46 protein-coding genes and 2 pseudogenes (1 of these 48 running past the window's edge) are annotated in these 57,671 nt (G+C 70.5%); 16 read left to right on the forward strand and 32 right to left on the reverse strand.

Annotated elements, in window-relative coordinates:
• Positions 1–93: 93 nt before the first annotated feature.
• Positions 94–471: pseudogene (locus C8E87_RS45490) on the forward strand (helix-turn-helix domain-containing protein); the annotation flags it as partial.
• Positions 472–523: 52 nt separating this feature from the next.
• Here the strand turns inward: C8E87_RS45490 and C8E87_RS13435 are convergent.
• Entirely contained in the window at positions 524–1,990 is a 1,467-nt protein-coding gene (locus C8E87_RS13435) for a glycine hydroxymethyltransferase (protein WP_133873408.1), read from the reverse strand.
• 166 nt (positions 1,991–2,156) lie between these two features.
• On the opposite strand from C8E87_RS13435, the gene C8E87_RS13440 reads away from it, so the two are divergent.
• A complete protein-coding gene (locus C8E87_RS13440) occupies positions 2,157–3,707 on the forward strand; it encodes a cation:proton antiporter (protein WP_133873409.1) in 1,551 nt (516 codons plus the stop codon).
• A gap of 176 nt (positions 3,708–3,883) precedes the next feature.
• Positions 3,884–4,801 (forward strand): intradiol ring-cleavage dioxygenase, encoded by a 918-nt coding sequence (locus tag C8E87_RS13445; RefSeq protein ID WP_133873410.1) that lies wholly within the window; start codon positions 3,884–3,886, stop codon positions 4,799–4,801.
• Between the two features lie 150 nt (positions 4,802–4,951).
• Here C8E87_RS13445 and C8E87_RS13450 read toward each other — a convergent pair whose 3' ends face one another.
• Complete coding sequence (locus C8E87_RS13450; protein WP_133873411.1) at positions 4,952–6,187, reverse strand: SLC13 family permease; 1,236 nt, start codon at positions 6,185–6,187, stop codon at positions 4,952–4,954.
• 9 nt (positions 6,188–6,196) lie between these two features.
• Positions 6,197–6,532: an STAS domain-containing protein gene (locus tag C8E87_RS13455; RefSeq protein WP_133873412.1), complete on the reverse strand. Its 336-nt coding sequence runs from the start codon at positions 6,530–6,532 to the stop codon at positions 6,197–6,199.
• Between the two features lie 418 nt (positions 6,533–6,950).
• Between C8E87_RS13455 and C8E87_RS13460 the strand changes: the two genes are divergently transcribed.
• Positions 6,951–7,766 carry an RNA polymerase sigma factor SigF gene (locus C8E87_RS13460; RefSeq protein WP_133873413.1) on the forward strand — a complete coding sequence of 272 codons (816 nt, stop codon included), beginning with the start codon at positions 6,951–6,953 and terminating at the stop codon, positions 7,764–7,766.
• A gap of 49 nt (positions 7,767–7,815) precedes the next feature.
• Here the strand turns inward: C8E87_RS13460 and C8E87_RS13465 are convergent, their stop codons facing one another.
• Positions 7,816–9,417: a glycoside hydrolase domain-containing protein gene (locus tag C8E87_RS13465; RefSeq protein ID WP_133873414.1), complete on the reverse strand. Its 1,602-nt coding sequence runs from the start codon at positions 9,415–9,417 to the stop codon at positions 7,816–7,818.
• A gap of 153 nt (positions 9,418–9,570) precedes the next feature.
• On the opposite strand from C8E87_RS13465, the gene C8E87_RS13470 reads away from it, so the two are divergent.
• Positions 9,571–10,230 (forward strand): DedA family protein, encoded by a 660-nt coding sequence (locus tag C8E87_RS13470; protein ID WP_133873415.1) that lies wholly within the window; start codon positions 9,571–9,573, stop codon positions 10,228–10,230.
• A 32-nt stretch (positions 10,231–10,262) separates the two neighbouring features.
• Positions 10,263–10,898: an HAD-IA family hydrolase gene (locus C8E87_RS13475; RefSeq protein ID WP_239080384.1), complete on the forward strand. Its 636-nt coding sequence runs from the start codon at positions 10,263–10,265 to the stop codon at positions 10,896–10,898.
• Here the strand turns inward: C8E87_RS13475 and C8E87_RS13480 are convergent.
• From C8E87_RS13480 to C8E87_RS13490, 3 genes are read right to left on the reverse strand one after another with little or no spacing between them, the layout of a single operon-like run.
• Positions 10,895–11,845, reverse strand: a complete 951-nt coding sequence (locus C8E87_RS13480) for a Dyp-type peroxidase (protein WP_133873417.1) — start codon at positions 11,843–11,845, stop codon at positions 10,895–10,897. The genes C8E87_RS13475 and C8E87_RS13480 overlap by 4 nt on opposite strands.
• A 45-nt stretch (positions 11,846–11,890) precedes the next feature.
• Entirely contained in the window at positions 11,891–13,012 is a 1,122-nt protein-coding gene (locus C8E87_RS13485; RefSeq protein ID WP_203720766.1) for an NHL repeat-containing protein, read from the reverse strand.
• Positions 13,013–13,019: 7 nt separating this feature from the next.
• Entirely contained in the window at positions 13,020–15,275 is a 2,256-nt protein-coding gene (locus tag C8E87_RS13490) for a phage holin family protein (RefSeq protein ID WP_243755147.1), read from the reverse strand.
• A gap of 126 nt (positions 15,276–15,401) precedes the next feature.
• Here C8E87_RS13490 and C8E87_RS13495 point away from each other — a divergent pair, with 126 nt between their 5' ends.
• Positions 15,402–16,613 carry a glycoside hydrolase family 18 protein gene (locus C8E87_RS13495; RefSeq protein WP_239080380.1) on the forward strand — a complete coding sequence of 404 codons (1,212 nt, stop codon included), beginning with the start codon at positions 15,402–15,404 and terminating at the stop codon, positions 16,611–16,613.
• Here C8E87_RS13495 and C8E87_RS45495 read toward each other — a convergent pair.
• Positions 16,610–17,575: a LamG-like jellyroll fold domain-containing protein gene (locus C8E87_RS45495; RefSeq protein WP_239080379.1), complete on the reverse strand. Its 966-nt coding sequence runs from the start codon at positions 17,573–17,575 to the stop codon at positions 16,610–16,612. The two genes, C8E87_RS13495 and C8E87_RS45495, sit on opposite strands and share 4 nt — an antisense overlap.
• Before the next feature lie 122 nt (positions 17,576–17,697).
• Complete coding sequence (locus C8E87_RS13505; RefSeq protein ID WP_133873419.1) at positions 17,698–18,993, reverse strand: NAD(P)/FAD-dependent oxidoreductase; 1,296 nt, start codon at positions 18,991–18,993, stop codon at positions 17,698–17,700.
• Positions 18,994–19,462: 469 nt separating this feature from the next.
• Between C8E87_RS13505 and C8E87_RS13510 the strand changes: the two are divergent.
• The 3 genes and pseudogenes from C8E87_RS13510 to C8E87_RS13520 all read left to right on the forward strand — a co-directional run.
• Positions 19,463–19,963: pseudogene (locus C8E87_RS13510) on the forward strand (SigE family RNA polymerase sigma factor); the annotation flags it as partial.
• A gap of 224 nt (positions 19,964–20,187) precedes the next feature.
• Positions 20,188–21,399 carry a TolB family protein gene (locus C8E87_RS13515; RefSeq protein ID WP_133873420.1) on the forward strand — a complete coding sequence of 404 codons (1,212 nt, stop codon included), beginning with the start codon at positions 20,188–20,190 and terminating at the stop codon, positions 21,397–21,399.
• Between the two features lie 31 nt (positions 21,400–21,430).
• The gene (locus C8E87_RS13520) at positions 21,431–22,474 is read left to right on the forward strand and encodes a lysylphosphatidylglycerol synthase transmembrane domain-containing protein (protein ID WP_239080378.1); all 1,044 of its coding nucleotides are present in this window, start codon (positions 21,431–21,433) and stop codon (positions 22,472–22,474) included.
• Between the two features lie 34 nt (positions 22,475–22,508).
• Here the strand turns inward: C8E87_RS13520 and C8E87_RS13525 are convergent, their stop codons facing one another.
• The 5 genes from C8E87_RS13525 to C8E87_RS13545 all read right to left on the reverse strand — a co-directional run bounded on the left by C8E87_RS13525 (position 22,509) and on the right by C8E87_RS13545 (position 28,122).
• Positions 22,509–23,192, reverse strand: a complete 684-nt coding sequence (locus C8E87_RS13525) for a tetratricopeptide repeat protein (protein WP_133873421.1) — start codon at positions 23,190–23,192, stop codon at positions 22,509–22,511.
• Positions 23,193–23,276: 84 nt separating this feature from the next.
• Positions 23,277–24,221 (reverse strand): cyclase family protein, encoded by a 945-nt coding sequence (locus C8E87_RS13530; RefSeq protein ID WP_133873422.1) that lies wholly within the window; start codon positions 24,219–24,221, stop codon positions 23,277–23,279.
• Between the two features lie 11 nt (positions 24,222–24,232).
• Positions 24,233–24,820 carry a TMEM165/GDT1 family protein gene (locus C8E87_RS13535; RefSeq protein ID WP_133873423.1) on the reverse strand — a complete coding sequence of 196 codons (588 nt, stop codon included), beginning with the start codon at positions 24,818–24,820 and terminating at the stop codon, positions 24,233–24,235.
• Between the two features lie 231 nt (positions 24,821–25,051).
• Positions 25,052–26,644 (reverse strand): alpha/beta hydrolase, encoded by a 1,593-nt coding sequence (locus C8E87_RS13540; protein ID WP_133873424.1) that lies wholly within the window; start codon positions 26,642–26,644, stop codon positions 25,052–25,054.
• Between the two features lie 260 nt (positions 26,645–26,904).
• Entirely contained in the window at positions 26,905–28,122 is a 1,218-nt protein-coding gene (locus C8E87_RS13545; RefSeq protein ID WP_133873425.1) for an MFS transporter, read from the reverse strand.
• Between the two features lie 88 nt (positions 28,123–28,210).
• Here C8E87_RS13545 and C8E87_RS13550 point away from each other — a divergent pair, with 88 nt between their 5' ends.
• Complete coding sequence (locus tag C8E87_RS13550; RefSeq protein WP_133873426.1) at positions 28,211–28,792, forward strand: TetR/AcrR family transcriptional regulator; 582 nt, start codon at positions 28,211–28,213, stop codon at positions 28,790–28,792.
• A gap of 111 nt (positions 28,793–28,903) precedes the next feature.
• Here C8E87_RS13550 and C8E87_RS13555 read toward each other — a convergent pair whose 3' ends face one another.
• On the reverse strand, positions 28,904–29,353 hold the full coding sequence (locus C8E87_RS13555) for a MarR family winged helix-turn-helix transcriptional regulator (RefSeq protein WP_133873427.1): 450 nt from the start codon (positions 29,351–29,353) through the stop codon (positions 28,904–28,906).
• Between the two features lie 95 nt (positions 29,354–29,448).
• Here C8E87_RS13555 and C8E87_RS13560 point away from each other — a divergent pair, with 95 nt between their 5' ends.
• A complete protein-coding gene (locus C8E87_RS13560; RefSeq protein WP_133873428.1) occupies positions 29,449–29,985 on the forward strand; it encodes a hypothetical protein in 537 nt (178 codons plus the stop codon).
• 3 nt (positions 29,986–29,988) lie between these two features.
• Here C8E87_RS13560 and C8E87_RS13565 read toward each other — a convergent pair whose 3' ends face one another.
• From C8E87_RS13565 to C8E87_RS13595, 7 genes are all read right to left on the reverse strand, one after another.
• A complete protein-coding gene (locus C8E87_RS13565; protein ID WP_133873429.1) occupies positions 29,989–30,303 on the reverse strand; it encodes a hypothetical protein in 315 nt (104 codons plus the stop codon).
• A gap of 390 nt (positions 30,304–30,693) precedes the next feature.
• On the reverse strand, positions 30,694–32,199 hold the full coding sequence (locus C8E87_RS13570; protein WP_133873430.1) for an APC family permease: 1,506 nt from the start codon (positions 32,197–32,199) through the stop codon (positions 30,694–30,696).
• A 53-nt stretch (positions 32,200–32,252) separates the two neighbouring features.
• On the reverse strand, positions 32,253–33,242 hold the full coding sequence (locus C8E87_RS13575; RefSeq protein WP_133873431.1) for a zinc-dependent alcohol dehydrogenase family protein: 990 nt from the start codon (positions 33,240–33,242) through the stop codon (positions 32,253–32,255).
• Entirely contained in the window at positions 33,239–34,054 is an 816-nt protein-coding gene (locus C8E87_RS13580; RefSeq protein WP_133873432.1) for a carbohydrate ABC transporter permease, read from the reverse strand. The genes C8E87_RS13575 and C8E87_RS13580 overlap by 4 nt, the downstream gene beginning before the upstream one ends.
• Positions 34,051–34,980, reverse strand: coding sequence for a carbohydrate ABC transporter permease (locus C8E87_RS13585; protein ID WP_133873433.1), 930 nt, complete (start codon positions 34,978–34,980; stop codon positions 34,051–34,053). Before C8E87_RS13585 ends, C8E87_RS13580 begins: the two co-directional genes overlap by 4 nt.
• Positions 34,981–36,330 (reverse strand): ABC transporter substrate-binding protein, encoded by a 1,350-nt coding sequence (locus tag C8E87_RS13590; RefSeq protein ID WP_133873434.1) that lies wholly within the window; start codon positions 36,328–36,330, stop codon positions 34,981–34,983. It abuts the gene before it with no gap.
• A 48-nt stretch (positions 36,331–36,378) separates the two neighbouring features.
• Complete coding sequence (locus C8E87_RS13595; RefSeq protein WP_133873435.1) at positions 36,379–37,140, reverse strand: DeoR/GlpR family DNA-binding transcription regulator; 762 nt, start codon at positions 37,138–37,140, stop codon at positions 36,379–36,381.
• 265 nt (positions 37,141–37,405) lie between these two features.
• On the opposite strand from C8E87_RS13595, the gene C8E87_RS13600 reads away from it, so the two are divergent.
• Complete coding sequence (locus C8E87_RS13600; RefSeq protein ID WP_239080377.1) at positions 37,406–39,643, forward strand: putative bifunctional diguanylate cyclase/phosphodiesterase; 2,238 nt, start codon at positions 37,406–37,408, stop codon at positions 39,641–39,643.
• A gap of 483 nt (positions 39,644–40,126) precedes the next feature.
• Entirely contained in the window at positions 40,127–41,305 is a 1,179-nt protein-coding gene (locus C8E87_RS13605; protein ID WP_133873436.1) for an aminoglycoside phosphotransferase/kinase family protein, read from the forward strand.
• Here the strand turns inward: C8E87_RS13605 and C8E87_RS13610 are convergent.
• Complete coding sequence (locus tag C8E87_RS13610) at positions 41,278–43,584, reverse strand: putative bifunctional diguanylate cyclase/phosphodiesterase (RefSeq protein WP_133873437.1); 2,307 nt, start codon at positions 43,582–43,584, stop codon at positions 41,278–41,280. The two genes, C8E87_RS13605 and C8E87_RS13610, sit on opposite strands and share 28 nt — an antisense overlap.
• Before the next feature lie 191 nt (positions 43,585–43,775).
• Here C8E87_RS13610 and C8E87_RS13615 point away from each other — a divergent pair, with 191 nt between their 5' ends.
• The gene (locus C8E87_RS13615) at positions 43,776–44,228 is read left to right on the forward strand and encodes a GNAT family N-acetyltransferase (RefSeq protein WP_341771734.1); all 453 of its coding nucleotides are present in this window, start codon (positions 43,776–43,778) and stop codon (positions 44,226–44,228) included.
• Complete coding sequence (gene pseI, locus C8E87_RS13620; RefSeq protein WP_133873439.1) at positions 44,228–45,256, forward strand: pseudaminic acid synthase; 1,029 nt, start codon at positions 44,228–44,230, stop codon at positions 45,254–45,256. The genes C8E87_RS13615 and pseI overlap by 1 nt, the downstream gene beginning before the upstream one ends.
• Before the next feature lie 46 nt (positions 45,257–45,302).
• On the opposite strand, the gene C8E87_RS13625 is transcribed toward pseI, so the two are convergent.
• The 9 genes from C8E87_RS13625 to C8E87_RS13665 form a co-directional block, all read right to left on the reverse strand.
• Positions 45,303–47,168, reverse strand: a complete 1,866-nt coding sequence (locus C8E87_RS13625; RefSeq protein ID WP_133873440.1) for a class I SAM-dependent methyltransferase — start codon at positions 47,166–47,168, stop codon at positions 45,303–45,305.
• Positions 47,168–48,007, reverse strand: coding sequence for a hypothetical protein (locus tag C8E87_RS13630; protein WP_133876807.1), 840 nt, complete (start codon positions 48,005–48,007; stop codon positions 47,168–47,170). Before C8E87_RS13630 ends, C8E87_RS13625 begins: the two co-directional genes overlap by 1 nt.
• 372 nt (positions 48,008–48,379) lie before the next feature.
• Entirely contained in the window at positions 48,380–50,551 is a 2,172-nt protein-coding gene (locus C8E87_RS13635; protein WP_133873441.1) for an MMPL family transporter, read from the reverse strand.
• 71 nt (positions 50,552–50,622) lie between these two features.
• Positions 50,623–51,267 (reverse strand): LuxR C-terminal-related transcriptional regulator, encoded by a 645-nt coding sequence (locus tag C8E87_RS13640; protein WP_133873442.1) that lies wholly within the window; start codon positions 51,265–51,267, stop codon positions 50,623–50,625.
• Positions 51,268–51,294: 27 nt separating this feature from the next.
• Entirely contained in the window at positions 51,295–52,614 is a 1,320-nt protein-coding gene (locus C8E87_RS13645; protein WP_133873443.1) for a sensor histidine kinase, read from the reverse strand.
• Positions 52,615–52,679: 65 nt separating this feature from the next.
• A complete protein-coding gene (locus C8E87_RS13650) occupies positions 52,680–55,022 on the reverse strand; it encodes a hypothetical protein (protein WP_133873444.1) in 2,343 nt (780 codons plus the stop codon).
• A gap of 5 nt (positions 55,023–55,027) precedes the next feature.
• Positions 55,028–56,215 carry an acyl-CoA reductase gene (locus C8E87_RS13655; protein WP_133873445.1) on the reverse strand — a complete coding sequence of 396 codons (1,188 nt, stop codon included), beginning with the start codon at positions 56,213–56,215 and terminating at the stop codon, positions 55,028–55,030.
• Entirely contained in the window at positions 56,212–57,249 is a 1,038-nt protein-coding gene (locus C8E87_RS13660) for a LuxE/PaaK family acyltransferase (RefSeq protein ID WP_133873446.1), read from the reverse strand. The genes C8E87_RS13655 and C8E87_RS13660 overlap by 4 nt, the downstream gene beginning before the upstream one ends.
• Positions 57,246–57,671, reverse strand: the end of a protein-coding gene (locus tag C8E87_RS13665; protein WP_133873447.1) for an AMP-binding protein. 804 nt of this gene lie beyond the right edge of the window; the window shows 426 of its 1,230 coding nt (coding positions 805–1,230); its start codon lies off the right edge, out of view; the stop codon is at positions 57,246–57,248. Before C8E87_RS13665 ends, C8E87_RS13660 begins: the two co-directional genes overlap by 4 nt.

Raw genomic sequence — 57,671 nt, forward strand, 5'->3', positions numbered from 1 at the left:
CCCGGCAAGATGGACATAGCTACAGAAAAACCTCGTCGTGGGTTCGGATCAAGTTTCCACACCAGCCCGAACCCCGACGAGGTCACCACCAGTATGCGCCCCGCGCACATCTACGCCCGCATGCCCGCCGAGCAACACGCCGAACTGATCACCGCTCTGCACGGCCCCTGGCGCACCGCTACCCGCATGGCCATCGTCGTGCTCTCCGCCGCAGGCTGGTCGGCATCCGAGACCGCCGACCTGCTGCACAACGACCCCGTCACCGTCCGCCGCTGGATCGCCCGCCACCAGCACGAAGGACTCGCCGGACTACCCGACCGGCCCCGCAGCGGCCGACCCCGCAAAGGCAGCCCCCGTCTCGGCGAACGCCTCCACCGGCTTCTCATGATCCCCAGAGCCTGGACCACCGCCGCCCTCTGGCGCTCACTCGGCCGGCCCCAGATCAGCCTATCCACCCTGCGCCGCCGCATCTGGGGGTACTGGTCCGGGCCGGTTTGGTGTGGCGGTTCGTGGTGGACAACTGTCAGCCGAGGTCGACCGTCGGGTAGAGCGGGAAGCCGGCCAGCAGTTCGTGGGCCTGCTTGTGGACGCGGTCGGCCACGGCCGGGTCCAGATGGAACTTGGCCTTGGAGGTGGCGTCGGGGGTGGTGCCGGCCAGCACGGTGTGGATCAGCTCGGCGATCTGGTCCATTTCGGCCACGCCGAGGCCGCGGGACGTCAGGGCCGGGGTGCCGATGCGGATGCCGGAGGTGTACCAGGCGCCGTTCGGGTCCTGGGGGATGGCGTTGCGGTTGGTGACCACGCCGCTGTCCAGCAGGGCCTGCTCGGCCTGGCGGCCGGTGAGGCCGAACGGGTGCACGTCGATCAGCACGAGGTGGTTGTCGGTGCCGCCGGAGACCAGCTGGACGCCGCGCTTGGTCAGGCCCTCGGCGAGCGCCTGGCTGTTGGTGACGATCTGCTGGGCGTACGTCTGGAAGGACGGCTGCCGGGCCTCGGCGAACGCGATCGCCTTGGCCGCCATCACATGGGCGAGCGGGCCGCCGAGCACCATCGGGCAGCCGCGGTCGACCTGGCCGGAGAGTTCGGGCTGGGCGAACACGGCGCCGCCGCGGGGGCCGCGCAACGACTTGTGGGTCGTCGTGGTGACGATGTGCGCGTGCGGGAACGGGCTGTGATCGCCGGTGAAGACCTTGCCCGCGACCAGGCCGGCGAAGTGCGCCATGTCGACCATGAACGTCGCGCCCACCTCGTCGGCGATCTCGCGCAACGTCGCGAAGTTCACCTTCCGGGGGTAGGCCGAGTAGCCGCCCACGATCACCAGCGGCTTGAACTCGCGGGCGGTCTCGCGCAGCGCCGCGTAGTCGATCTGACCGGTGGACCGGTCGACGCCGTAGCTGCGCTGGTCGAACATCTTGCCGGAGATGTTGGGCCGGAAACCGTGGGTGAGGTGGCCGCCCGCGTCGAGCGACATGCCGAGCATGCGCTGGTTGCCGAAGGCCTGCCGCAGCTCGGCCCACTCGGCGTCGGTGAGCTCGTTGATCTGGCGCTTCTCGAACTTCTTGAGGTGCGGCACCTCGACCCGGTCGGCCAGGATCGCCCAGTACGCGACCAGGTTGGCGTCGATGCCGGAGTGCGGCTGCACATACGCGTACGGGGCGTCGAACAGGGCCTTGGCGTGCTCGACGGCGACCGACTCGACGGTGTCCACGTTCTGGCAGCCGGCGTAGAAGCGGCGCCCGATCGTGCCTTCGGCGTACTTGTCGGACAGCCAGTTGCCCATGGCCAGCAGCACGGCCGGCGAGGCGTAGTTCTCACTCGCGATGAGCTTGAGCGACTCGCGCTGGTCGTTCAGCTCCTTGGCGATCGCGTCGGCGATGCGGGGCTCGACGGACCGGACCACCTCGAGGGCGGAGCGGAAGGCGTGGGATTCGGCGTTCAGCGTTCCATCTGGGGTTGCATTCTGTTTTCCGCCGCGGTCAGACACAGTCATGGGACCTCTCTATCACTGTGCAGAGGCCCAGGCGCACGGCAGGTCGGCCCCGCCGGAAAGAACAGGGACGGGACCGCTCCCCGATGGTTGACCACCTTGACGCGCCAGTCACGGCCCGCCGCTGAGCATACCCGGCGCGCCGGCCCCGAGCACTAGCCTGATCATCGTGAACGGCGTGCAGATCCTGCTCATCATCGGTCTGGGCATCTTCGTGTCGTCGATGGCCCGGCGTCGTGGCGTCGAACCCGGGATGATCATCGTGGTACTGGCCGCGGCCGCGTCGTTCATTCCCGGGGTGCCGCGGCTGGAGCTGGACAGCGAGGTCATTCTCGCGATCGTCATCCCGCCGCTGCTCTACTCGGCCACCCGCGGCGCCTCGTTCGCGAACTTCGGGGCCAACCTGCGGGCGATCTGGGCGCTCGGCGTGGTGCTGGTCGCGGTCACCTGCGGCGCGCTCGGGTTCCTGTCGTCGTGGCTGATGCCCGCGCTCGGGCTCTCGGTCGCGTTCGTGCTGGGCGCTGTGCTGGCCCCGCCGGACACGATCACGACGGTGTCGCACGGTGACGAGATCGGCTTGCCGAAACGGGCGACCTCGATCCTCACCGGCGAGAGCCTGGTCAACGACGCCACCGCCCTCACCCTGTTCAGCATCGCCGTGGCCGCGGTCAACGGTGAGCACACCAGCTGGTCGGGCGGCCTTCTCGAGTTTCTCCGTACGGCGTCGATCGGGCTCGCCATCGGCGCGGCGCTCGCGTTCGTCGCGCTGTGGATCCGCAAACGGCTGCACAATCCGACCCTCGAGACGTCGCTCGTGCTGCTCGTGCCGTTCACCGCGTTCCTGGCCGCCGAGCAGGCGCACGCGTCGGGCATCCTCGCCGTGGTCATGGCCGCCTTCTCGATCAGCGTGAACCTGACCCTCGACCCGAAACACCAGTACCCAGGCGCGTACCTGACCCGGTTGCAGGAGGAGCAGGTCTGGCGGGTGCTGGACTTCCTTCTCGAGACGTTCGTGTTCGCGTACATCGGCCTGCAGTTGAAGTTCGTGCTGCGGGAACTGGCCGATTCGGCGGACCCGGGGCTGGTCCGCACGCTGGTGGCGGCGGGTGTCCTGCTGGTGGCGGCGATGGTGCTGCGGATGGCCGGGGTGTTCGTCATCTTCGGGCGGTGGCGGCTCAAGGAGATCGGGACCAAGCGCCGCGCCGAGTCGGACGAACGGTTCCGGGCCCGCTATCAGCGCCGGCGGGAGCGGCACGAACGCGGCGGCGGGCAGCCGTTGCCCGCGCCGACCACCAAGGAGATGGTGCTGGTCGGCTGGACGGGCATGCGCGGCATCCTGACGCTGGCCGCCGCGGCCTCGATCCCCGAGCACACCGCGTCGGGCGAGGAGTTCCCGGGCCGCGACGCCATTCAGGCCATCGCGCTGCTGGTCACGCTGGGCACGTTGCTGCTGCAGGGCACGACGATCGCGTGGCTGGCCCGCAAGCTCAAGTTCGACCTGCGTACCGAGCGGGCCGAGACCGGGAAACTGCGGCAGTACGGCCGGCAGCTGGCAGCCGAGGCGGCGGCGCGGCCCGCATCCGACGTCGACGCGTCGTTCGAGGCCCAGCGCCTGGCGCTCGGCAAGGCGGTGCGCGACCGGCAGCTGCCCGAGGAGATCGCCCGCGAGCTCATCGAGGACGTCGACCTGCGCCAGGCCGCCCGCCACACGGGCTCCTAGACCGTCGCGACGGCGGCTGGACAAAGCGGGCCACCGCCGGTGAACGGTTGTCGTCGCGCCGGGCCGACCGCCGACCGCCGGTTGCCGGGGCGGTGGACAGCCGGCTCAAAGCAAATGCACAAGAACCGGTCCTACGGTGAGTTCCGAACGGGTCACACCACGATAGGAGCGAACCGATGGCGCACGGCACCGGGCCGGTTTACCAGGGACGACGGCTCCCACGGCCGGACGAGGAGGTCGTCGATCAGGGGCTGGGCTTCGACCTGGGCACGCTGGTCAACCGGCGGCATGTGCTGCGCGGGCTCGGCGTCGGCGCCGCGGTGCTGGGGCTGGCCGCGTGCAGCGACGACTCGCCGTCCGGGACGGCTTCGGGCACGGCGACCGGTGAGATCCCCGACGAGACTGCCGGGCCGTACCCAGGGGACGGGTCGAACGGGCCGGACGTGCTGGAGCAGAGCGGGGTGGTCCGCAGCGACATCCGGTCGAGCTTCGGCACGGCCGGCGGCACTGCTCAGGGCGTACCGATGACCCTGGAGCTGACGATCCTGGACATGGCCGACAATGATGCGCCGTTCAAGGATGTCGCGGTCTATGTGTGGCATTGCGATCGGGAGGGGCGCTACTCCCTCTACTCCGAGGGCGTCACCGACCAGAACTACCTGCGCGGCGTCCAGATCGCCGACGCCTCGGGCAAGGTGCGGTTCACCAGCATCTTCCCGGCCTGTTACACCGGGCGGTGGCCGCACGTCCACTTCGAGGTCTATCCGGGCCGGGCCGACATCACCGATTCCACCAAGGCCATCGCCACCTCGCAGGTCGCGCTGCCCAAGGACGTCAGCGACAAGGTGTACGCCACCACGGGCTACTCGTCGTCGGTGAGCAACCTGAGCCGGCTCACGCTGGCCTCCGACAACGTCTTCGGCGACGACGAGGCCGCCCTGCAGATGGGCGCGGTCTCGGGCGACGTCTCGAGCGGGTTCACGGTGACGTTGACCGTGAAAGTGGACACGACCACCCAACCGAGCGGTGGCGGGGCGCCTGGCGGAGCCGGCGGCGGTACCGGGGGCACTCCGCCGACCGGTCAGGTTCCGTAACCAGTTTTACTTGCCTGTAACAACCGTATCGACAAGACTGACTGCGTCGGACGCACCCCGCCGCCGAATCCCCCACCGGATCACCTCGGCCGTTCCCCGGACCGATACCGGCGCGGCGGCGAGGGTGCGTTCCTGATCCCAGCCCGCGCCTCAATCCGCGATGCCCGCGAGGCGCAGGCTCACCCACAGCGCCAGCACGCCGGCGACCAGCGCGGGCGGCACGGTCAGCACGCCGAGCCGGAGGAAGTCGCGTGGGTGGGGCGCCGCATCGTGGGTGTGCAGGATCTGCCGCCAGAGCAGGGTCGCCAGCGAACCCACGTACGTCAGGTTCGGGCCGACATTCACGCCGATCAGCATCGCCAGCAACAACCCCGGCCTGGCCTCGACCACCGGCAGCAGGGCGAGCGTGGCCGGCAGGTTGTTGAGCAGGTTCGCCAGCACCGCGCCGAGGAACGCGACGGCCAGCAGCCCGAGCAGGTCGGCGTGGTGGGGCACGATCGCGGCGAGGAAGCTCTCGAGGCCATGCTGCTGCACCGCGAGCACCACCACGCCGAGCGCGAGCACGAAAGCGCAGAACGGCAGGTTCGCCTCGCGGATCAGGGTGCGCGGCGGCACCCGGTGGGGCACGGCCAGGAAGGCGGCGCCGGTCACCGCGCCCCAGGCCGGGTGCACCCCGAGGGGGTGGACGACAGCGAAGCCGGCCAGCGTGAGGCCGAGCACGGTCAGCGCGTACGCCGGGGCCGGCCCGTTGCCGGCGTCGGGCCGGGGCTGCTCGCGCACCCGCAGGTCGGCCCGGAAGTACAGCCGGAACACCAGGTACTCGACGACGATCACGGCCAGCCAGGGCAACGTCATCAGCCCGGTGAAGGCCAGAAAGCCCAGGCCGCTGGCGGCGAAGGCGAGCAGGTTGGTCAAGTTCGAGACGGGCAGCAGCAGCGACGCCGAGTTGGCCAGGTGGGCAGAGGCGAACGCGGACGGCCGGGCGCGGGCGCCGACCCGGGCCGCGGTGGCCAGCACGACCGGGGTCAGCAGCACCACGGTGGCGTCCAGGCTGAGGAACGCGGTGGTCAGGGCGGCCGTGACGAAGACCGCGACGAGCAGGCGCGGCGGGTCGCCCCGGCTGATCCGGGCCGCGGCCCTCCCGGCGTACTGGAAGACGCCGTGTTCATCGGCCAGGTGGGCGAGGAGCAGGATCGCGGCGAGAAAGCCGACGGTCGGCCCGAGCTCGCGGAACTCGGCCCACGCGTCGTCCCACGACACCAGACCGAGGGCGATCGCCAGGGCGGCGGCGGGTACGGCGGCTACGGCCTCCGGCAGGCCACGCGGGCGCACCACGGCGAAGACCAGCACTGCGGCCAGCAGAACCGCCGCGACGATCAAGGACACCGCCGCAGGTTACGAGCCCGACGACCCGTCCGCAGCGTCGAAGAGGCCTTGCACACCTGAGACGGTCAGCACACGAGCGACCCCGCCCTTGGCGTTGACGACGCGATAGCGGGCGCCGCGCGCGACGGCCTCGTTGTAGCCGTCGATCAGCGCGCCCAGCGCCTCGGAGTCGATGAACGTGACATCGGCGAGGTCGACGGTCACGCTCGGATGCTCGCGGAGCGCCTCGACGATGGCGAGGCTGAGGTCGTCACGCGCGTTGATGTCCAGATCACCGCTGGGGCGCAGGACCGTCGCGGTCCGGTCGTCCGCGCGTTCCTGGCCGATCTGGTAGGAGTCCGCCACGGGCGCATTTCTACCAGGCCCGAAGGGATTCGGCCCGGGAAGCCGGCCCGGACGTGCTCGGTGAGATCGGTTCGATACCGACCGGCCCGCGGCTTCCCGGCCAAGTCAGGTTTGAACCGGCCCCTGCGGGTCATCACAGGATCCGTACGGTCCCACCCGCACCGCTCCGGCATCGACGCCCCTGAGCGCCCAGAAGATCATTCTCGGTACTCTTGCTATAACGCAAAGTAACTCATACTTTCGGCTAGTCTTTCTTGGCCCTGTCGGCTAGGTTGGTCATAACCGAACGGCCACGTGTGTGCGGCCGGCGGAGGTCGCATCGATCACCGTCAGCCGGCAGATAGGGACACCCCGACCGACTGGGTCCAGCAAGACGAGGACCGGCTCTCCGGAACAGGTGCCAGGGAGGACCACTGACATGACCGTCACCGAGACCACCAGCACAACGCAGGCCGAGACGCTTCCGGCCGCGGCCACCGCGCCCGCCGACAGCGCCGCCGAGCTGCTGAACGCGATGGCCGCGATGCCGGCCGGCCACCCGTCCCGCGCCTCGCTGCGCGACCGGGCGATCGAGGCGTGGCTGCCCCTCGCCCGTCACCTCGCCCACCGCTACTCCGGCCGCGGCGAGCCCACCGACGACCTCATCCAGACCGCCACGGTCGGCCTGATCAAGGCGGTCGACAAGTTCGACCCCGAGCGCGGCGTCGACTTCGCGGGCTACGCGATCCCCACCATCATCGGTGAGATCAAGCGCCACTTCCGCGACCGCACCTGGTCGGTCCGGGTGCCCCGCCGGCTGCAGGAGCTGCGCCTGGCGATCACCGAGGCCAACGCGACGCTCACCCACTCGCTCGGGCGCTCGCCGACAGTCGCCGACGTCGCCGCCCACCTCGGCGTCACCGAGGAAGACGTGCTGGAGGGCCTGGAGGGCGCTCGCGCCTACAACGCCACCTCGCTGTCCACCCCGATCAGCGCCGACGGCACCACCGAGCTGGGCGACACCCTGGGCGGGGAGGACTCCGAGTTCGAGCTGGCCGAGACCCGCGTGGCCCTGGGCCCGGCGCTGGCCACGCTCGACGAGCGCGAGCAGAAGATCCTGACGCTGCGCTTCTACGGCAACCTGACCCAGTCGCAGATCGCCGACCAGATCGGCATCTCGCAGATGCACGTCTCGCGCCTGCTCACCAAGGCCCTGACCAAGCTGCGCGGCCAGCTCGCCGCCGACACCCTGTAAGACCCCCGACTTTCATGGCCGGCCCGGTTCGGGCCGGCCATGCGTGTTTCTAGGCGAGCGGGGCGATGCCGCCGAAACCGTTGGCGAGGCGGAACGGGGCCCGCAGCGAAGTGCCCGCGCCGGGCAGCAGCACGAGGGCGCCGGTCGGCTTCTGCACGGCGGCCAGGTCGGGGAAGCCGTCCCGGTCGAAGTCGCCCACGCCGATCACGTCGCGCAGGTCGCCGGCCGCGACGCCCAGGGACAGGCGTTTGCCGGTGAAGCCGCCCTTACGACCCGTCCACAGATAGAGCTTGCCGTCCGAGTCGAGCCGGGCGGCCAGGTCCGGGAAGCCGTCGCGGTTGAAATCACCGGCGCCCGCCAGCTCGGTCTTGCCGGCCCAGCCCGCGCCGACCACGCGAGCGCCGCTCAGCTTGGCGCCGGACTGCCCCGCGTACAGGTAGAGGAAGTTGCCCCGGGAGATGGCCAGCAGGTCGGGATAACCATCGCCGGTGAGGTCGCCGATCGCGGTGATCTCACGGAGCACGTGAAAGCCGGCGCCGACCTTCTTGCGCGGGCCGAAGCCGGTGGCCGTGGCCGGATAGAACCACAGCTCGCCGTTGGCGTGGCGGGCCACCACGTCCTCGCGGCCGTCGCGGTCCAGGTCGCCGATGCGCACGACCGCGGTCATCGAGGCGAAGCCTGTGCCCAGCGTGCGCCGCTGGTTGATGTCGACCAGCGAGCCGTTGCCGGAGAAGGCCGACATGACACCCGTGGACGACCGGCCCAGCACGTCGGCCCAGCCGTTGCCGGTGACGTCGGCCGCCTTGGTCCTGGGCAGCGGCGCGAAGTCGACGTAGTTGTTGTCGATGTTGATCGTGACGCCGCCGTGCGTCTCCTTGTGGCCGCCGCGGTACTGCTTCATACGCCGCTTGCCGGGCCAAACCGTCGCCGGGATCAGCGGGTCGGAGAGAGTGACCTTCTGGTCCCAGCGGGCGAAGTCCACGTAGTCGGGGCGGGTGTAACCGGGCTTGGTGTAGTTGGCCACCTGGTGAGCGATGCCCGACGCGGCGCTGGAGTAGAAGCCGGAGAAGTAGCCGTTGTCGTGCAGCCGGGCCGTCCAGCCGTTCATGAACGCGAGCACACCCTGACGGCAGGCGGCGTCGTCGGTCCGGTACGACTCCATGTCGTAGATGATGATGCTCTCGCGGGCCAGCCCGAGCGCCTGGGCCTTCGCGACGGCGTCCGAGGCGGCGACGCGGCCCTGGGTGTCGGCGGTCGCGTTGTCGATCAGCTTGCGTCCGCCGCCGATGGTGGTGCAGGTGGCCTGCGGCCCGACGTACAGGGGCAGCAGTTTCCAGCCGGCCTGCACCTGCTCCTTGACCCAGGCGCTGGTGAGCTGCGGCTGGGCGCACCCCCGGTTGACGCCACCGATGTAGATGCCGATTGCCTTGTACGGCGACTTGGCCCGCCACGCCTTCATCGAGGCGCTGGGCGGCGCGGTGCAGGCGTCGAACGCCTCACCGGTGAAGCTGCCCGGTTGCACGGTCGAGAACGTGGCGGCGTCGGCACGGGTCAGCGCGAACGACGACATGCCGGCCACCACGGCGGCAACGAGCACGCTGATCGCGATTTTGCGGGGCGAAAGGCGCAGGCGCGCGGGCAGACGAGACATGACGGCCCAGCAAACCAACCCTGCCCCGGGCCTGCCTCCACCGAACGGACGGTCTGCCGTGCCCGGCCGGCCAACCGAACGGAATCGCCTCGCCGACAGTTCAAGAGTGACTCCCCAGGTTTCGTCCGGCCTGTCCCGGCTACCGTTGAGCCGATGCCACCTCAAGCCGACCTCCCCGGGCTCCTGAACGGGGTCGCCCCGATCCTCGACCGATGGGGTTACCTGGCCATTGCCGGGGTCATCGGTGTGGAGAGCTTCGGGGTGCCCGCGCCCGGCCAGACGATCATGGTGGCCGCGGCCATCTACGCCGGCGCCGGGCGGATGAGCATCTTCGCCGTCGCGGCCCTCTCGTTCGTCGCGGCCGTGGTCGGCGACAACATCGGTTACTGGATCGGTGTGCGCGGTGGCCGCAAACTGGCGCTGCGCTGGGGCAGGTACGTGTTCCTGACCCCCGAGAGGCTGGCCCGCGCCGAGGGCTTCTTCGCCCGGCGCGGCGGCCGGGTCGTGGTGATCGCCCGCTTCATCGACGGGCTGCGCCAGCTCAACGGCGTGATCGCCGGCATAACGGCGATGCCCTGGCGGACCTTCCTGCTCTACAACGCCATCGGCGCCGCCCTGTGGGTGGGCGTGTGGACCACCGTGGCGTACCTGTTCGGCACCCACCTGGTCGAGATCATCGAACACGCGCACCGATACCAGTGGCAGGCGATCGCCGTGGGCGTGCTGGTGGTGGCGACGTACGTCATCCTGCACGTGCGGCACATCCGCCGCCGCCGCGCCCGGCAAGAAACGGTGGAGGAAGCGGCCGCCTGACAGTGGCGCCGCCGGAACCTATGGAGACATCTGTGCCCGATACCGGCCCCGAGCCGTTCGACATCACGACCGTACGGGCGATCCTGTTCGACATGGACGGCACGCTGGTCGACTCCGACGGCGCCGTCCTGCGGTCGTGGCTGTCGTGGGCCGCCGAGTACGGGGTCGACGGCCAGGAGGCGTACGAGATGGCGCACGGCAGCCCGAGCGCGACCACCGTACGCAAGCTCCTGCCGCACCTCGACGAGGCCGCCTTGGTGGTCGCTTCGGCCCGGCAGCTCGAGCTGCAGTACGACGACCTCTCCGACGTGCGCCCGACCCCTGGCGCCCGCGAACTGCTGCTGCAGCTCACCCGCAAGGGCCTGCCGTGGGCCGTGGTCACCAGCGCCGACTCGCGGCTGGCCAAGGCCCGGCTCAACGCGGCCGGGATCGTCGCCCCGGTGCTGGTGACGACCGACGACATCGCGGCCGGCAAGCCCGACCCGGAGGGCTACCGGCGGGCCGCGGAGCTGCTGCAGGTCGACCCGAAGGACTGCCTGGTGGTCGAGGACGCCGAGGTCGGACTGCAGGCGGGCCGGGCCGCGGGCGCACGCACGGCGGCACTACGCGGACTCGACGGCGACCTGCGGCTGCGGACACTGGCCGACCTGGCCACGCTGCTCGGTTAGTCGGGCAGATCGTCGAGGAAGCCGGCGGCCGGGACGAAGAACAGCGACCCGGTCAACGGGGTGGAGAAGTCGAGGATGCGGTCGTACGTGCCGTACGGCTCGCCCAGGAACATCCGGCGCAGCATCAGCTCGGGGATGTCTGGGGTGGCCGCGTACGCGATGTAGTACGTGCCGAACTGCCCGTCCTTGACCGAACCGAACGGCATGTTGTCGCGCAGGATCTTGAGCTCGTTGCCGTCCGCGTCCTCGACCACGTTGAGGGCCAGGTGCGAGTTGGGCGCCTTCACGTCGTCCGGCAGTTCGACGTTGTCGAGCTTGGTGCGCCCGATCGCCGCCTCCTGGTCCTCGACCTTCAGCGCGTTCCACGCCTCGAGGTCGTGGACGTACTTCTGCACCATCACGTAGCTGCCGCCGGCGAACGGCTCGTCCTCGTCGCCGACGATCGCGGCGTGCCGGGCCTTGACGCCGGTGGGGTTCTCGGTGCCGTCGACGAAGCCGAGCAGGTCGCGCTCGTCGAAATACTTGAAGCCGTGCGTCTCGTCGACGATGTCGCCGGCCCCGCGCAGCCGCTCGGCGATCTTGGCGGCCAGCTCGAAGCAGACGTCCATCTGCCCGGCCCGGATGTGAAAGAGCAGATCGCCCGGGGTCGACGGCGCGGTGTGCTTGGGACCCTTCCACGATCGGAAGCGGTGCAACTCGCGCGGGCGGGGGCCGGTGAACAGCCGGTCCCACAGGTCGGAGCCGATGCCGGTGACGCAGGAGAGCTGAGCCGCGGGCAGCCGGAAGCCGACCGTACGCTGCAGCCCGCTCAGATCTTCCAGCAGGTCGCGGACGGTGGCCTCGCCGCCGGGACGGACGGTGGCGACGAGAAAGATCGCGGCATCGGTGAGCGGCGCCAGCACCGCCTGCGACTCGACGGTCGGCGCCACGGAACGAGGGGCGGTCATGGTCGGCAGTCTAGGATCTCGGACCGGCTTTCCACAGGGCCGAGATCAGAAGGCCGCGAAGCGGTGCCGGGCCCGGCCGTCGAGGGTGGTGAAGTCACCACCGGCCTCGATCGTTCCGGCGACACGGTTCACACTCAGCACCCGTACGCCGATCACCCCGTTGGCCTTCGGCGCCCACGAGGTGAGCTGCCCCTTCGACGTCACCGCGGCCAGCTTGAGCCGCCGCCGCGACCCGTCGACGCATCCGCCCTTGACGCCGTTGCGCTCGGTCAGGCAGGCGTTGTCGAAGTGCCCGCCGACATAGGTGATGCCGCCCGTGGTCGCGATCGCCGTCGCGTCCCCGTCGAACACCCGCTGCCAGCGCACGGCCCCGGTGTAGCTGTACGAGATGGCCCGGCCGCCCACCCCGGCCGTGGCGACGTGCACCCCGGTGGGGTCGAGTGAGATCGCGCGCACCTCGGCGGGCACCCGCGGCCGGAACACCGGGTCGACCTTTCCGCTGACGGCGTTGACCGAGGCCAGCCGCAGCGTGCCCTTGACCGCGCCGACGAAGTGGAAGCCGCCGCCGAGGTAGACCCGCGGGCCGGCGACCGCGATCGCGTGCACGGTGTCGTCGGCGACCGGCCGCCAGCGGGTGTCGAGCTTGCCGGTGGTCAGCGAGAACGCGGCCACGTTGCCCCGCTTCTCGCCGGCGACGTGGGTGAAGCTGCCGCCGAGGTAGAGCCGGCCGTTGCCGCTGGCGAGCGTGTACGGCGTACCGGAAAGGGTGTGGCGGAACGACCGCACGGCGCCGTCGGTGGGGTGAAGCCGGACCAGGGAGTCACGGCGCTCGCCGCTCACCGTGTGGAAATCGCCCGCCGCGTAGACGCTGTCGGAGGTGGCCGCCAGGGCCCGCACGACCCCGTCGGCTCGCGGCGACCAGTCGAGGAGCTTGCCCGTACGGGAATCGAACGCGGCCAGCCGCTCGCGCGGGTAGGTGCGCCCGTTCGCCGTCGCGGTGGTGAAGGTGCCTCCGACGTACGTCGTGGCGCCGCGGTGCGCGACCGCGTAGACGCCCCCGTTGAAGGTAGGTGCGGAAGAACGTGCCGTAGGGCTCACTGCGGGGGCGGCGGCCGCCGGCAGAAGTAGGGCGGCCAGGGCCAGAAGGACAAGCGGGAGTCGCGGCACACCGTGCTTAACCGTCGCGCGTCCGGGAAAGTCTCGGTGACCCCGGCGACTCGAAGATCTTTTCTGGGGCCTCATGCTCCAGCTGTTTGTCGTGGGCCTCGCGCTCCAGCTGTTTGTCGTGGGCCTCGCGCTCCAGCTGTTTGTCGTGGGCCTCGCGCTCCAGCTGTTTGTCGTGGGCGTTGTGCTCCAGCTGTTTGTCGTGGGCGTTGTGCTCCAGCCGCGCCACCTCGTCGGCGGCCGGCGTCCGGGTCCGCAAGCCGAGCATGGCCAGCCATTCGACCAGCTGGTGATGCACCGCGTCGGGTCCGTCGAGCTCGGCCCCGGTCACCGGCCAGCGCGCGGGGTGCACCAGCACGGCCTCGGTCTGCCAGCCGCCGAGCCCGCCGTGCGAACCGACCAGTTCCTCGAACGCCGCGACCTCCTCGGTCACCGAATCGACGCAGCTGATCAGCACCAGGTCGCCCACATGCGCGGCCTCCTGGTGGCGCAGCAGGTCGTGACGAGCCTTGGGCCCGTACGGGATCAGCGGGTCGACGCCCTCGACGACGCCGTCACGCAGGTGATGGACGCCGGAGGTGCCCAGCGCGATCGGCCCGTCCTCGCCGCGCACGATCACCAGGCCGATGCCCGGATGCGCTGCCAGGCCGTGGATGAGCCGGGGATACTCGCGGTCGATGGCGGCCCTGTCCAGCCGCTGCTCGAACTTGGTCAGGTAGACCAGGGCCAGGTTGCCCGACGACACCACCAGCAGCGGGGGCACAGGCGGCTGGGGGAAGTCGGGTTCCCGCGTCGCCTCGGACTCGGCCGGCGACTCGGGCGCCTTGACCTCGTCACCCGCCGAGAACCGCTCGACCACCCGGTCGAGGCTCTCGCCGTAGCGCTGGCGGAACGTCGCGCCCTGGCTCTGCCCGTGATCGGAAAGCACCACCAGGTGATAGCGGCGGGCCGCCTCGGGAGCGAGCCGTTCCAGCACCCCGAGCATGCGGTCGAGGCTTTCGAGCTGGCGCATCGACTCGGGCCGGGCCGGGCCGGCGTGATGGGCCACCTCGTCGTAGTCGACCAGGTCGCAGTAGATCGCCGGGGCGCCGCGGGCCATCTGCTCGGCGATCAGCGACACGTTCACGTCACGCAGGAGCATAGACGCCGGGCGCAGGGCCAGGAAAGCGCCTGACCGGCTGACCCGGGGCTGCAGGTTGCGGCGGCGCTGCAGCCGGGCCTGGTGCAACTCGGTGATCACCTCGCCCACACCCAGCACGAGGGCGCGGGTGAAGCCGTACGGGGAAGCCATGAACGCCGCCCACCCCCGCGCGGACCGGCCGGGCAGCGCCGCGTGGCTCACCGTGAGGAGGCTGACCGCCGCGTCGCCGCTGAACGCGTTGCCGATGCTCACCCCGCCGTCGCGCAGCAGGCCCCGGCCGTCACTGAGCCGGGGCTCGAGCACCGCGGCGTCGCGGGGCCGGTTGGTCACCATCAGCTTGCCGGTGTCCTTCTCGAACCACCGGAACGCCGGGATCTGGCGGGTCGCGCCGTGCAGGATGCCGGCCTGCGAGGCGGGCGTGGTCGACGGCAGGCCGGTGTGCCAGCCCCGCATGCTGTGGCTGCCCGAGCGCAGCCAATGACCCAGGGTGGGCAGGTTGCCGGCCCGCACGGCCCAGCGCAGCACCGGCTCCGACAACCCGTCGAACTGCACCATGATCAGGCCCGGCTCGGTGCCCTGCCGGGGACGGCGGAACGTGACGACCGGGCCGCCGGCCAGCCGGGACTGACGGCGGCGGACGCCCCGCATGAGCCGCCGCGCTTCGCGGACGAACGTGTCGTCGGACCCGCTGTCGGCCATCCAGTCGACGATCGCGGCGAACACCACGGCCAGGATCGCCGTGCCCACCAGCGACGGCAGGCCGCTGATCCGGTCGGCCGGGTCGATCTCGAGGGCGACCACGATGACCACGATCTGCGCGATCAGGCCGAGCAGCATCGCGCCCCAGCCGCCCAGCGCGGTGATGCCGAGCAGCAGCAGCGGCCGCAGCACCGCGCCGACCCCGGCGACGATCGCCACCAGGCCGAGGGTGTCGACGACGTCGTTGCTCTCCACGCCCGGCATCAACCAGAGGGTGACGGTCAGCACGACGAAGGTCACCAGCGCGCTGCGCAGCACCGCCTGGAGCCGGGTGAGGATGCGGCGCCAGCTCAGCAGCGCACGCAACTCGGCACGCCAGCTGCGGGCGACCGGAGCGGCGGAGGGCTCGTGCGGGCTGATGGCCACCGGAAAACGATCGCACAGCCCGAGCCGGAGGTGGACGACGGTGCCTCGAATCACCCGCCCCGGCGGATACACCCGGACGAGTGATCACTTGCGGCGCGCTTGGCCGGTCCGGATAGCTTCGGAGCGGTGCGCGCCCGATTCGTCTTGATCATCCTTGTCCTGCTCGGACTCGCCGGCTGCGGGTCCGCCGACGACGAGCCCGCTCCCGCTGCCGCCGCGCCCAAGGTGGTCGGCTACTTCACCGGCTGGGGGACCTACGCCCGCGACTTCCAGGTGAAGGGCCTGGACACGAGCGGGGCCGCCGGGCGACTGACCCACCTGCTGTACGCCTTCGGCAAGGTCACCGGGGGCAAATGCGCCGTCGCCGACCGCTGGGCCGACCACGAGAAGCCGGTCGAGGCCGGGCAGAGCGTCGACGGCGTCGCCGACCAGGTCACCGACCCGGCCCGGGGCAACATCGGGCAGCTGCGCCGGCTCAAGGCCCAACACCCCGGGCTCAAGGTGCTGTGGTCGTTCGGCGGCTGGACCGGGTCGGGCGGCTTCACCCAGGTGGCGCGGGACCCCGACACGTTCGCCCGGTCGTGCCACGACCTGCTCACCGACCGCCGCTGGACGGGCGTCTTCGACGGCATCGACGTGGACTGGGAATACCCGAACGCGTGCGGGATGAGCTGCGACAGGAGCGGCCCGGAGGCGCTCGGCCGGGTGCTGGGCTCGCTGCGCACGGCGTTCGGACCCGACGCGGTGATCACTGCCGCGGTGCCCGGCGACTCCTCGAAGCTGGAGGCCACCGACTACCGGGCGGCGGCCGAGCACGCCGACTGGCTCAGCGCGATGACGTACGACTACTTCGGCGCCGGTGGCGAGGCGGCGCAGAAGGTGCAGAAGACAGCACCGCATTCACCACTGACCGCGTACCCGGGCATTCCGCGCGAGACGTCGACCGCCTCGGCCACCGTCGAGAAACTGCTCGCACTGGGCGTCCCGCCGGAGAAGATCCTGCTCGGGGTCGGCTTCTACGGACGCGGCTGGACGGGCGTGACCAGCGCGGAACCGGGCGGGGAAGCGAGCGGTCCGGCCGCCGGGCGCTACGAGAAAGGGCTCGAGGAATACGAACACCTGATCAAGCGCTGCCCGCCGACCGGCACGATCGCCGGCACCGCGTACGCCTCCTGCGGCGACCAGTGGTGGTCCTACGACACCCCGCAGACGATCAAGACCAAGATGGCGTACGCCCGGAACAAGGCCCTCGGAGGCGCGTTCGCCTGGGAACTCTCCGGCGACACAGCCCAATCGGACCTGCTCACCGCCGTGTCGGACGGGCTGCGGCGCCCCTAGCCGATCTGCACCCAGACGTTGTCGAGGGCGCCGTTGAACTGGTCGTTGTCGGCGTACGCGCCCTTGCCGCCGATGCTCATCGGGCGGTTGTTGGTCACCGACAGCCTCGGCGGAATCCCGATCCGGCCGCGCAGCACGTTGTCGACCCACACCGAGAGCGTGCCGCCGATCCGCGCGCACCTCACCCGGTGCCATCGGCTGTCGGCCACGCTGACCACGCTGGTCGCCATCCGGATGCGCGGCGACCGATCCCCGACGAGCACACAGCTGGGCCGCCCGGCGACGCCGTCGATCTGCAGCTTCCACTGGCTGCCGCGGGTCGAATAACCCTTCTGGATCACGTTCTGGCCCTTGCTGGTCTGCGTCGGACGCAGAAAGACATCGGCGCCGTACGAGATGTTGCGGGTCCCGGGGTTGAGGTCGGCCGTCGACGGGGTCTGCAGGGCCACGTGCGGGCAGATCCGCTCCAGGCATCGCGGCGGGAAGAGCAGGGCGGAACCCCGGCCGTGGGCCACTGCCCGGACGGTTCCGCCGTGCCCCGAGATGATCCGCAGGTTGTGCCCTCGGCCCGACTCGTCGGCGATCGGGGCGGAACGGCCGTTGAAGGCGTAGCGCGCCATGAGGACCGGGACGCCGGCCGGGGTCGTCGCGCTGGGCGTGGGACCGACCGCCGGCGCACCCACATCCGGCCCCCCACTCCCGGCATCGCCGACGATCGCGGCGGGCCCCGTTCTTGCGGCGCGCTCGGCATTGAGGGCTGTTCCCACTTTTGCGGCGCGCTCGGCGTTGGGGGCCGGTCCCATTTTTGCGGCGCGCTCGGCATCGGCGGCCGGTCCCATTTTTGCGGCGCGCTCGGCATCGGCGGCTCGCAGGGTGCTCCCGGCCGACGCGGGAGCCGCGACGCCGACCACGACGACAGCCGAGGCGGCGACCACCATCACGCCGAGCCAACAAGATCGCATGACCGAATTATGGCTTGTTCCCGCTTTGCACCTATCCCCAAACCCCCGGCCAACCGGACGATCCCCCTCGCCTGAACGGACTAATCCTCCTTATAGGTGCCGAACCGGCATCACGCCGAGGCTCAGAGACTGGTTCGCTCGGGGGTGGAGCTGTCGAGGGGCACGGCGCGCCCGGGCACCAGGCCGAGCTGCACCCCCTGCCGCGGCAGCACAGCGTCCAGCAGCCAGTCCGCCGCCACCCGTACGCGGTTGCCCGGCATCGAGAGCAGGTGATAGCCCCGCGTCACCACCTTGGCGGCCAGGCCCGTCACCGGCACGCCGAGCGGGTCCGCGGCCGAGTCGAACCCGCCCAGGTCGACGACGAACCCCAGGTCGCCATGCCGGTACGGCCGTCGGCGGCCCTGCCCGTACGACGCCGCGATGTTCCTCGCCGCGGCGGCTCCCTGGCGTACGGCGTGCTGCGCGGTCATGCCGGTGAGCTCGCCGGGGCGGGTCAGGTCGGGCACCGCGGCCGCGTCGCCGATCGCGTACACGTCGGGGTAACCGGGCACGGTGAGGAACTCGTCCACCACGATCCGGCCGCTCCGCAGCGGCAGCCCCAGCCCCTCAACCACCGGGTCGGGGCGCACGCCGACACACCAGATCAGCGATCGCGTCGGCACGAAGTCGCCCGTGGACAGGTGCACCCCGTCCTGGGTGGCTTCCTTCACGCTCGTACGCAGCATGATTTCGACTCCCCGCCCGCGCAGCACCTCGTCGGACGCCGCGCTCAGGCGCTCGTCGAGCGAGGGCAGCAGCCGGTCGGCCGTGTCGAGCAGCAGCCAGCGCACCTTGCCGCGCAGTTCGGGACGCCGCCCCGCGAGCGCGTCGGTGAACAGCACCCCCTGCGCCGTCACCTCGGTGCCGGTGTAGCCCGCCCCGACCACGACGAAGGTGCAGCGCGCCAGCCGCTCCTCCTCGGTCGGCGCGTTCACCGCGAGCTCGATCTGCCGGGTGATGTGATCGCGCAGGAAAAGCGCCTCGGGGATGCCGCGGAAGCCGTGCGCGTACTCGGACACGCCGGGCACCGGGAGCAGCTTGTTGACGCTGCCGGCCGCGATCACCAGACGGTGGTAGCCGATCGTGCCGGGACGCCCCTCGGGGTCGCGATAGGAGATGCGGCGGTTGTCCAGATCGAAGCCGTCGGCCTCACCCAGGATCTGCCGTACGCCCGGAAGCGCGGCCTGCAGCGACACGGTGACCCGCCGCGGCTCGAGGATGCCCGTCGCCACCTCGGGCAGCAGCGGCAGATAGAGGAAGTAGTCGGTGGGGTTGACGATGACGATCTCGGCGCCGCCACGGGCGAGCCGGGACAGTTTGCGCGCAGCCGCGAACCCGGCGAACCCGGCTCCGACGATGACGATGCGGGGGCGTGCCATGCGGGTCCTCCGTTCCGGGCGCGCGAGACGCCCACCGTGCAGACCGATGCCCACCGACGCTACCGAAAACGCGCCCCGCCGGGTGTGGGCCCCGACACCATTACGCTCCGCACAAGATCAGAATCTCGCCATCCCAAACCCCCACCCTCCCGGGGCGACGGGGTGGACGTTACTGGGTGTCAAGTCGGGGGCCGGAGTTATCCACAGGGCGGACGATCGACCGTTCGGAGGACCCCCGATTTCGGCCGAACGGTTGTCGTCCGGCGTCCCCCGATTCCGCGTCTGACAAGTCGCCGGTCGGTGCCCACACGGGGAGGCATCGCGCGGTGTTTTGCTGGTCGGTGCCCACACGGGGTGGCATCGCCCGGTGCGTCCGAGGGTGAGGAGGGTCGACGTGACCGGCAGTGCGGTTCTTGGACCGCCTGGGTACGCTCACGTCTCCCTCGACACCTCGAACGGACACCTTCGAATGGACGCCCGTGAGGCCGACTATGCGCATTTCGTCCGTACACGGACGCACGCATTGTTGCGTTCGGCGTACCTTTTGACCGGCGACCAGCATCTCGCCGAAGATCTCGTGCAGGAAGCGCTCGCCCGCACCCATCGTTCGTGGCAGCGACTCGAGCGGACGGAGAACGCCGAGGCGTACGCCCGCAAGGTCATGTATCACGCGCAGGTGTCGTTCTGGCGCCGTCCCAAGGTCGCCGAGGTTCTGCCGGCCGACTACGAGCCCGATTCCCGGCTCGGCTCCGACGATCACGCCGACGCCGCGGTCGAGCGGCTGGTGCTGCGGCGGGCGTTGCTGACGTTGAGCCCCCGGCAGCGCGCGGTGATCGTGCTGCGGTTCTTCGAGGATCACACCGAGGCCGAGGCGGCCCAGCTGATGGGCGTGTCGGTCAGCACCGTCAAGACGCAGACCGCCCGAGCCCTCGACAAGCTCCGCGCCCTGCTGCCCGGCCTGAGCATGCTCACCGAGACGCCTGCGACGGGCACAACGAGCACAAGGCAGGGCACAACCAACGCCAGGCATGACGCCGGGGCGCCGGCGAGGGGGCCGCAGCCCGGCCCGGCGAGTGCCAGGAACGGAACCGAAGCGCGGGAGACGAGCACCGCAGCCGCCGGCCACAGCATCGAAAGGCCGGAAGCGGACCCCACAACCGCCAGGCAGGATGCTGAAGTGCGGGAGGCGGGCCGATGACCGCCGAGCACGATCGGCTCCGGGCCTCGCTGCACGAGCTGGCCGAGGTCGCCGAGCCTGCCGACCTCTACGAGCGAGCGATCACCCGTTCGCGCCGGATCGGCCGCCGGGAGGCCGCGGTCGGCACCGGCGCCGCCATGGCCGTGCTGGTCGTGCTGGCCAGCGGGTTGTGGCAGATGCCGCGCGGCAAGCCGGCCGGCGTCCCGGTCGCCGTGGGCGCCCCGTCGGCTTCGTCGGCCGGTCCGGCCCCGTCGTCGTCGCCGGCCGGGTCTGACGCCTCCGCCACGGGCTCGACCGGTGATCCGGCCGGCAACCCCGTGCGGCCGTCGCGGGAGGACAGCAAGCCGGCGAAACGACCCAAGACCGCCAAACCGAAGTCGCGGGTGCTGGCCGACCTGCCGGGGCAGGTCTTCTATCGTGAGCGCGACGGCGACCCCGACGTCGTACGCATGTCGCCCGGCCAGGGCACGAGCGAGGTCGTGCTGCGGAACGCGCCCTCGTCGGTCGGCATCTCGCCCGACGGCTACCGGATCGCGTACGTGTCCGACGGCAAACTGCTGGTCAACGAGTCCGGCAGCGAACCGAGGCAGGTGGCCGCCGGCGTGGTCGCGGCCGATCAGGCTCCCGTGTGGTCGCCCGAGGGCAGCCGGCTGCTGGTCGCGTCGGGTTCGTCGGCGGCTGCGCCGGGCGTGCTGGACCTGGAGTCCGGCGCGATCACCCCGCTTCCCGACGGTCTGGCCTCGGGTCAGCATTTCCGCTGGGCGGGCGATGGCAGCACGCTCGTCTACGCGACCTCGTACTGCGGGCTCAAGGTGGCCGACGGCGCGGCCGGGACGAGCACGAGCGTGCCGGTGCTGGGTGACACGCAACCGCAGGACAACCCGGACGGGCTGGCCGCGTGCAAACCCACCAGCGTCGATGCCACCGGCCGGCGGGTGACTGTGCCGTTGCAGACCACCGGCGAGAGCACGACGGGCACGGACACGGCGGACGCGATTGTCGACACCGCGACCGGCGATCTGGAGGTGCTGCCGGTGGCGGGCACGGTGGTCGGCGCGGTCTTCGACCCGGACGGCAACCTGCTGGTGCGCACCGAGAACGACGGCAAGCGCCTGCTTTCGCTGTTCGATCCCGGCAACACCCTGCGAGTCCAGGCAAAAGAGCCTTCCTCCGTACGCGATCTGGATCTGCTCGCGTACACCCGCTGATCCCCAGCGCCGCACCGCCCGGGGTGCGAGCATGAGGGCAATGGCCGTGCAGCAGCAGACCGCCCGGCCCACGTCCGGGATGCCGCCGTGGTGGCGGCGCGGTCCCGCCGTGGCCGTCCTTGTCGTGGTCGTGCTGGGCACCGAGCTGGTTCTCGGCTGGCCGGCGCTGACCGGCGCGCTGGCCCAGTTGCGCGAGCCGCAGTGGAACTGGGTGGCGGCCGCGCTCGCCGCCGAGCTGGCCTCGATGGGCACGTACGCCCGCATGCAGCGCACCCTGCTGCACGGCGCCGGCACCAAGGTCAGCATCAAGCGGCATGTCGCGACCGCGTACGCGGCCCATTCGCTGAGCGCCACGCTGCCCGGCGGCCCGGTCTTCTCGACGACGTTCAACTTCCAGCAGCTGCGCCGGTTCGGGGCGTCGCCCGCGGTGGCGTCGTGGTGCATCGCGCTCAGCGGGGTGCTGTCGGCCGGCGCCCTGGTCATCATCGGCGCGGTCGGCGGTCTGCTGGCCCGCAACACCGGCAGCTGGCACTCGCTGGTGGGTTACGCCGTCGGGGCCGTGGTGGTGGCATTCGGCGTACGCCAGTTGGCCGGGCACCCGCAGCTGCTGGACCGTCCGGTGCGGGCCGTGCTGGGCGGGGTCAACCGGGTGCGGAGGCAACCGCCGGGGCACGGTCACGACCGGCTGCTGAGTTTCGTCGAGCAGCTGCGCGAGGTACGCGTGCACCCCGCCAGCTTCGCCGCGGCCGTGGTGCTGGCGCTGCTCAACTGGTTGTTCGACGCGCTCTGCCTGTGGCTGTGCTGTGTCGCCGTGGGCGCGGGCAGCATCAACCCGGTTGGCCTGGTCATCGCGTACTGCGCCGGCATGGCCGCGGCCAGTGTGCCGATCGTGCCCGGTGGGCTGGGTGTGGTCGACGCCGCCCTGGTGCTCGGCCTCGTCGCCGGCGGCCTGACCAGCACCCTCGCCGTGGCCGCGGTGGTGCTGTACCGCCTGATCAGTTTCGGGTTCATCATCGGCTTGGGCTGGCTGGTCTGGCTGGCCATCCGGCGGCGCCAACGCGGCGAGCGCGCCTGACGCGTACGGGGAAAGGCAGTGCCGCCGCGGGACGTCAGCTCTTGCGGCCGAACAGGCGCCAGCCGCGCTTTTTCGTCTCGGCCGGGCGCTCGGCCTCGCCGTTGAGCACGGCCAGGCGGTGCTGGGCGACCGGGTTCTCCGGTTCCATGCGCAGCGAGGTGATCAGCGCCTGGCGGGCCTGGTCGATGTGCCCGAGGGCTTCCAGCGTCACCCCGTGGGTGTAGTAGTAGTGCGCCTCGGTGGGGTCGAAACCGATCGCCGTACGGGCTGCCTGCTCGGCGTCGGCGATCTGCCGGTCGGCCGCGAGCAGCGCCCAGGCCACCCGGTCGTGCCAGAGCGCGTTGCGGGGCTCGGCGATGACCGCCCGGTAGGCCAGAGTGACCCCTTCCTCGTGCCGTCCGAGGAGTGTGAGCGCACGGCTGGCCAGGGCCAGGGGGCGCGGGTCGGCGGCGTTGATCGCGATGGCCCGCTCGGCCGCGTCCAGCGCTTTGCCGGCCTCGTCGAGGGCGAGCCGCAGGCGGGCGAGGAGAATCCAGCCCTCGACGGCGCCGGGGTCGGCCTTCAGCGCCGGTTCGAGGGTTGCCACGGCGCGTTCCAGGTCGAGCTGCTCGAAGAGCGTGGCCGCCTGAGCCACGGCCATCTCGGTGGGGCCGTTGAAGGCACGCGGAGCGGGCAGCTGGTCGGGTGCGGCCGGGCCGGCCAGGGGCCGCTCCGTCATCGGCGGCCCCCGTTCCGCAGGGGGTTGGCGGTCACATCAGAATGATCGGCGTTTTCGGGCGCCGAATGAGGGCTTTCGGCCAGATCAGCGCGTGGGCATCCAGCCGGCCGAGCGGGTGTGGCCGTGCGGCTCGTAGTACGGCGTCTGCGCGTACGCCCGTACGGGGAAGGTGCCGAAGGCGGTGATCCGGGGCGGCACGGCGGTGAAGCGAGCGCCGTGGGGTGGCAGCTCCTCCAGGCCGGTGAGGTGCTCGACGATCGGGATGCCGGCCGCCAGCAGCGCGGTGTGCGCGGGCCGCTCTCCCCCGCTGGCCTCGGTGTTGTCGTCCAGGTTGATCGAGTCGATTCCGACCAGGGCCGCTCCGCGCTCGACCAGCAGCGCTGCGCCCGCTCCGGTCAGGTAGGGCGCGTCGATGCCGTACGCCGGTGTGCCCCAGTCCCGGTCGCCGCCGGTGTGCAGGAGCACGGCGTGACCGGCCACCGCGTACGGCTCGAGGTCGTCCTCGGTGACCGCCCGGCGCCCGCTGCCGGCCGTGCGCACGACCACCGCCGGCAGGTCGGCCAGTCGTTCCAGCGGCAGTCCGGCCAGGTCGGCGCCGCCGTCGTAGCGGTGCCGGGGGGCGTCGAGGTAGGTGCCTGTCTGCCCGACCATGTCGATCCGGTCGAGGCTGAACTCGGTGCCCGGCGCGTACCGGGGACGGGATTCTTCCCACGTCAGGTGGGGCTTGATGACCGGGGCCGGCATGCCCGGATAGGTGATCAGGCCGTCCGCGATGACGTGGCTGAGCTCGACGAACCGCAGCCGCGGCGGGCCGGGCAGGCCGGCCGGCGCCGGCTCGGCGAACGTCCGGACCCCGGTGAGCTCGACCCGCTCGACGTCGCGCAGCCCGAGCGAGCCGACCAGGATCATGGCCAGGTCGGCGTGGGTGACATCGAGGTGCGGCACGTCCACCCGCAGCCCCTGCGCCTGCAGGCGGCCGCCGGTGGTGAAGGTGACATCGGCGGTCAGCTCCGCCCGGTACTGCTGCACGGTCCCACTCCTTAACGCAGCTCGATGATCGCTTCCACGAGCAGCCAGATGCCGAAGATAACGAAGAGCGCCGCCGCACCGTACTTGATGGCCTTCTCCGGCAGGTGCCGGCCGAGCAGCCGGCCGACCAGGATGGCGAGGGCGTCGGCCGCGACCATGCCGACCGTGGAGCCCAGCCAGGTGCCGAACCAGCCGTACTGGGTGGCCAGCGTGATCGTGGCGAGCATGGTCTTGTCACCCAGCTCGGCCAGGAAGAACGCGCCGCCGACGGCGAGGATCGCCGAGCCCGTGCTGCGCTCGGCCTTGCTTTTCTCGTCGTCGGTGAGCTTGTCGCCGCGCAGCGTCCAGGCGCCGAAGGCGAGGAAGGCGACGGCGGCGATCAGCGAGATCCAGCCGGTCGGCAGCGTCGCGCCGAGGCCGTAACCGATGCCGACCGACACCAGGTGCACCACCGCGGTGGCCACGGTGATGCCGATCAGCACCGGGACAGTCTTGAAACGGGTCGCGAACGTCATCGCCATGAGCTGGGATTTGTCGCCCAGCTCGGCCACGAAGATGACGGCGAAACTGACCGCCGTCGCGACGAGGAAACCCTCCACAGAAATGTTCTCCCGGTGTCGAGCGGCCGGGCAGAAGTGGCACAGGGCGACCTCGACCCGGCCGCACTGAGTGCAGCCATGGTCGAAGGTCTCGCTCGCCTTTCGAGAGAAAGGCCGTGCGGCCGGGCCCCGGAGGGCCAGTATGTCGACCGCGACGTTGGGAGCTACTCCCCTTCGCGGGAGCAAGCATAGCCAACGGCCCCCGCCCGCAGGCGGGGGCCGTGACCGCGATCACCGTCCGGCGATGAGTTTCCGCACTTCAAGGCGTTCCGCGGGGACCGTTTTGGCGGCCACCGGCGCGGGCGGCTTGATCGGCGCGCACCGCTTGTCCGAGCGCTCCCCCGCCGTCCGCTTGGGCAGCTTGCCGGTCGCCAGGTAGTCGGCGATCGAGTCGTCGACGCACCGGTTGCCGTACAGCGAACCGGAGTGGGTCGTGCCGCCGACGCCCTCGATCAGCACCGAGCGGGGGAACCGCTTGCGCGCCTCGAGGGCGCCGCTGAACGGGGTCGCCGCGTCGAGCGACTCGCTGACCATCAGCAACGGCGGAACGGTCTCGCCGGACACGGTCACCGGGATGCCGCTGGGCGCCGGCCAGGTGCGGCAGGGCGCGTTGTACCAGGCGTTGGCCCAGGTCTCGAACGGCGCGCGGCGGTGCATCTCCCAGTTGTCGGCGGTCCACTTGCTCCAGCTCTTGGGCCAGGGCGCGTCGGTGCACTGGGTGGCCAGGTAGACCGCGTAGTTGTTGTCGGCGTCCTTGCCCTTCGGGTTGTTCGCGTCGTACAGCCGCTTGAGCGCGGTCGCGTCGCCCTGGCGCACCCAGGCGCTGAAGGCCCGCGCGATGTCGGCCCAGCCGAACGTGTAGTACCCGGCCTGCAGGAAGATGTCGGTCAGCTCGGACGGGCCGATCACCCCGCCGGCCGGCTTGCGGGTCAGGGCCTTCTGCTCGCTGTAGAAGCGCTGCCGCACCTCGCGGGTGGTGCGGCCGAGGCGGAAGACCTTGTGGTGCTCGGCCAGCCAGCCGAAGTAGACCTGCATGTTGCGGTCGAAGGCCAGGTCCTGGTCGAGGTTCGAGTCGTACCAGACGCGGGTCGGGTTCACCACGCCGTCGAGCACCATGCGGCGTACGCGCTCGGGGTACCGGGTCGCGTAGACCTGGCCCAGATAGGTCCCGTACGAGAAGCCGTAGAAGTTGATCTGACGGGCGCCCAGCGCGTACCGGAGCAGGTCGAGGTCCCGTACGGTGTCCAGGGTCTTGAGGTGGCCGAGCAGGTCACCGCCCGCCTTCGCACACGCCCGGGCGTAGGCCTCCGCCCGTTTGAGCCACGTCGTCTCGATCTTCGACGTGGTCGGCACGTACGCCGGCCGGTTGTATCCCGTGTAGTCGTTGTCGCAGCTCAGCGCGGGTTTGCTGGCCCCCACGCCGCGTGGGTCGAAACCGATCCAGTCGTACGCCGCCCCGGCCTGCTTCGGCACCATCGAGCCCAGCACCGCCAGCCCGCGGCCCTTGGCGCCCGGACCGCCGGGGTTGACCAGCATGACGCCCTGGAACTTCGACTCCGGGACGGTGTGCTTGATCCGCGACACCGCGATCTGGATCTTCTTGCCGTTCGGGTCGGAGTGATTGAGGGGCACGCTCAGGAAGCCGCACTCGGCCCGATGCGCACGCAGCGCGGGTTCGGTGCACGAGCCCCACTCGATTGCTCCGGTCGCTCGCGGGTAGCCGCCTGTCCCTGCGCCTCGATCGCCTGCGGCCCGCGCGTCACTCGCCGGGACCCCGATCACCACCAGGGCAATCGTCGTGGCCGCCGCCAGAAGTCGTCTCATGCCAGCCTCTCGTGTCCAATTCGCCCCAATATGGTGAGGCGTGGGCGGCCACGCGCGGGCCGCCCACGCCGGGGCGATCGGATTTTCAGCCGTTCGCACGCATCCGCCGGGGCATGCGAGGGCCCGATTTCAGGCGCTTGCCGGCATGCCAGACCCCGGTTTCAGACGTTTCCTGCAGGCCGGGCCGCTGGTTTCAGCCCGTTGTCGGCATGCCGGGCCGCCGGTTTCAGCCCGTCGTCGGCATGCCGGGCCGCCGGATCTTAGGCTTTTGTCCGCATTCGCTGGGCCACGAGGGCGACCGCGCTCAGGGTCGCCACGACCAGTCCGTAGACGAGCGCGGTGGTGTGCAGCCCGGCCGAGGTGGCGGCGAAACCGGCGATCACGGCCGGGACGCTGAAGGCCACGTACGCGATGACGAGCGCGACGGCGAACAGCTCACCCCGCTCGTGCGGGGCGGCCAGCACGGCCAGAGTGCCGAACGACGCGAGGGCCGAGGCGCCGAACCCGACCCCGGAGACCACAGTGCCACCCGCGGCGAGCAGGGCGCTGCCGAGCTCCAGACCGATCACGCTGAGCACGGCGCCGACGGTCAGCAGGCTCCCGGCGATCGTGAGCACCCGCCGGGTGGGGACATTCCTGAGCGCGTACGAGGTCAGCGCGCCCGTGCCGCACAGAAGCGTGACCACCAGGCCGCCGATGAGGTGGCTGCTCAGCTCGAAGACACCGGCCGCCACGGAGGGGCCGAGCGACAGGTAGAGCCCGCCGATCGCCCAGCTCGCGATGATGATCGGCGACAGCGCCAGCACGTCGGCCCGCAGCCGCGCGGGAATGCCGAGCCTGGGGGCGAGCGAGGCAGCCGCGCCGGGACGACGGGCCGAGGTCTCGGGGATGCGGGCCACCACTATCGCGGCCAGCAGCATGCCGGCCAGCAGCAGGGCCCAGACGAAATGGGTGGGTGAGGGGCCGTACTGAACCAGGGCCCCGCAGCCCAGCGCGCCGACGGCGAGACCGGCGACCGGGGCGATGCCGTTGACCAGGCCGGCCCGGCCCGGCGCGTGCGGCGGGTTCAGGTCGACGAGGGCGGCGCCGAGGGTGGTCATCGCCGCGCCGGTCGCGATGCCCTGCAGCAGGCGGGCCAGGAGCAGGATCGAGACGTCACCGGCGACCAGGAACAGGATGAGCGAGACCACTTCGAGCCCGATCGCCGCGGCCAGCACCGGGCGACGACCGATGTGGTCGGAGAGCGCGCCGAGCATGATCAGCGAGCCGATCAGCCCTACGACGTACACCGCGAAGACGACAGTGAGCGTGGTGGCCGAGAATCCCCATAAATGCTGGTAGACCACATAAAGCGGGGATGGGGCAGCCGACGCGGCGGCGAACGTCACGAAGATCGCGGCGATCGCGGCGAAGGCCACCGGGCGGGACAGCCGCCGCCGTTCACGAACGGCCGGCGCTGTGTCGATCATGGAGGTCATGCCGGCTCCTGCAGGAAGTAGCCAGACAGGTCTGTCCGGCGGAGTGTCGTGCCGAGACTAGACAGACCTGTCTGGTATCGTCAACCGCATGTCCGCCGCGTCACCATCCACCCGCAAGGCCTCGGCCCGCGACCGTCTGCTGGCCGCCGCCGACGAGCTCTTCTACGCCGAGGGCGTGCACACCGTCGGCATCGACCGCGTCATCGAGCGGGCCGGTGTCGCCAAGGCCTCGCTCTACAGCACCTTCGGCAGCAAGGAGGAGCTGGTCCGGGCCTACCTCGAAGGCCGGCACAAGGTGCGCCGCACCCGCCTGCTGGCCGGCCTGGAGAACTACGACGACCCCCGCGACCGCCTGCTCGGGGTGTTCGACGTGCTCGCCGACCTGGCCGGCACCCCCGGCTTCCGGGGCTGCGCCTTCTACAACGCCAGCGCCGAATCCCCCACGGGCGGCCCGGTCGAGGAGGTCTCGAACGCCAACCGCGCCTGGACGAGGGGCCTTTTCTTCGAACTGTCCCGCGACGCCGGCGCCCGCGACCCCGCAGCCCTGGCCGACCAACTGGTAGTCCTCTACGACGGCGCCATGGTCGGCGCCCGCATGGACAAAGGCGCCAAGGCCGCCCTGACCGCCCGCAGCGTCGCCGCCACCCTCCTGGCCGCCGCCACCCTCTGAACGCCCTGCTCTCCTGAAGGCGCCGGTTCCAACTCGCCGAGCCGCCTCAGCGCATCACCGAAAAGTCGCCTTGATCTCAAACATCGCCGCGCCGATGTCGCAGTGTCGTCGTCATGAGGCTCGGGTGGTGGCGAGGTCGCTGAGTTTTTCGAGGGCGGGGAGGGCGGCCACCACGGCGGCGTGCTCCTCGGGGGTCAGGCCCTGCAACAGCTCGGAGAGGGCGGCCGCGCGGACGGCGCGGCGGTGGGCGACGGCGGCGCGGCCGGCCGGGGTGATGCTGACGACCACGGCGCGGCCGTCGGTGGGGTCGGCTGTGCGCTGGGCCAGCCCCTCCTTTTCCAGGCGCGTCACCAGCTGCGTCATGGCGGGCTGGCTGATTCCCTCGGGGGCGTAGAGCTCGCTGAGGCGATGCGGACCGGAACGTTCCAGCCGCCGCAGCGTCGAGGCCGCGGTGAGGCTGAGCGGCCCCCGCGGCGTGAGCCGGCGAAGCGTCTCGTAGAAATGCTCGAACCCGGTGGCGATCGCCTGGTCGTCAGCGGGAACGGTGGGGGCTGGCTGCACCCCTCAGTTATATCAACGGATTATGAAGGGCTTTTCCCTCGTACGCGCCGGGCCGTCGAGCTGACGCACACCGGACAAAGTGTCACCATGCAGTCATGGACGAGCAAACCCTCGACCACGGCCCGGACACCGACGACGACCACTCCTGGTTGCGTCCCCACCTGGGCACCACGACCGGCGGCGGCCGGGCCCCGCGCGAGCACGTCGTCGCTTTGCGCCACGTCGCCCGGACCCTCGACGCCGACCCGCGCTGGCGCTCCTGGTGGCAGCAGACCGGGCTCTCCGCCTGCGAGCTGGGCATCGTCGCCGAGGGAAGGCTCGACCACCTGCGGCCCAGCGCCGACATCCGCCGGCTCGACGACTGCCTGTGGGCCAACTTCACCTGCGCCCTGCCCGACGGGATGCCGGCCTCCGCGGCCACCCACGCCGCGACCGAGGAGGTGCGCGCCATGTTCGAGGTGATCCGCCAGGCGCTCACGCTCTCGGCGCTGCCGCCCACCCCGCCCGTGCCGAGCCTGCCCAGCGACGTGCCGGACGTGCCGGTCACCGCCAAGCGGCTGCCCGAGGCGGCGAACGAGCCCGAACAACCGGGCTACCTGACGCTGACCCAGATCCAGGAATTTTTCGCGTAAAGATCAGCAATCGTCCCAGGTCAGCGCGACGAGCTCGCGTAGCTGCGCGAGCGCGTCGCCCTTGCCGGGCCCTTCCGGAAGCTCGTCACGGGCGGCCGCGACCAGGCCCGACCGCAGCAGCGCATAGATCTCCTCCTTACCGGAGTCCGGCAGGTCGGGGATCCAGAGGCTGCCAAGGTTCTCCGCGACCACCATGCGGAGCCAGTCGGCCGTCTTGGTGTCGCCGAGACGCGGGATGAGGTACTCCAGCGTCCACTCGAAGAGACCACCCGTCGACTGCCAGTCCCGGCCCGGCCGGACCATGATGAGAGACGCCATTTTCGCCGCCCGAGTATGAAGACACGCGGTGCCAAGCCTCGCTCCGCCACGAACCTTTCCACCCTTGCCACCTGGCCGGCGGTGAACAGCGAAACGTCCACCGGGACCAGGTCCGCCTTCTTCAGATGCAGCACGATCTGCTGCGAGAAGCGCGCCCACTGCTGATCGAACCGGTGCGCCGCGAACGGGCCCACCGCGTCGTACGTCAGACCGCCCTGGTCGACCCAGTCTGCCCGGCACCCGGGTTCGGCCCGGATCAGGCGTACGCCCAACTCCACCTCGATTCGCACGGCCGTCACTGCCTCGTTGGGCCGGAACCGCCCCGTCGCGGGATCCATGCCCAGCGCACGGATCCGTGCCCTCTCGGGTCGCGGATCCGGCGCGCGCATGTCAACGCTTCACACGCTCGGGCCGGTGCGCGCCCGGCATTCGAGGTTCCCGCGGTTCCGGAAGCGGTTGCGGCACTTTCGGCGTGACCACCACCGGGACGCCGCCCTGCCCGATCCCCGCATAGATCACCGGCCGGGCCCGTCGCAGCACCAGCGCGTGCGCTGTTCCGGCCAGCGCCACCCCGGCCAGCACGACCGGCAGGATCCAAACCTCTCCCCGTACGCCGAAAAGGGCGCCCAGGTCACGGAAGGCGAGATAGCCGATCGAGCCGAGACCCACTGTGGACAGCAGCGGGGCAACGAACCTGGTCCACGCGCCCTCGCCGTTGGGCACCTGGTTGAGGTGCAGCAGCGCGGCCACCGAGGTGGCGACCAGCAGCACCAGGAGGCCGAGCCCACCCGCGATCACGAGGCGGCGACCGGCCAGCGGCGGATCGGCGACACCGGCCAGGGCCGCCCCCGCGAGCAGGAACGCGGCCACGGCCGACTGGGTCAAAGAGGCAGAGCGAGGAGCCAGCGTACGGGGGGAGGTGTGGCCCAGACCGGCGGGGAGAACCCGCTCGCGGCCCAGGGCGAACAGGTACCGCGCCATCGCCTGGTGCAGCGCCAGCACGGCCGCGAACAGGCCGGTCAGCAGCATCAGCCGGCCCAGCGTGACGGCCCACGGCGCGAGGCGCTCGGCGGCCAGGTCGAACAGCAGCTCGGAGCCGCGGGCCCGGGACACCTCGGTGATCCGGGTGGCGCCGGTGGCCGCGCTCAGCGACCAGGAGGCGGCGGCCAGCAGGACGGCGACGGTGGCGACGACGGCGTACGTGGCCAGGCCGGGGTCCCGTCGCGGGCGGATCGACTCCTCCGCGTACGGGCCGGTGGTCTCGAAGCCGGCGAACGCGAGCAGTGCCACGGCGAGCAGCAGACCGAAAGTGGTCGTATCGGGGCCGGAGGGGACGATGCTCGCACGGGTGAGCCCCTCGCCGGCCGGGTCGATGGCGTTGGCCGCGGTGAACCCGGCCGCCACCGCGATCTCGGTCAGCACAAGCAGGGCGACCAGCCCACTGACCACTTCGGACCGGATCGTGCCGCAGAGCGTGACCAGCAACCAGCAGGCCGCGGCGACCATCCACCAGTCGGCGCCGAGGCCGAACCAGCTGCGCAGCAGGGGCGCTGCCGCCACACCGAGCATGCCGTAGAAGCCCAGCTGGAGCGCCTGATAGCAGACGAGGGCGAGCCAGGCGGCGCCGATTCCGGCCGGGCGGCCCAGGCCACGGGTGATGTAGGTGTAGAGCGCGCCGGCGAAGGGCGCGCGGTGGGCCATGGCCGACCAGCCGACCGCGAAGAAGATCAGGATGACCCCGGCGGCCAGGAAGCTCAGGGGGACCAACGGCCCGCCGCCGGTGGCGTAGGCGGCGGGCACCACGTTGATCAGTACGGCGATCGGCGCGGTGGCCGCGAGCGCGAAGAACGCGACCGCGGCCGCGCCGAGACGGCCCGGAGCAAGGGTCGTACCCACGCCTCTATTTGATCGGAAGAGTGACTACCTGACAACTGGCCGTGAGGGTTCACTCACGGCTCGATGAGGATCTTCCGGCCCACGCCGGCCCGGAACTGATCCAGGGCCGCCGCATAGTCGGACAAAGGGAATCGGTGGCTGACGAAGACGGACGGGTCGAGCACGCCGGCCGCGAGCATCTGCCCGGCCCGGTCGAAGCTGTGCAGCACCGCCATCGAGCCGGTGATCGTGATCTCGCGCCGATAGATCTCGTACGGCTCGATCGCCAACCGGGCGTCGTAGCTCGCCACCCCGAACTGCAGGAACGTGCCGCCCCGGCCGACCCGCGCCAGCCCGTCCCGGATCGCGGCCTCGACGCCGGTGCAGTCGATCACCACGTCCCAGCCGCGCGGGGCGTCCAGCTCGTCGGCCGAGGTGACCGCTGCCGTGCAGCCGAGCCGCTTGGCCGTCTCGAGCCGGGCCGGGTTCAGGTCCACGATGGACACCGATTCGGCGCCCGCCCGCTTGGCGAGCTCCAGCATCATCAGGCCCATCGTCCCGGAGCCGTAGATCAGGTACGAGGTGGCCATGGCACGGGGCAGCACGTCGAATCCCCGTACGGCGCAGGAAAGCGGCTCGATGAGGGCCGCGTCCCGGGCCGCGAGGTGGCTGGGCAGCTTGAACAGGTTGGCCAGGGGCGCCGCCACGAACTCTGCCGCGCCGCCGCTGACCGTCACGCCGATCGCGGCCCAGTTCTCGCACTGGTTGCCCCGCGCCCGCTTGCAGTAATAGCAGTAGCCGCAGTACAGGGACGGGTCGACCGCCACCTGGTCGCCGACCGCGTAACCGGTGACCGCCGAGCCGACCGCGACGATCTCGCCGGCGAACTCGTGACCGGGCACGATCGGGAACGACGGGGCGAACTCGCCGTCCATGATGTGCAGATCGGTGCCGCAGATGCCGACGGCGGCCGGTTTGACCACCACCTCCGACGGGCCGGGCGCCGGGTCCGCAACGTCCTGGATCTCGATCGTGCCGGGCGTGACCACGACCGCTGCTTTCACTTGACGGCTCCCATCGACAGACCGCGAACCAGCTTGTTCTGGGCCACCCAGCCGGCGATGAGCACCGGCAGCGACACGATCGTCGCGGCCGCGCAGAGCCGGGCCAGGAAGGCGCCCTCGGACGAGATGAACCCGACCAGGAAGATCGGTGAGGTTCCGGAGTTGGTGGCGGTCAGGTTCACGGCCAGGAAGAACTCGTTCCAGGCGAAGATGAAGCAGATCAGCGCGGTCGCGGCCAGACCCGGGCTGACGATGGGCAGGACGATCTTGCGGATCGACGTGAGCAGACCCGCGCCGTCGACCTCGCCGGCCTCGAGCACCTCACGCGGCACCTCCAACAGGAACGACCGCATCATCCAGACCGCGAGCGGCAGGTTCATGCTCGTGTAGAGGATGACCATGGTCCAGATGTTGTCCAGCATGCCCAGGTGCTTGACCAGCAGATAGACCGGCAGGAAGGCGGCCACGACCGGCATCATCTTGGTGCTGATGAAGAAGAACAGCGCGTCGCTCCACTTGGCCACGGGACGCAACGACAGCGCGTACGCGGCGGGGGTCGCCAGCAGCACGACCAGGATCGTCGAGAAGATGCTGGCCATCAGCGAGTTGAGCAGGAACGGGGTGATGTTGCGGTCGAAGACCTGGGTGTACTGCGCCAGCGTCGGCGCGAAGAACCAGCTCGGCGGGTTGGTCGCGGCGACGTTCTCCTGTTTGAAGCTGGTCAGCACCATCCAGATGACCGGGAAGACGAAGATGATCCCGGCGATCCAGGCGACGACGCCCCAGATCGAGTCGTGGAGGCGTGCCCTCATCGGTTCTCCTCCATCTTGAACAGGCTCGAGATGACCCGCAGCGCGAACGTGGCGACGATGATCGTCAGGATCACCACGATGACGCCGGCCGCGGAGGCCTCGCCGTACTCGAACTTGCGGAACATGGTCAGGTAGATCTCGTACGGCAGGTTGGTCGTCGCCGTGCCCGGGCCGCCCTGCGTGATGCTGAAGATCGCGTCGAACGTGTTGACCAGGTAGATCGATCCCAGCAGGGCGCCCAGCTCGAGGTACTGCCGCAGGTGCGGGATCGTCATACGGCGGAAGATCTGCCAGGCGTTGGCGCCGTCGACCCGGGCCGCCTCCAGCACCTCGTGCGACTGCGACTGCAGGCCGGCCAGCAGGATCAGCATCATGAACGGCGTCCACTGCCACACCAGCGTGGTGATCACGGCGGCCTTCGGGTACGACGAGACCCAGTCGGTAGAACCGCCGAAGATGCCGTTGATCAGGCCGTACGTGGGGTTGAAGAGGGCGTGCTTCCAGAGCAGCGCCGCGGCGATCGGCATCACCAGGAACGGGGTGATGAGCAGCGTCCGGACGATGCCCCGGCCGAGGAACTTGCGGTCCAGCAGCAGCGCGAAGACCAGTCCGAGGATGAGCGAGAAGATCACCGCGCCGGCCGTGAGCACCACGGTGTTGACCAGCGCCGACCGCAGCCGCGAGTCCGACAGCACCGTCACGTAGTTGTCGAACCCGACGAACGGCCGATCGCCCGGGCGCAGGGCGTTCCAGCTGGTCGTGGAGAGATAGATCGTGTAGAGGAACGGGATCTGGGTGATGACGATGGCGAAGATGAGCGCGGGCAGCAACGGCGCCCGGCGTACCCAGCGATCCTTGGCTCCGCCCTTGGTGGGCCGGACAGGCGGCTGGGTCCGCCTGTCCGGCCGGGCTACCGTGACAGTCACTTACTTGTACTTCTTCGCCACATCATCGGCCTGCTTCTGACCGTCGGCGAGCGCCTTGTCGACCGTCGTGCTGCCGGCGATGGCCGCGCTCACCTCCTGCGACACCTTGGTGCCGAGGTCGGCGAACTCGGGAATGCCGACGAACTGCACACCGAGCGCGGGCCGCGGCTGCACACCCGGGTTGGTCGGGTCGGCGTGCTCGATCGAACCGAGCGTGACATCGGCGAACGCCTTGGCCGATTCCTTGTACTCCGGGATCGAGTACGTCGAGGTGCGCTTGCCGGACGGGACACGCGACCAGCCGAGCTTCTCGCCGACCAGCTTCTCGTAGTCCTTGCTGGTCGCCCACGAGATGAACTTCCAGGCGGCGTCGGCCTTCTTGGTGGTCTTGGGCATGGCCCACGCCCACGTCCACAGCCAGCCGGAGTACTCGGTCTTGTTCACCGGGGCGTACGCGTAACCGACCTTGCCCGCCACCTTGCTGGCGTTCGGGTCCTCCAGCGTGCCGGCGGCGGAGGTGGCGTCGTACCACATGGCCGCCTTGCCCTGGCCGAACGTGTTGAGGCACTCCGTGAAGCCGGACTGCGGAGCGCCGGGCTGACCGTGCTGCTTGAGCAGGTTGACGTAGAAGTTCGTCGCCTCTTTGAACTCGGGCGAGTCGACCTTCGCGGTCCAGTCCTTCTCGAACCAGGTCCCCCCGTACGTGTTGACGACGGTGGTCAGGGGTGCGAACAGCTCGCCCCAGCCGGGCAGGCCGCGCAGGCAGATGCCCGAGACGCCCTTGCTCTTGTCGTCCAGCTTCGCCGCGAAGTCGGCCACCTGGGCCCAGGTCGGCTTCTCTGGCATCGTCAGGCCCTTGGCCTCGAAAAGCTCCTTGTTGTACATGAGGAACGACGACTCGCCGTAGAACGGGGCGGCGTACATCTTGCCGTCCTCCCCGCTCAGCGACGACACCATCGGCTTGATCAGGTCGTTCACGTCGTACGAGGCGTCGGCCGCGGCCTGCGTGGAGACCTCGTGCAGCCAGCCGTTCTTGGCCCAGATCGGCACCTCGTACGCGCCGACCGTGGCGACGTCGTACTGTCCGCCCTGGTTGGCGACGTCCTGGGTGACCTTGTCGCGAAGTTCGTTCTCCGGGAGGATCGTGAACTTCACCGTGATCCCGGTCTGCTTCGTGAAGTTGTCGGCGGTCAGCTTCTGGATGTCCTCCATCTGCGGGTTGCCGACCATCAGCGCCGTGATGGTGGTGTCGGACGAGTCGCCGCCGCCGCTGCTGGTCGAGCCGGCGCCCGAACAGCCGGCCGTGAACGCCAGCAGCCCGGCCGCTATCGCAGCTAGTTTTTTGGACACGGTGGAACCTCCGTTTTATTCGAAAACGGCGAAGGGGAGTGGTGAATCTCAGACCCGGATGACCTGGGGGCCCAGCCGGGAATAGCGGTTCGCCTCGGAAACCGGTAAAGCGGTGTCCGTGACCAGTGACTCGAAATCAGATATCTCGGCGAATCGGCAGAATGTGCGTACGCCGAATTTGGTGTGAATGCCGACGAAGACGCGGCGGCGGGCGGCGGCCACCGCACGCGCCTTCACGTCCGCGACGGCCGGGTCGGGGGTGGTGAGGCCCACCTCTCGCGAGATCCCGTTGGCCCCGATGAAGGCCAGGTCGATCACGAAGCTGGAGAGCATCTTGCCCGCCCACTGGTCGACGGTGGCCAGGGTGCGCCCTCGCACCCTGCCCCCGAGCAGCAGCACCGTGGCCGGCGTGGAAGCGGCCAGCCAGGCCGCGGTGTTGAGCGAGGCGGTGACGACGGTGAGCGGACGGTCGGTCGGCAGGGCCTCGGCGATCAGCTGCGGCGTGAAGCCCTCGTCGATGAAAATCGTCTCCGCGTCCCCGATCAGGCCGGCTGCGGCCGCCGCGATCCGGCGTTTCTCGGGAACTCCGCGAACGGTCCGCATCGCGAGGTCGGTCTCGAATTTCGCGGTCTCCACCGGGTACGCCCCGCCGTGCGTACGCCGGATGAGACCGTGCTTTTCCAGAAGGCGCAGGTCACGGCGGATTGTTTCCGCCGAGACGTCGAGCTCGGCGGCCAGTTTCGCGACCTCGACCTCGCCGTGCCGGCGGGCCAGCGCGACGATCTGATGCTGCCGCTCGTCCGCATTCAATTGCCGTCACCTCCGCCCTCGTTGAACCGACCTATTTGTAACACCGGAGAAACCTGTGGCCTCCATCACAAGCTCCGCTACTTCGTTGTTTACTTGCCCGTTTACCCGGGCGGCAAGGTCGAGCAAGATCACCACAAAATACGGCCAAGCGCCCATATCGTCTGACCGTTTACCCGGAAAGCGTGACCACATCGTGCCCGGTCATGTGAGCTCGGGCGTACGTCGTTTCCCTCATGTGCGCCACCGCCGGGCCGACATACATCCCGTGCGAGCGACGGATCAACTGACAGAGTTCCTGTCCGCGGTGGCCGACCGGCCCGCGGGTCCGGCTGCGCACCACGCCGCCGTCGAGTGCGCCGCCCGCGCGCTCGAGGCCGACGTGTCCGTGCTGATGATCGACGGCGCCGTGGTTGCCTCGACCGGGCTGCCCGCCGAGGAGGTGCCGGCGTACACGCTGGCCGAGATCGCCATCGGCCGCCGGGCCACGCTCGAACTGGGCGACGGCGATTACGCGGTCACGTTCGCCACCATCGCCGGCACCAGCCCCGGCGTCCTCGTCCTCGGACGGCTCAGCGGCCCATTCACCGCCGAGGAGGTCTGCCTGCTCCGGGGCATGACCCGCGTCCTCGAACTCAGCCTCCAGTCGCTGCACGTCATCGAGTCCGAGCGCCGCTACGCCGAGGAGAACGGCCGGCTGCTCGGCTACATCGACCACGGCCGCCGCGTCTTCGAGGAACTGGGCGCCGTCCAGCGCGCGATCGGCCGCCGGATGCCCGTGCCCGAGGTCTTCGACCTGGTCGTCACCGCCGTCCGGGACCTGCTCGGCGTCGATATGGTCGCGATCAGCCTGGTCGACCGCGACGACCGGTCACGGCTCGGCATCGCCGCTTCGACCGGCTTCCCGCCCGAGGCCATCGCCACGCTCCAGCACATACCCCTGCCCGCCGCGGGCATCTCCGGCCTGGCCATCCTCGGCGACGAGCTGGTCGCGGTCGAGGACTACGCCGCCTCACCGATCGCCCTCCCGCCCCGCACCGCGACCAGGCCAAAATCGGTCATGGCTACCCCGGTGCGCGAGAACGGGCAGGTCGCGGGCAGCCTGGTCGTCTGCTCGGTCGGGGCCATCCGGGACTGGGACAAGCCGGCCCGCGAGATCCTGCAGGCCTTCGCCGACCACCTCAGCCTCGCGCTGACCGACGCCCGCACCCAGGAGGCGATGGGCCAGGCATTCCTCGACACCCTCACCGGCCTGGCCACCCGCGCGCTGTTCCAGACCCGCATGGAGGAGGCGCTCAGCCCGTCCGGGCCGGGCGGGGCGGTGCTCTTCGTCGACCTCGACCGCTTCAAGTTCGTCAACGACTCACTCGGCCACGCGGCCGGCGACGCCCTGCTCACCGGGGTGGCCACCCGCATCCAGAGCTGCCTGCGCGAAGGTGACACAGCCGCACGGCTCGGCGGCGACGAGTTCGCCGTCCTGCTGCCCGGCGTGCACAGCGCCGACGAGGTGACACCGATCGCCGAACGAATCCTGGCCGCCCTGCGCGAGCCGTTCGACCTGCTCGGGGCCGAGACCTACATCAGCTCCAGCATCGGGGTCGCGTTCAGCGCCCCCGGTGAGCACGCCGGCGCCGTGCTCATGGTCCACGCCGACCTCGCGATGTATCAGGCGAAAAAGCTGGGCAAGGACCGGTACGAGGTGTTCGAGCCCGCCATGCAGCAGGCGTTCCAGGCTCACATCGCCCTGGAGGCCGACCTGCGCCGCGCCGTCGTGCGCCACGAGTTCGAGCTGCGCTACCAGCCCATCGTGCACCTGCGAACCAACGAGATCACCGGCGTCGAGGCGCTGATCCGCTGGATGCACCCCGAACGCGGAATCGTGCCGCCGATGGACTTCATCCCGCTCGCCGAGGAAACCGGCATGATCGTGCCGATCGGCGAATGGGTGCTGCGCGAGGCCACCGCCCGGGTCGCCGAATGGAACGCCCGCCGCGTCGGCACGCCCCTGTCGGTGAGCGTCAACCTGTCGGCCGTCCAGCTCGAACAGGCGGCTCTGATCCAGGTCGTCGAGTCGGCCCTGAGCGACGCCGGCCTGGCGCCCGCGCAACTGGTGCTCGAACTCACCGAGTCACTGCTGGTCGACCACCGGCCGTCCACGCTGCGGCGCCTCGAAGGACTCAAGGCCCTGGGCGTACGCCTGGCGATCGACGACTTCGGCACCGGGTACTCGTCACTGGCGTACCTGCGGCGTTTCCCGGTCGACATCATCAAGATCGACAAGTCCTTCGTGGACGACGTCGTCGACGAGCCGACCGCGGCGGCCCTGACCAACGGCATCATCCAGCTGGGCCGCGCGCTGCAGCTCTCGACAGTCGCCGAGGGCATCGAACATGCCGGCCAGCTGACGTCCCTGGCGGGCGGCGACTGCGACATGGGTCAGGGCTACTACTTCGCCGAGCCCCTGACCGGAACCGCCCTCGGCGAGTTCCTCTTTCCGCCGGCCTGACTGCTTCCGCCGGCCTGCCCCGCTCTCCCCCTGCCCGCTTTGCTCAGCCCGCTCCCCCTGCCCGCTTTGCTCGGCCCGCTCTCCCCCTGCCCGCTTTGCTCAGCCCGCTCCCCCGCTCTCCCGCTTTCCTCAGCCCGCTCTCCCCCTGCCCGCTTTGCTCGGCCCGCTCTCCCGCTCTCCCGCTTTCCTCAGCTCGCTTTCCCCGGCCCGCTCCCCCGCTTCCCGAGCCTCGCTCTGCCGCTGCCCTGCTTCCCGTTGGCCCCGCTTCCCTGCCTCTGTCTCGCAGCCCCTGTTCCGCTGAGCCCGAAAACAGATCTTGTCGGGTTCGAGTTCCGCCACCACCTCCCCCACCCGCCCTGGGTGAAAGGAATAGGCCGGCGCGAGCCTATGCCGGCGCTGGTGTAGGGCCTCGGGTTATCCACAATTCGGGGTTGTCCACAGGGCTCCCCACGGGCGGGGCGTCGCTGGGCCAGAATGCTCGGCATGCGTGAGCGACCGGACGGACTGAGCGACAACCAGCTCGTGCGCGGGCTCGCCGACGGCTGGGGTCTGCGTGCCCGTGAGCTCGCCTTCCTGCCGGTGGGCGCCGGTGGCTACCACTGGGCGGTCGACGATGCCGACGGGGAGCGCTGGTTCGCCACGGTCGACGTCACGACCGATCCGGATCGGCTCTCGCAGGCCCTCAGCACCGCCATGGCGCTGGATCTTCCGTTCGTGCTCGCGCCGGCGCCGGCCCGCGACGGGGCTGCGATCCGGCGTCTCACCTCACGTCACACGCTGGCGGTCTATCCCCTGGTCGACGGGGTCGCTGGTGATTTCGGGCCACATCCTCCGGCTGAGCGCGAGCGGGTGCTCGATCTGCTGATCGCGCTGCACCAGGCCGCGCCGGCTGTCGCGCCGCCGCGCACCGATCTGCGGCTGCCCGGGCGGCCGGCGCTGGAGGAGGCGTTGGGCGATCTGGTCGGCCCCTGGCGTGGTGGGCCCTACTCGGAACGGGCGCGCCGGGAACTGGCCTCTCAGGCGGGGCGGGTCCGCGGATGGCTCGCCGAATTCGACCGGCTGGCCGGTTTTGCGGGCGACCCGGCAGGGTGGGTGGTAACACACGGCGAGCCGCACCCGGGCAACGTGCTGCGGGCACCGAGCCGCCCACCCTCCGTGGACCAGCCCCGCACGAGCAGCCAGCCGGATCGAGCCGGCGAACACGACCCGATGGGCAGCTTGCGGGCTATCGGCGAACCGGATTCGACCGGTGAAGCCTGTGCAACCGACAGACAGGCCGCGGTCAGCGAAGGCACCCCGAATGCGTACGGTGTATCAGGCGCGCCTCGGAGGCTTGAGGCGTCCGGCGGGACGAGGGCTTGGGATGAGCCCGATCGGCTCTGGCTGATCGACTGGGACACCGTGATGGTGGCGCCGGCCGAGCGGGATCTTTGGATGTTGACCGGCAGCATGATCGGGGCGACGGGGGACGACCCTGCGCTGCTCAAGCGTTACGAGCAGCAGACCGGCCGGGCCGTCTTCCCCGAGCTGATCGCGTTCTATCGGCTGTGGTGGGTGCTGGCCGACGTCGCGATCTACGTCGACGAGTTGCGGGGGCCGCACGGCGAGAACGCCGATCTGGCCGCCTCCCTCGCCTACTTGACCGGCAACCTCCGAGAATGATGTGGGCTCCCACCGTGAGCCGGCATCGGGGCGGGCGGCAGCAAGGCCTCGAAGTCGGCCGCCGGCAGCGGGCGGGCGAACAGATATCCCTGCGCGGCCCGGTAACCGAGCTCCCGCAGGCGGTCGGCCTGTTCCTCGGTTTCGACGCCCTCGGCGACGGCGTGCAGGCTCAACGCCTGGGCCAGGTGCGCGACGCCCGCGGCCACCGTGATCCGGTCGTCCGGCGCGGCCTGGGTGAACGAGCGGTCGAGCTTGACCTCGTCGACCGGCACGTCGTGCAGCAGGCTGAGCGTCGAGTTGCCGGTGCCGAAGTCGTCGAGCGCGAGCTTCACCCCGAGCCCGCGAAGCGAGCGCAGCGCGGCGTCGGACTCGCCGGGTTCGACCGGCATCGACTCGGTGACCTCGAGGGTGACCCGTCCGGGAGCGATGCCGTACTCCGCGAGCAGGTCCGCCACGTACGGGGCGAAGTCGGGTTCACGCAGGTCGCGGGCCGAAATGTTGATGCTGATGACAGTGTCGGCGGGCCACTGAGCCATCCGGCGCAGGGCGGCGCGCAGCACCCAGCGGCCCAGCGGGACGATCAGGCCGGTGCGCTCGGCGACCGGGATGAAGGCGTCGGGCGCCAGCGTGCCGTGTTCCGGGTGGGCCCAGCGCACCAGCGCCTCGGCGCCCAGCACACGGCGGTCCTTGTCGAGGGTGACGATCGGCTGGAAGAGCAGGAACAGCTGGTCGTCGCGGATCGCGGCGGGCAGGTCGGCGCCCAGCTCGGAGTGGCCGGCCGAGGTTGCGCCCATTTCGTGCTCGTAGTGCAGCGACGCGGTGCCGGGGATGACCTTGGCCGCGTACATGGCGATGTCGGCCTGCCGCAGCAGCACGCTCGGGTCGTCGCCCGCGCGGCCGTCGGCGATGCCGATGCTGGCGCGGATCGGCAACTCGTGCCCGTCGGCCAGGACGGGCGCTTTCAGGGCCTCGATCATGCGCTGGGCGGCCAGGTCGGCGGCGGCCGGGTCGGCGCCGTCGAGCACCACGACGAACTCGTCGCCGCCGAGCCGGGCGACCGTGTCCTCGGCCCGTACGCAGCCGTTCAGCCGCTGCGCGACCGCGATCAGCAGCTGGTCGCCCACCTCGTGGCCGAGCGTGTCGTTGACCTCCTTGAAGTCGTCGAGGTCGATCAGCGCGACGGCGACGGGACGGCCGTCGGTGGCCTCGACGGCCCGGCGCAGCCGCTCGTGGAACAGCACCCGGTTGGGCAGCTCGGTGAGCGCGTCGTGGGTCGCCCCGTGGTCGAGGCGTTGCAGCAGGCGACTGTTGTCCTGGAACGCGGTGATCTGCCGGAGCACGACGACCCCGGTCAGCAGCACGGCCGCGACCACCACGATCCGGCGGTCGGTGCTGTCGTTCTGCCAGGTCACCATGAGCAGCAGCCCGTCGACGGCGGCGATGGCCGTGTACGGCAGGAAGCTGAACGGACGCCGGCGGACAGGCTTGGCGCCGCGTTGCGGGCCGGTCCTGGCCGCGCGCTGACGACGAGCGGCGATCACGCCGCAGTAGAAAAGCGCCGGCAGGTCGATCATGTCGGGGAACAGGTTGGGGTCGAGCGCGGTGATGAGCGGGCGCAGGATCGGCGGCCCGACCGCGCCGATGGCCACCGCTACCCCGATCATGCGCAGGGCGCCCGTGTCGATCTGGTTCTGGCTGGTCAGCAGGAACTTCGCGACGGCGAACACGGCGAGCAGCGCGAGCAGGCTCAGTGCCAGCGAGGGGAACAGCATGCGTGGGTCGTCGTCGTCGAGCGCGTATCGGGCCGAGAAGTGCCACAGGAACACGGCACAGGCCAGCATGACGGTGCTGGCGTCGAGCACCACCCGGAACAGGTCGCCCCGGGTCTGCTGGCCGAAAGGCAGGCGCAGCAGCGCGTACATGACGAGCAGCACGGCGACGCCCTGGAAGATGATCTGCCCGGGCCCGACACCCGCGTTGGCCGGGTCCTCCGCGGCGAGCGTGTGCATCGCCTGCGCAGTGTTGCCCAGGCCGACGGGGAGGCAGACCAGCGCGATCCGGTTCCAGAACTGCCGGACCGGCGGCGCCAGGTGTTCGGCGCGCGCGGTCCGCCGGCTTTCGATGCCGAGCACGGCCGCGCCGAGGATTCCGGGCAGCCAGAGAAATATCCAGGGGATCACCGGCGAGATCGCGTTGATCGTTACTGCGATCAGCGTGAACAGCAGTAATGCCCCGGACGCGAGGAGTGGTCGGTCGGGCCGGCTCCTGAACACGTCCATCCGTCCGCCCCTTCGAAAGAAAAACGCTTCCCGTTTGATCGGCGGACGCGGGGCGGGGGTGAGGAATCGAGCTGTGAGCTGGATCCCCGGCAAGAGCGGGGGGCTCCGGCAAGAGCGGGGCGGGGTGAGGAATCGCGCTGTGAGCGAGGTCCCCGGCGGGACTGCTCGCCGGGCGGCCATACTTTGTCACTGTGCTGCGACCTGCGACCTACGCCGAACGGGACATGATCCTGCCCTGGCGCAACCACGAGTCGGTGCGTGCCGTGAGCCTGACCACGCACGAGATCAAACCCGAGGAGCACGCGAAGTGGTGGGAAAAGCGCTGGCGTGATGTGCTGATCTACGAAGACGATCGGGGCGCGCCCGCCGGTGTCGTGATCTTCGACGGGAACACGTGGTCTTTCTACCTCGACGTCGCCGGCCTGGGTGACAGGCTGCTGGCGGCGTGGATGCGGCTGGAGAAGGAAGCCGTTGAGTACGCGTTCGGCACACTGGGCCTGGAAACCTTGGGCGGGGAGACGCTCGCCGACAACAAGCAGGTGCTCGCGCTTCACCGCCGGTTCGGCTTCAAGGAGACTCGGCGCTATGAACGACTCGTCGACGGCGAGATGAAAACCGTCGTCTGGACGGAGAGAGGGAAGTAATGACTAAGTTCGGGCCCGACAAGCGGCCGTACATCGTCGCGGAGATGTCCGGGAACCACAACGGCTCTCTCGACCGGGCGCTCGCGCTGGTCGACGCGGCGGCCGACGCCGGCGCGGACGCGATCAAGATCCAGACGTACACGGCCGACACCATGACCGTGGACGTCAAGCACCCGCGCTTCCAGATCTCCAAGGGTCACGAGCTGTGGTCCGAGGCTTACCTGTACGACCTGTACGAGCGCGCCCACACGCCGTGGGACTGGCACCAGCCGATCTTCGAGCGCGCCCGCGAGCGCGGCATCACGCCGTTCTCCAGCCCCTTCGACCGTACGGCGGTCGAACTGCTCGAGAAGCTCGACGCCGAGCTCTACAAGATCGCGTCCTCCGAGATCACCGATCTGCCGCTGATCCGCCTGGCCGCGAGCACCGGCAAGCCGATCATCATCTCGACCGGCATGGCCTCGGTGAAGGAGATCGCCGCCGCGGTCGAGGCCGCCGAGAGCGTGGGCGCAACCGACATCACGGTGCTGAGCTGCACGGCTTCCTACCCGGCGCCGCCGGAGTACACCAACCTGCGCCGCATCCCCGTGCTGGCGCAGATGCTGGAGCGCCCGATCGGCCTGAGCGACCACACGCACGGCATCGGCGTGCCGATCGCCTCCGTCGCGTTCGGCGCCTGCCTGATCGAGAAGCACGTCACGCTGGACCGCGCCGACGGCGGTGTCGACTCGGCCTTCTCGCTGGAGCCGGCCGAGCTCAAGGCCATGCGCGTCGAGTCGGAGCGGGCCTGGCAGGCGCTGGGCACCACGCACATCGGCCCGACCGAGGCGGAGAAGGAGGGCCTGCGGTTCCGCCGGTCGCTCTACGTGGTGGCCGACGTCAAGGCGGGCGACCAGGTCACGCCGGAGAACGTCCGGTCGATCCGGCCGACCGGCGGGCTCGAGCCCGACGCGATCGGGCTGGTCATGGGCCGCACCTTCACGGCCGACGCGGCCAAGGGCACCCCGCTGAGCTGGGACTTGATCTAGCGCACGAAAAAGGGGGCCGCACCAGCGGCCCCCTTTCAACGTCGATTCAGCGTACGGCGTTGGACTGCGCCTCGGCGGCCTTGCGAGCCCGCCGTCCGCGCATGAACTTCCGCCCGTCCCGCATGATCACCCGGTAGCCGCTGCGCGCGACCCAGAGGAACCGGCCGGCCCAGGTCTTCTTGTAGAACTGAACCTCCCAGTCCATCTTGCTGACCTGCAGGTCACGCGACTTGATGATCTGCTCGGTCCACTCCATCATCGCCAGCAGGTGGCTCGCCTCGTACCGCTGGCGCCACAGCGCCTCGGTGAGCTCGCGGAAGCCGGCCACGTCGACGGCGGCCGAGCCGGGCGAGACGGCCAGCAGCTGCAGCCGCCGGTCATGCTGGTCGGACAGACCCAGGCCGAACTCGGCCGTTTCCAGCCGCACGTGCAGGTCGACGGCGGCACGGACCCGCTCGGCGTCGATGCCCATGCCGACCATGCCCAGGATGATCGCCGTCAGGTCGACCGCGTTCGACGTGATCGGCCACGGGTGCGACTGCCCCGACGTGATCAGCTGAACGGCGAACTGCCAGACCGCGCGGATCTCGGCAATCTCGAGCGACACGGGCTCGATCGGCTCCCAGTTGGTCGGCAGCACGGCCGGGCCGTCCTCGGTGACGAAGACGTCGGCCAGTCCGGCCAGAGCCACCGGGCCCGCGAGCAGACCGTCCTGAGCTTGAGCACGCAGCCAGGCGTCGTACTGGGAAAGCTCGATACGCATCTGGCGCACGTTGCTGCTTGCCGCGAGGTGCAGCAGGCGCTCCTCAAGCACGTAACCCACGTCGGCGCCGGGCGCCTTGGGCTCGCTGATGCGGCGCAGGCCCTCGCGCTCGATCGAACCCTCGAGCGGCGACAGCACTGTCGTGCGGACCTCGTTGCCGGCCGAGGCGACCTCGTAGGCGAAGGTGCCGTGGACGTCGCCGATGAGCAGCTCGTGCCGCTCGACGGCCGGGGCCTCGCCGGGACCGCGGGCGATGACCAGCCAGGCCGGGGCGACCGTGGCCTCGGCGCCGGCCCGCAACGCCCGGTTGACGAGGCGGCGCGGGTCGCTGAGCACCGGGCGGCCGCGGAAGGCGGCGGCGAACGCCTGCGACAGGGCCGTGCCGAGGCGCGGACGCAGCGGGGAGGAGACCTCACCCAGCAGACCCTCGCCGACCAGCACGGACGGCGCGGCGGGCTCGGGGAACGCGGCGTACGAGGCGGCGACCGTCAGGCCGGCCTGGCCGAGCCGCGCGGCCAGCTGCTCCGGCGAGGCCGGGCGCTGGGTGTCGTACTCGTCGTCGGCGACGTACCAGTCCGAGTCGAGACGCTCCCGGGCGCCCGGCTGGAGGCGGACCGTGTGGTGCACGCCGAGGCGGTTGTCGTGCATGAGCAGCAGGACGCCGTCGGGCTGGACAGCCTCGGCAAGCCGGTCGACGAGCTGGGCCGCGTTCATCTGCTCGCCCTCGGCCGAGTTCAGCCGGTCGACACCGTCGGCCGCGACCACCAGGTCGAACTTCTCGGCCGCGTCGAGCTTGACCGCGGCGCCGGCCAGGACGGTGACCCGCGAGTGGTTGCGAGCGGCATCCTCGGCGTCGATCAGCGAGCGGAGCAGCCAGGACACCGAGGCGCCGGTGTCGGCCAGCGCGGTCACGACTTCCTCGCTGTGCGGGCCGGCGACCAGGACCGTACGGCCCGGCCCGGCGTACTGGCGCAGCAGGTGGCGAAGGACGGCGCCGCGCGGCAGCGACTGGCTGCGCTGCGGATCGCGGTCGCTCCAGGCGAACATCTCGCCGCCGATGCGCCGCAGGTTGTTCACCGGCGGCGCGGAAAGCGCGGCTGCGAAGTCCGTACCCTGGTTGGGAAGCAGGGCAGCGGAGCGCTCCGACATCACTTCACCCTCTCTGTGGAAGCGGGCCAGCCCAGAATGGCGCGCAGTTCGTCCGGATGGGCCAACTCGTCGGCGCCCAGCTGCTGGCGGGCCAGCGCGTGGGTGACGGCGTTGTCGGTCTGGTACCCATAAAGCTCAGGCCACTGCCGGCGCAGACGGGGCTCGCCGCCGAACGTGGGGTCAGCGTTGTCAAGGACCATCGGGTCGCCGTAGACGGCGGCCTCCCGGCCGGCCAGAGCGCCGTACCAGACCGCGCTGCACAGCCGGTTCGACACTACCCGGCGGTGGCGACGCAGCTCCTTGAGCTGACCCACCAGGAAGTCGCGGTTGTGATCCCGCCACCAGAAACCGCGGTAACCGTGACAGATCACTCGGAAACCGGCGTTCTCGTAGATCTTTCGCACGCTCTTCATCCTGTACTCGTTCCAGTACAGGCAGGCAGTGACCGGGCCGGACTCGGCCGCCTTGACCTCGTCGATCAGCTTCTGGTGGTCGCCGCTGATCTGCTGGCCCTCCCACCCGTGGAACGGGTAGAAGATCGTGCCCTCGGGCTCGGGCGCGTCGTCCGGCTCGGGCTCCATCTCCAGCAGGTACGCGAAGGGGGCGCCGACCACGATGACGTCGCGGCGGCCCTGCGACCAGGACCGGCGGCGGGTCTCCTCGGACCAGACGAAGATCTTGCTGCCGCCTACGAACGGCGTGCCCGGGGCCAGGCCGTCACCCATGTTCCAGCCGTGCTGGAGATAGCCCTGCAGGCGGGGCGGATGGAGCGGATCGGACAGATCGCAGTAGCGGGCCAACAGGTGGGCGTGACCGTAGTGATAGTTGGCGTGATGCATTCCCTCGTCCATCGCCGGCTGCTGGTGGCGCCATCTCGGTTCGCTCGGGGCGCACGATTTTGCCGGGCCTGGCCCTGCCACGGCCCGTCAAGTCGACGCCGAAAGGTACCACCCAAGGTTAAGTTCCGCGCGCACCGTTAGGGAATCGTTCCCCTGTCGTAGCGGCGAGCCGTACCGCCGAAATGTCCGTACACAGCCCGTGAACGGCCCGGAAACCCGCCCGGCAAACCCGCGCCACTGTGTCGGATATCACCTGATCAGCCCATAACCTCCGACCGGAGGGCACTTCTCAAGATCGCCGCCTACAGTGGACACTTCTGAACCGGGCCGGGGTGGACGCCGCCACGTGCGCCCCGGCCCACCACCCTCCCGCTAAACCGCGGCCAGCTCAGGTTCCCGGTCGTCACGGTCGGTGACGACGGGCGCCGGCGGCTCGTGCGCGATCTGCGGCAGCCAGCCCAGCCACCTCGGCAGCCACCAGTTCTTCTCGCCCAGCAGCGCCATCACGGCCGGCAGCAGGACGGCCCGGATGATCGTCGCGTCGAGCAGCACCGCGGCGGCCAGGCCGATGCCGAGCTGCTTGGTCGAGGCCAGCGGCAGCGTCGCGAACAGCGCGAACACCGCCACCATGACGACCGCCGCGCTGGTGATCACACCGGCCGTGCGGCCGATGCCCTCGCGCACCGCCACCTTGGTCGGCAGGCCCCGGTCGTGCCCCTCACGGATCCGGCTGAGCACGAACACGTGGTAGTCCATCGAGAGCCCGAACAGGATGATGAACAGGAACAACGGCATCCAGTTGACGATCCCGTCCGCGGCCTGGAAGTCGAGCAGGCTCTCGAAGTGGCCGTACTGGAAGACGAAGACCAGCATCCCGTACGCCGCGGCCACCGAGAACAAATTGAGGACGACCCCGGTGATCGCCACCACAACCGACCGGAACGAGACGAGCAGCAGCAGGAAGGCGAGTCCGAGGACGAAGCCGAACACCCACGGCATGCTGGCGTCGAGCCGGGCGTGGAAGTCGGCCTCGCCCGCCGCCGGGCCGGTGACCAGGGCCGTGAAGGTGCCGAAGGCCGCCGGGACGATCGTCTCGCGCAGGCGGGTCAGATCGGCGTCATCGGCCATGCCGAACGACACGACCGCCACCGTCCCGGCCGGGTTGATCCGCGTCTCGACGGGCCCGGCGAGACGGCCGTCGCTCGCCTCCACCTCCGCACGAAGGCGAGCGACCGCGGCCTCGAACGCCGGCGTACGCACCGACGGCGCCTCGACCACCACCTCGACAGGCGCGGTCTCACTGGGGAAGGCCTCGTCGACCGCCTTGTACGCCTGCACGATCGGCGCCGTGGCCGGCAGGTCCTCGATCCCCTCGGCCTTGGTCTTGAGGTCGAGCATCGGGGCGGCCAGCACGGCCAGCGCCCCCACGGCCAGCACGGCCGAGATCAGCGGCTTGGCCAGCACCAGGCGCAGGAAACCGTTCCAGAGCCGGCCGTCGCTGCGGCGCCGATAGAGCCCTGGGATCTTGATAGCGTCGACCCTGTCCCCCAGCGCCGAGAGCAACGCTGGGAGAACGGTCAGCGAGCCGAGCACGGCCGTCGCGACGACCAGGATCGTGCCGACGGCGAAGCTGACGAACGTCGTGTCGTACGTGAGGAACATGCCGGCCATCGCGACGATCACGGTGAGACCGGAGATCCAGATCGAGCGGCCCGAGGTCTGCGCCGCGATCACCAGGGCGCGGTGCGGGTCGGCGCCGTTGCGGCGCTCGTCACGCTCCCGGCGGATGTAGAAAAGGCAGTAGTCGACGCCGACGGCCAGGCCCACCAGCAGCATGACGTGGGCGGTGGTGTCGACGGTCGGCGCCAGGTGGCTCGCGAAGGCCAGGAGGCCCATCGCCGCGACCACGGCCATGATGGCGAGCAGGACGGGCAGCAGCGCGGCGACGACCGCGCCGAAGGCGACCAGCAGGATGCCGAGGGTGACCGGGATCGAGAGCAACCCGAGGGTGTTGAGGCCCTGGTCGAGCTTGTCGCCGATCAGCTTGTCGCCGCTGGCGTCGCCGCCCTGCGCGATGTAGAGATCGGGGTGCGCGGCCTGCACGCGGGCAACCGTGTCGAGCGAGGGCTGCACCCGCTCGGAGGCGTCCTCGGCGTCACCGGCGATGGCGAAGGTGACCAGCGAGGAACGGCCGTCGGGCGACACGATCGGCTTCTGGACGTCGATGACGTCCTTGGTCTTCTTCAGCCCCGCCGTCACGTCGGCGACCGCGGCCGTACGGTCGTCGCCCGCCCGGTTCTGCACGATGACCATCTCGCCGGCCGGCCGCTCCGGGAAGCCGGCCGCCTCGACGATCCGGTCGGCTTTCCTGCTGTCTCCGTGACCCTGGTCGGCGCCGGTGGCCTCGACCGTTCCGAACTGTCCGCTGAGGACGGTGACAGCGATGACGAAGGCGATCCATCCGAGGATCGCGAGCGTCCGATGGCGGGCGCTCCACAACGCGGCGCGGGCCGCGATTCCCTTGACTTCTCCGGGGTTCTCCATGGCAACGACGCTATGAAGAGCGGCCGCACCGATCGATCCCGCTGCCCCGCGTATCGATGGTGGGGTTACCCCTACCCCTGGAGGTAGGCCAGCACCGCCATGACGCGGCGGTGCTGCTCGTCGTCCTGGTGCAGGGCCAGCTTGGTGAAGATGTTGCGTACGTGCTTCTCGACCGCGCCCTCGGTGACCACGAGCTTGCGGGCGATCGCGGTGTTCGACATGCCCTCGGCCATCAGTCCCAGCACCTCACGCTCGCGCGGGGTCAGCGCCCGCAGCGGGTCGTCGCGGCGACGGCGTACGAGCAGCTGGCTGACCACCTCGGGGTCGAGCACCGTGCCCCCGCCGGCCACCCGGCGCAGCCCGTCGAGGAACTCGGCGACCTGGGACACCCTGTCCTTGAGCAGATAGCCGACCGCGCCCATGCGGTCGGCCAGCAGGTCGTCGGCGTAGGACACCTCGACGTATTGCGAAAGCACCAGGATCGGGGTGCCGGGCACCAGGCCGCGCGCCTCCACCGCGGCCCGGAGCCCCTCGTCGGTGTGCGAGGGCGGCATGCGGACGTCCACGATGGACACGTCCGGCTTGTGCCCGGCGATCGCGGACACGAGGGAAGGCCCGTCGCCGACGGCCGCCACCACGGTGTGGCCGTTCTCCTCGACGAGCCTGACGAGTCCCTCACGCAACAGCACCGCGTCGTCGGCAATCACCACTCGCATCAGGTCATGCTGTCAGATCTCCGGGATTCACACGGGCAGGGCCGCGGTGAGCCTCGTCCCTCCGCCGGCCGGGCTGTCGACGTCGAGCACCCCGCCCGCAGCCCGGACCCGGTCGTCGAGCCCGGCCAGCCCGTGGCCCTTGGCCAGGCTGGCGCCGCCCACGCCGTCGTCGGCGATCGAGACCAGCAGGCCGCTGACGTTGCGGCGGACGCTGACGTGCACCTCGTTGGCGTAGCTGTGCTTGGCGACGTTGGTCAGGGCCTCGGCCACGACGAAGTAGGCGGTCGACTCGACGGCCGGCTCGAGCCGCTCGGCGACCGGCGCGTCCAGGTCGACCGGGATGGTGCAGCGGCTCGCCAGGGCGGTCAGTGCGGCCTGCAGGCCGCGGTCGACCAGGATCGGCGGGGCGATGCCGCGGGACAGGGCGCGCAGCTCGTCGAGCGTCTCGCGGGTCTGGGTCAAGGCCTCGGCCACGGTGGCGCGGGCCGCCTCGGGGTCGGTGGCGAATTGCTGCTCGGCCCGGCCCAGGTCCATGGCCAGGCGCACCAGGCGCTGCTGCGGCCCGTCGTGGATGTCGCGTTCGAGCCGGCGCAGCGCGGTGGCCTCGGCCGAGACGGCGGCCGCCTTCTGCTGCTGGGCCACCTCGCGGGCCGCGTTGGCCTCGGCCACCTGCTCGCGCAGGTCGTTCACGCCGTTGAGCAGAGCGCGGGCGAAGTACGCCTCGAGCAGCGCGGAGGCGCGGACCACGGGGTAGAGCGTGCCGGCGAAGAAGACGCCGCAGGCGAAGTAGAAGAGCAGGCGGGTGGCTGTACCGTCGCCCATGCCGAGCAGCTCGGGCAGGTCCTGATTGTCCGGCGGGTGCGGGATCGACCAGTCCCAGAGCACGACCGTGAGCCCGCCGAGCGCGCCCGCCCACCAGGTGACGACCAGGCTGAACGAGATCGTGCTGGGGATGAACCGGAACATGCCGTGCAGCATGTCGAGCCAGGTCTGACCGTCGCTCAGCGGCGTCAGCGTCTTGCGCAACGGGCTCGCGCCGGCCGGGGCCTTCTTGTAATAGGGGTGCGGCACCTTCTGGCCGAAGACCGGGCCGATGCGGGCCCGCTCAAGCGTCGCAAAGCCGCGGGCCGTCACCAGCGTGGCCACCAGGATCGGCAGGCCGACCCAGATGATCAAGGTGCCGACACCGGTCCAGAACAGGGCCGAGAACAGCGAGACGGTAAGGATGCCGATCGGGAACCCGATCAGCACGTACTGCGTGTCGATGCCGACCTGGCGGGCCAGGCGCACAAGCGGGGAGCGCTGGGTCGGGGAGGCGTACGTCGTCATGTCCTTGACGCTAGGCATCGGCGGGCTCCGTTCCGATCCTGCTCGCCGCCGGATCGACGGTAGGGTTAACCCCACCGTAAGGGTCAGGGCAACTCGTAGATCGTCACCGGGCCGGACGTGAAGCGGACCTTGGCCACCCGCGCGAGGTTGGACGAGACGATGCCGGCCGCCCGGTCGTCGGCGAACAGCCACTTCACGTCGTACAGGCGTTTCATCTCCTCGATGTCGGCCTCCTGGCCGTTCGCGAAGACCTTCTCGTTGAGCATGTAGCGCTCGAAGTCGGGGGCCGGCTGCCGCATGTAGCGCTCACCGTTCACCCCGTCGAGGGCGACCGCCTCATCGGTGTAGCCCCAGCTCTCGATGACCGTCCGGCGCCCACCCAGCCCGGCCACCCAGAACGCGCGGGCGTCGCAGCCGGAGGTCCAGTCGATCGGCGTGCAGTGCACGTTGGTGGCGACCACGTCGTCCCGGCCGGTGTTGGCGGCCAGCCATTGCGCGGCCAGCATCTCCTCGGGCTCGATGAGCTTGCCGGGGTCGTCCTCGACGGGCGCGGGGACGCCGGACAGAGCCGCGTCGACCTGGTCGAACTGGCGTTGGGCCCCGCCGATCAGCCCGGCGCCGAGCACCGCGGCCAGGATGCCGGCCGGGAGCGCCCGCCATGGGGTGCGGCCGGTGAAGACGCGGCGCAGGATCAGCGCGATCGCTGCCACGCAGACAGCCACGATCGTCGTACGGACGAGGGGTTCGGCCAGGATCAGGGCCCAGCGGACCACCCGGTCGACCTGCGGCACATACATCTGCGGGATGATCAGCGCCCAGATGCCGCCGGCCAGCACCCCGGCCAGCACCGGTCGCCAGCTGCGCGCGGTCGCGGCCATGATCCACGCGACCGCGACCGTGCCGAACGGCGCCGCGCTGATGTAGAAGTAGATCTGGCTGGCCGACGGGTGCCAGAGCAGGAACGTCGCCCCGGCGCCGGCAGTGGTCATGCCGGCCAGCAGCCACATCGCCGGCTCGGTGCGGGTGGGCCGGGCGACGAGGCCGGCCACGGCCAGCGTGCGCGGCGCCTGCATGATCAGCCACCAGATCAGCACCCCGGCGATGAAGGCGCGGCCCGCCGTGCCGGTGTGCTCCACCCCGTACGGGATCAGGATGTTCTTGTCGATGACGTCCTGATAACCGATCGTCTGGCGGTACGGCACCACCCAGTACAGGATGGCGAGCGGCTGGAAACCCAGGGTGCCGGCCCCGCCACCGGCGAAGAGCCGGAAACCGAGCGCCACGGCCGCCAGCGTGAGACCCAGCAGCGCGAGGGTGGGCAGCAGACGGCGGCGGTAACGGAAAGCGACGAGCACGACCGCGGCGAGCAGCCCGGCCAGGAACGGCGGCAGCGCGCTCGACTTGGCGCCGGCGCAGGCCAGGGCGAGCGGGAAGACCATCAGCCAGGACCAGCCCAGGGCGCGGCCCCGCAACACGTCGACGGCGAGGATCACCAGAAGCGCCAGCAGCGGGATCGCGTACGTCTGGGAGGGGCTGTACGGGCTGACCGGGTTGACGCCGAGTGGCGTGGTGGCCGCCCCGAGCAGCATCGGCAGCCCCAGGATCGCGACCACCCCGCCCAGTGCTCCGGCCCACCATTTGCCGCTGAGCGAGCGGGTCAGCGCGGCCGTGACCAGGACCCCGGTCGCCGCCACCGGCACGATCCACAGCCGCAGCAGCACGACGGCCGGGTCGATCTTGGTGATCATCGAGGCGACGGCGATGTCGGCGTCGGAGAGGTAGTGATAGGTCAGCGAGTCGCCGGCCATCTGCGGCACCTGGAACGGCATCGAACGCGTCATCTCGTGGACAAGCGCCAGGTGATACCAGAGGTCCTGATAGATCGCGCCCCCGGCGGGCGGCAGCGGCGTGTCCGTCCAGCTGGGGTACTGGGCGCCGACCAGCAGCACCAGACCGGCGGCGACGATCCACGACCAGCGCAGCGGCAACGGGCGGGGCCGGCTCACCCGCCAGTGTTTGTGCAGCCGGGGAACGGCCAGGAACGGCACGACCAGCAGCGCCGGCCACCACGGCAGCAGAACCTGGGTGCCGAGGAACGCGCACAGCGCCCAGCCGCCCAGCATGATCAGCAGGCCGGTGGCGGCGCCGAGGCCGAGATCCTCGGGCACGTTGCCCCGGCTGCCCCGCACCCAACGGTGGATCAGGGTGCCGGGCAGCACGATGTCGACCGCGAAGTAGAACGCGTAGAGCGCGATGTCCCGGCCCGGGACACCCGTGTTCAGCAGGGCCAGGACGAGCGCGACGGCCGGGAAGACCCAGGGCAGGATCGCGAGGGGCCACCGCAGGCGGCGGCGGGCCGGGGCCGGGCGTGGCGAAGGATCCGCCGAAGGCGTCGCGACGGGCGCCGCCTCGGCGGTATCGAGCACGGCCGTCACTCTACGAGAGTCGTCAACCGGGTGAACTCGCGCGGCAGGTCGTAGCCGTCCCAGATGGAGCCGAACGTGAGCGCCTGACCGAACGGGACGATCCGGTCGACGCCGCGGCCGCCCAGGGCCAGCGCGAACTCGCGCAGCTGCTCGCTGGTGAATCCGAAGTGGCTGAACGTCTGGTCCTGCCGGTTCATCGCGGGCACCAGCTCGAGCAGGGAGCCGACCTCGGCGAACGGGAAGGCCCCGGCGCCGATCCAGCGGCGCGGCGCGTCCGGGACGGTGATCAGCGACATCGCGGTGACCGAGTTCGCCGGGAACTCCATCGCCGAGATCGCGCCGGTCGCGGCCATCCCGTACGCGTTGACGCGCTTCTCGACGGCCATCGCCGCGTCGATTTCCCAGCCGCGCTCGCCGACCATGCTCAGCAGCAGCTCGACGAACTCGGCCCGCACGTCGTCGGTGTTCTCGCCCACCAGGAAGACCGTACGAGGTGAGGAGCACGCGGCCTGGTCGAACCAGTACGAGTCGTTGGTGAACCCGAGCACCGCGGCGCGCCGCTTGGCCGGGTCGGCCGCGCGCCAGCCGTCGGCCGAGAGCGCCGCCCACGACGTACGGTCGGGGAAGGTGAGGTCGCGGGCCGAGGGGCGCAGCGGGTGCTTGCGGATCGCCTCGACGGCCGAGTCGCCGCCCCAGATGACGCGCAGGTCGGCCCACTGGCTGAGCGCGGCGGTGACCTTGTCGTCCCGCCCGTACGTGATCATGCGCTGGGTGCGGGCGATCACCGGGTCGGCGTCGGCCAGCACCTCGTTGAGCGCGGTGAGGATCGTGTCGGCCGCGGTGGCCGAGCGCTCCGAGATCCGTACGACGTTGTGGTTCCCGGCCAGCGCGGACAGCGCCCACGAATACACGAAGATCGTGTCGACGTTGGCCGGCGGGATGTGGAAGACGTTGCCGCGCGGGAACACCAGCGCGTCGCGTGAGCGCATGTGCTCGACGGTGCGGTGCAACTCGGCCGGGCGCAGGAAGAAGCCGAGCGAGCCCAGCTCGGGGTGGCGCCGCGCGACGGCCGGGGCCAGCAGCTTGCGGGCCAGCTTGCTCAGGAAGTCGATGACGCGGGGGTCGCCGACGGTGAGCCGGTCGTCGGAGGGGGCGGTCAGGTCACCCTCGACACCGAAACGGTACTGGATCACGCCGCCTCCCTGTACGTGTCGGAGCAGCCACGCGCCTCGGCCCGCGGGAGCCGGCCGAGCACCGAGAACCGCTTGCCGGGCCAGTCGCCGTCGTCGACACCGTGCACGACGCCGAGGTCTTCGGTGAGCAGCACGTGGCCGGGGTAGGACGTCGGCAGCGTGCTGATGACCTCGATCAGGCCGGGCTTGCCGACCGGCTGCTCGGCCCAGGTCTCGGGGTCGCGGATCACCACGTCGGCGAAGTCGGGGCAGTAGAGCGAGCCCCCGTTCGGCCCCTCGAGGAAGATCGTGCCGATCTGCTCGATCATGCCGTAGTAGTTGTGCACCTTGGTCAGCCCGACACCGGCCAGGCGGTTGCGGAACTCCTCGGGCGAGACGGCCTGGTCGACCAGCTTCTTCCAGCCGCCCGAGTGGATCAGGATGCCGTTGCTGAGGTCGAGACCGTTGTCCTTGGCGACCTCGTAGAGGTGCAGCCAGACCAGGTAGGTGAAGCCGAAGATGAGGAACGGCTCGTCGCCGTACTGCTCGAGGAAGCCCCGGAGCGCCTCGACGTCGACGTGGCCCTCGTTGTCGAGCGCCCAGACATGGTTACGCCCGAAGTTCGACATGCCGAGCACCCCGGCGCCGCGGGCGCTGAACGACTTGCGGTCCTTCAGCATCGCCTTGGTGTCGACCAGGATCATCGGCAGCCGCTTGGGGCCGAGCACGGTCTGCACGGTGGCGCCCAGCTTGCGGGTCTGCTCGGCGGCCGCCGCCTTGTCGAGGTAGATCTTGCTGACCTCGGCGCCGGTGGTGCCGCTGGACGTGAGGACCTTGTACACCTCGTCGTCCGGGATGCTCTTGAGCTCGAGGTTCTTGAACAGGCGCACCGGCAGCCAGGGCAGCTGAGCGACGGAGGTCGCCGGCTCGTAACCGGAGGCGGCGAGGATCCGCGAATACGGCTCGCAGTTCTCCCGGTGATGCTCGGTCAGCGCGGAGAGCTCCTTGAGCAGGACCTCCTCCTTCGCCGCCTGAGGCAGGGTGAAGACACTCACAACGAAGACTCCAGCGCCCGATAGTCGATCTTGCCGTTGGGAAGCAGCGGCAGCGACTCAACACTACGCACTACGACGCCGGAGAAATGTGTCCCGAGCCACTCGGAGATCTTGGTGCGCAGCCCGCGCGCCTCGTCGTCCGAAATGCCCTCGGCGAAGACCTGCAGCTTGTCGTCGCCGGCCACGGCGGCCACCGGGAAGTTCTTCTCCACGTCGTCCAGGTTGATCCGGACGCCGAAGACCTTTCCCATCCGCTTGGTGCGGCCGGTGATGAACAGGAAACCCTCGTCGTCGATGCGACCGAGGTCACCGGTGTGCAGCACGCCACCCTGCACGTCGCCCAGCGCGAGATCGGCCGCCGTGTCGGCGTAGCCCATCATCACGTTCGGCCCGCGATAGACGACTTCGTCGTCCTCGATGGC

It is taken from the genome of Paractinoplanes brasiliensis, assembly GCF_004362215.1.
GTDB classification, from domain to species: Bacteria; Actinomycetota; Actinomycetes; order Mycobacteriales; family Micromonosporaceae; genus Actinoplanes; species Actinoplanes brasiliensis.

Bases quoted from the DNA above. Each gene is read 5' to 3' on its own strand.
- C8E87_RS13435 (WP_133873408.1), bottom strand. From the start codon at position 1,990: ATGACTGTGTCTGACCGCGGCGGAAAACAGAATGCAACCCCAGATGGA.
- C8E87_RS13445 (WP_133873410.1), top strand. From the start codon at position 3,884: ATGGCGCACGGCACCGGGCCGGTTTACCAGGGACGACGGCTCCCACGG.
- C8E87_RS13460 (WP_133873413.1), top strand. From the start codon at position 6,951: ATGACCGTCACCGAGACCACCAGCACAACGCAGGCCGAGACGCTTCCG.
- C8E87_RS13465 (WP_133873414.1), bottom strand. From the start codon at position 9,417: ATGTCTCGTCTGCCCGCGCGCCTGCGCCTTTCGCCCCGCAAAATCGCG.
- C8E87_RS13470 (WP_133873415.1), top strand. From the start codon at position 9,571: ATGCCACCTCAAGCCGACCTCCCCGGGCTCCTGAACGGGGTCGCCCCG.
- C8E87_RS13480 (WP_133873417.1), bottom strand. From the start codon at position 11,845: ATGACCGCCCCTCGTTCCGTGGCGCCGACCGTCGAGTCGCAGGCGGTG.
- C8E87_RS45495 (WP_239080379.1), bottom strand. From the start codon at position 17,575: ATGCGATCTTGTTGGCTCGGCGTGATGGTGGTCGCCGCCTCGGCTGTC.
- C8E87_RS13505 (WP_133873419.1), bottom strand. From the start codon at position 18,993: ATGGCACGCCCCCGCATCGTCATCGTCGGAGCCGGGTTCGCCGGGTTC.
- C8E87_RS13515 (WP_133873420.1), top strand. From the start codon at position 20,188: ATGACCGCCGAGCACGATCGGCTCCGGGCCTCGCTGCACGAGCTGGCC.
- C8E87_RS13520 (WP_239080378.1), top strand. From the start codon at position 21,431: ATGAGGGCAATGGCCGTGCAGCAGCAGACCGCCCGGCCCACGTCCGGG.
- C8E87_RS13525 (WP_133873421.1), bottom strand. From the start codon at position 23,192: ATGACGGAGCGGCCCCTGGCCGGCCCGGCCGCACCCGACCAGCTGCCC.
- C8E87_RS13540 (WP_133873424.1), bottom strand. From the start codon at position 26,644: ATGAGACGACTTCTGGCGGCGGCCACGACGATTGCCCTGGTGGTGATC.
- C8E87_RS13545 (WP_133873425.1), bottom strand. From the start codon at position 28,122: ATGACCTCCATGATCGACACAGCGCCGGCCGTTCGTGAACGGCGGCGG.
- C8E87_RS13550 (WP_133873426.1), top strand. From the start codon at position 28,211: ATGTCCGCCGCGTCACCATCCACCCGCAAGGCCTCGGCCCGCGACCGT.
- C8E87_RS13560 (WP_133873428.1), top strand. From the start codon at position 29,449: ATGGACGAGCAAACCCTCGACCACGGCCCGGACACCGACGACGACCAC.
- C8E87_RS13565 (WP_133873429.1), bottom strand. From the start codon at position 30,303: ATGGCGTCTCTCATCATGGTCCGGCCGGGCCGGGACTGGCAGTCGACG.
- C8E87_RS13580 (WP_133873432.1), bottom strand. From the start codon at position 34,054: ATGAGGGCACGCCTCCACGACTCGATCTGGGGCGTCGTCGCCTGGATC.
- C8E87_RS13605 (WP_133873436.1), top strand. From the start codon at position 40,127: ATGCGTGAGCGACCGGACGGACTGAGCGACAACCAGCTCGTGCGCGGG.
- C8E87_RS13610 (WP_133873437.1), bottom strand. From the start codon at position 43,584: ATGGACGTGTTCAGGAGCCGGCCCGACCGACCACTCCTCGCGTCCGGG.
- pseI (WP_133873439.1), top strand. From the start codon at position 44,228: ATGACTAAGTTCGGGCCCGACAAGCGGCCGTACATCGTCGCGGAGATG.
- C8E87_RS13625 (WP_133873440.1), bottom strand. From the start codon at position 47,168: ATGTCGGAGCGCTCCGCTGCCCTGCTTCCCAACCAGGGTACGGACTTC.
- C8E87_RS13630 (WP_133876807.1), bottom strand. From the start codon at position 48,007: ATGCATCACGCCAACTATCACTACGGTCACGCCCACCTGTTGGCCCGC.
- C8E87_RS13635 (WP_133873441.1), bottom strand. From the start codon at position 50,551: ATGGAGAACCCCGGAGAAGTCAAGGGAATCGCGGCCCGCGCCGCGTTG.
- C8E87_RS13640 (WP_133873442.1), bottom strand. From the start codon at position 51,267: ATGCGAGTGGTGATTGCCGACGACGCGGTGCTGTTGCGTGAGGGACTC.
- C8E87_RS13645 (WP_133873443.1), bottom strand. From the start codon at position 52,614: ATGCCTAGCGTCAAGGACATGACGACGTACGCCTCCCCGACCCAGCGC.